57 protein-coding genes and 3 tRNA genes (1 of these 60 cut by a window edge) are annotated in these 54,292 nt (G+C 67.0%); 32 read left to right on the top strand and 28 right to left on the bottom strand.

Going from position 1 to position 54,292, the window contains the following annotated elements:
- The first annotated feature begins 348 nt into the window (after nt 1–348).
- The 9 genes from IEX88_RS11155 (at nt 349) to IEX88_RS11115 (ending at nt 10,817) form a co-directional block, all read left to right on the top strand.
- Nucleotides 349–525, top strand: coding sequence for a DUF2934 domain-containing protein (locus IEX88_RS11155; RefSeq protein ID WP_188850672.1), 177 nt, complete (start codon nt 349–351; stop codon nt 523–525).
- A 297-nt stretch (nt 526–822) separates the two neighbouring features.
- Complete coding sequence (locus tag IEX88_RS11150) at nt 823–2,028, top strand: DUF3095 domain-containing protein (protein WP_244640052.1); 1,206 nt, start codon at nt 823–825, stop codon at nt 2,026–2,028.
- Nucleotides 2,029–2,250: 222 nt separating this feature from the next.
- Nucleotides 2,251–3,210, top strand: a complete 960-nt coding sequence (locus tag IEX88_RS11145; protein WP_188850671.1) for a TAXI family TRAP transporter solute-binding subunit — start codon at nt 2,251–2,253, stop codon at nt 3,208–3,210.
- A gap of 126 nt (nt 3,211–3,336) precedes the next feature.
- Nucleotides 3,337–5,475, top strand: coding sequence for a TRAP transporter permease (locus IEX88_RS11140; protein ID WP_373289570.1), 2,139 nt, complete (start codon nt 3,337–3,339; stop codon nt 5,473–5,475).
- 377 nt (nt 5,476–5,852) lie between these two features.
- Nucleotides 5,853–6,833, top strand: a complete 981-nt coding sequence (locus IEX88_RS11135) for a tripartite tricarboxylate transporter substrate binding protein (RefSeq protein ID WP_188850670.1) — start codon at nt 5,853–5,855, stop codon at nt 6,831–6,833.
- A 92-nt stretch (nt 6,834–6,925) separates the two neighbouring features.
- Nucleotides 6,926–7,399, top strand: coding sequence for a tripartite tricarboxylate transporter TctB family protein (locus tag IEX88_RS11130; protein ID WP_188850669.1), 474 nt, complete (start codon nt 6,926–6,928; stop codon nt 7,397–7,399).
- Between the two features lie 6 nt (nt 7,400–7,405).
- A complete protein-coding gene (locus IEX88_RS11125) occupies nt 7,406–8,902 on the top strand; it encodes a tripartite tricarboxylate transporter permease (protein ID WP_188850668.1) in 1,497 nt (498 codons plus the stop codon).
- A 70-nt stretch (nt 8,903–8,972) separates the two neighbouring features.
- A complete protein-coding gene (locus IEX88_RS11120) occupies nt 8,973–9,914 on the top strand; it encodes a 2-hydroxyacid dehydrogenase (RefSeq protein ID WP_188850667.1) in 942 nt (313 codons plus the stop codon).
- 129 nt (nt 9,915–10,043) lie between these two features.
- On the top strand, nt 10,044–10,817 hold the full coding sequence (locus tag IEX88_RS11115) for an NAD kinase (protein WP_188850666.1): 774 nt from the start codon (nt 10,044–10,046) through the stop codon (nt 10,815–10,817).
- On the opposite strand, the gene IEX88_RS11110 is transcribed toward IEX88_RS11115, so the two are convergent.
- The 3 genes from IEX88_RS11110 to IEX88_RS11100 form a co-directional block, all read right to left on the bottom strand.
- Nucleotides 10,818–11,960: a DUF2336 domain-containing protein gene (locus tag IEX88_RS11110; RefSeq protein WP_188850665.1), complete on the bottom strand. Its 1,143-nt coding sequence runs from the start codon at nt 11,958–11,960 to the stop codon at nt 10,818–10,820.
- A gap of 103 nt (nt 11,961–12,063) precedes the next feature.
- Nucleotides 12,064–12,684, bottom strand: a complete 621-nt coding sequence (locus tag IEX88_RS11105; protein ID WP_188850664.1) for a flavin reductase family protein — start codon at nt 12,682–12,684, stop codon at nt 12,064–12,066.
- Nucleotides 12,684–13,268 carry a nitroreductase family protein gene (locus IEX88_RS11100; RefSeq protein ID WP_244640049.1) on the bottom strand — a complete coding sequence of 195 codons (585 nt, stop codon included), beginning with the start codon at nt 13,266–13,268 and terminating at the stop codon, nt 12,684–12,686. Before IEX88_RS11100 ends, IEX88_RS11105 begins: the two co-directional genes overlap by 1 nt.
- A 154-nt stretch (nt 13,269–13,422) precedes the next feature.
- On the opposite strand from IEX88_RS11100, the gene IEX88_RS11095 reads away from it, so the two are divergent.
- Nucleotides 13,423–14,586 (top strand): RgsD C-terminal domain-containing protein, encoded by a 1,164-nt coding sequence (locus IEX88_RS11095; RefSeq protein WP_244640048.1) that lies wholly within the window; start codon nt 13,423–13,425, stop codon nt 14,584–14,586.
- 109 nt (nt 14,587–14,695) lie between these two features.
- On the opposite strand, the gene IEX88_RS11090 is transcribed toward IEX88_RS11095, so the two are convergent.
- From IEX88_RS11090 to IEX88_RS11075, 4 genes are all read right to left on the bottom strand, one after another.
- On the bottom strand, nt 14,696–15,547 hold the full coding sequence (locus IEX88_RS11090; RefSeq protein ID WP_188850662.1) for a lysophospholipid acyltransferase family protein: 852 nt from the start codon (nt 15,545–15,547) through the stop codon (nt 14,696–14,698).
- Between the two features lie 114 nt (nt 15,548–15,661).
- Nucleotides 15,662–17,659: a threonine--tRNA ligase gene (thrS, locus tag IEX88_RS11085; protein ID WP_188850661.1), complete on the bottom strand. Its 1,998-nt coding sequence runs from the start codon at nt 17,657–17,659 to the stop codon at nt 15,662–15,664.
- Between the two features lie 195 nt (nt 17,660–17,854).
- Nucleotides 17,855–18,205, bottom strand: a complete 351-nt coding sequence (yidD, locus tag IEX88_RS11080; protein WP_188850660.1) for a membrane protein insertion efficiency factor YidD — start codon at nt 18,203–18,205, stop codon at nt 17,855–17,857.
- Nucleotides 18,153–18,605: an iron-sulfur cluster assembly scaffold protein gene (locus IEX88_RS11075; RefSeq protein WP_188850659.1), complete on the bottom strand. Its 453-nt coding sequence runs from the start codon at nt 18,603–18,605 to the stop codon at nt 18,153–18,155. Before IEX88_RS11075 ends, yidD begins: the two co-directional genes overlap by 53 nt.
- A gap of 224 nt (nt 18,606–18,829) precedes the next feature.
- Between IEX88_RS11075 and folE the strand changes: the two genes are divergently transcribed.
- The 3 genes from folE (at nt 18,830) to IEX88_RS11060 (ending at nt 20,965) form a co-directional block, all read left to right on the top strand.
- Nucleotides 18,830–19,453, top strand: a complete 624-nt coding sequence (gene folE / locus IEX88_RS11070) for a GTP cyclohydrolase I FolE (RefSeq protein WP_188850658.1) — start codon at nt 18,830–18,832, stop codon at nt 19,451–19,453.
- Complete coding sequence (gene hisI, locus IEX88_RS11065; protein ID WP_188850657.1) at nt 19,450–19,893, top strand: phosphoribosyl-AMP cyclohydrolase; 444 nt, start codon at nt 19,450–19,452, stop codon at nt 19,891–19,893. Before folE ends, hisI begins: the two co-directional genes overlap by 4 nt.
- A 76-nt stretch (nt 19,894–19,969) precedes the next feature.
- The gene (locus tag IEX88_RS11060; RefSeq protein ID WP_188850656.1) at nt 19,970–20,965 is read left to right on the top strand and encodes a patatin-like phospholipase family protein; all 996 of its coding nucleotides are present in this window, start codon (nt 19,970–19,972) and stop codon (nt 20,963–20,965) included.
- Between the two features lie 59 nt (nt 20,966–21,024).
- On the opposite strand, the gene IEX88_RS11055 is transcribed toward IEX88_RS11060, so the two are convergent.
- Nucleotides 21,025–21,459, bottom strand: coding sequence for a CBS domain-containing protein (locus IEX88_RS11055; RefSeq protein ID WP_188850655.1), 435 nt, complete (start codon nt 21,457–21,459; stop codon nt 21,025–21,027).
- Between the two features lie 38 nt (nt 21,460–21,497).
- Complete coding sequence (locus IEX88_RS11050) at nt 21,498–22,256, bottom strand: rhomboid family intramembrane serine protease (protein ID WP_188850654.1); 759 nt, start codon at nt 22,254–22,256, stop codon at nt 21,498–21,500.
- A 289-nt stretch (nt 22,257–22,545) separates the two neighbouring features.
- Here IEX88_RS11050 and IEX88_RS11045 point away from each other — a divergent pair, with 289 nt between their 5' ends.
- Both IEX88_RS11045 and IEX88_RS11040 read left to right on the top strand, forming a co-directional pair.
- On the top strand, nt 22,546–23,145 hold the full coding sequence (locus IEX88_RS11045) for a PilZ domain-containing protein (RefSeq protein ID WP_188850653.1): 600 nt from the start codon (nt 22,546–22,548) through the stop codon (nt 23,143–23,145).
- A gap of 594 nt (nt 23,146–23,739) precedes the next feature.
- Complete coding sequence (locus tag IEX88_RS11040; RefSeq protein ID WP_188850652.1) at nt 23,740–24,333, top strand: transglutaminase-like cysteine peptidase; 594 nt, start codon at nt 23,740–23,742, stop codon at nt 24,331–24,333.
- Nucleotides 24,334–24,644: 311 nt separating this feature from the next.
- On the opposite strand, the gene IEX88_RS11035 is transcribed toward IEX88_RS11040, so the two are convergent.
- The 3 genes from IEX88_RS11035 to IEX88_RS11025 form a co-directional block, all read right to left on the bottom strand.
- Complete coding sequence (locus IEX88_RS11035) at nt 24,645–24,857, bottom strand: DUF3126 family protein (protein WP_188850651.1); 213 nt, start codon at nt 24,855–24,857, stop codon at nt 24,645–24,647.
- 160 nt (nt 24,858–25,017) lie between these two features.
- Nucleotides 25,018–25,845: a serine O-acetyltransferase gene (gene cysE, locus IEX88_RS11030; RefSeq protein WP_188850650.1), complete on the bottom strand. Its 828-nt coding sequence runs from the start codon at nt 25,843–25,845 to the stop codon at nt 25,018–25,020.
- Between the two features lie 190 nt (nt 25,846–26,035).
- Nucleotides 26,036–26,803 carry an alpha/beta fold hydrolase gene (locus IEX88_RS11025; RefSeq protein WP_188850649.1) on the bottom strand — a complete coding sequence of 256 codons (768 nt, stop codon included), beginning with the start codon at nt 26,801–26,803 and terminating at the stop codon, nt 26,036–26,038.
- A gap of 162 nt (nt 26,804–26,965) precedes the next feature.
- On the opposite strand from IEX88_RS11025, the gene IEX88_RS11020 reads away from it, so the two are divergent.
- The 3 genes from IEX88_RS11020 to IEX88_RS11010 all read left to right on the top strand — a co-directional run bounded on the left by IEX88_RS11020 (nt 26,966) and on the right by IEX88_RS11010 (nt 30,392).
- Nucleotides 26,966–27,214, top strand: a complete 249-nt coding sequence (locus IEX88_RS11020; RefSeq protein ID WP_188850648.1) for a zinc-finger domain-containing protein — start codon at nt 26,966–26,968, stop codon at nt 27,212–27,214.
- Nucleotides 27,215–27,221: 7 nt separating this feature from the next.
- On the top strand, nt 27,222–28,391 hold the full coding sequence (locus tag IEX88_RS11015; protein WP_188850647.1) for an FAD-dependent monooxygenase: 1,170 nt from the start codon (nt 27,222–27,224) through the stop codon (nt 28,389–28,391).
- A 153-nt stretch (nt 28,392–28,544) separates the two neighbouring features.
- Nucleotides 28,545–30,392: an OmpA family protein gene (locus tag IEX88_RS11010; RefSeq protein ID WP_244640045.1), complete on the top strand. Its 1,848-nt coding sequence runs from the start codon at nt 28,545–28,547 to the stop codon at nt 30,390–30,392.
- 167 nt (nt 30,393–30,559) lie between these two features.
- Here IEX88_RS11010 and IEX88_RS11005 read toward each other — a convergent pair whose 3' ends face one another.
- The 5 genes from IEX88_RS11005 to IEX88_RS10985 form a co-directional block, all read right to left on the bottom strand.
- A complete protein-coding gene (locus IEX88_RS11005; RefSeq protein ID WP_244640044.1) occupies nt 30,560–31,723 on the bottom strand; it encodes an AI-2E family transporter in 1,164 nt (387 codons plus the stop codon).
- Nucleotides 31,724–31,893: 170 nt separating this feature from the next.
- Complete coding sequence (locus IEX88_RS11000) at nt 31,894–32,640, bottom strand: amino acid ABC transporter ATP-binding protein (RefSeq protein WP_188850784.1); 747 nt, start codon at nt 32,638–32,640, stop codon at nt 31,894–31,896.
- A 50-nt stretch (nt 32,641–32,690) separates the two neighbouring features.
- On the bottom strand, nt 32,691–34,190 hold the full coding sequence (locus IEX88_RS10995) for an amino acid ABC transporter permease (RefSeq protein ID WP_188850646.1): 1,500 nt from the start codon (nt 34,188–34,190) through the stop codon (nt 32,691–32,693).
- 16 nt (nt 34,191–34,206) lie between these two features.
- Nucleotides 34,207–35,397, bottom strand: coding sequence for an amino acid ABC transporter permease (locus IEX88_RS10990; protein WP_188850645.1), 1,191 nt, complete (start codon nt 35,395–35,397; stop codon nt 34,207–34,209).
- A 107-nt stretch (nt 35,398–35,504) separates the two neighbouring features.
- Nucleotides 35,505–36,524 carry an amino acid ABC transporter substrate-binding protein gene (locus IEX88_RS10985; RefSeq protein WP_188850644.1) on the bottom strand — a complete coding sequence of 340 codons (1,020 nt, stop codon included), beginning with the start codon at nt 36,522–36,524 and terminating at the stop codon, nt 35,505–35,507.
- Between the two features lie 259 nt (nt 36,525–36,783).
- Between IEX88_RS10985 and metC the strand changes: the two genes are divergently transcribed.
- Nucleotides 36,784–37,968: a cystathionine beta-lyase gene (gene metC, locus IEX88_RS10980; protein ID WP_188850643.1), complete on the top strand. Its 1,185-nt coding sequence runs from the start codon at nt 36,784–36,786 to the stop codon at nt 37,966–37,968.
- 184 nt (nt 37,969–38,152) lie between these two features.
- Nucleotides 38,153–38,368, top strand: coding sequence for an alkylphosphonate utilization protein (locus IEX88_RS10975; RefSeq protein ID WP_188850642.1), 216 nt, complete (start codon nt 38,153–38,155; stop codon nt 38,366–38,368).
- An 86-nt stretch (nt 38,369–38,454) separates the two neighbouring features.
- On the opposite strand, the gene IEX88_RS10970 is transcribed toward IEX88_RS10975, so the two are convergent.
- The gene (locus IEX88_RS10970; RefSeq protein ID WP_188850641.1) at nt 38,455–38,808 is read right to left on the bottom strand and encodes a DUF2934 domain-containing protein; all 354 of its coding nucleotides are present in this window, start codon (nt 38,806–38,808) and stop codon (nt 38,455–38,457) included.
- 321 nt (nt 38,809–39,129) lie between these two features.
- On the opposite strand from IEX88_RS10970, the gene IEX88_RS10965 reads away from it, so the two are divergent.
- The 4 genes from IEX88_RS10965 (at nt 39,130) to IEX88_RS10950 (ending at nt 42,065) form a co-directional block, all read left to right on the top strand.
- Nucleotides 39,130–39,621 carry a MarR family winged helix-turn-helix transcriptional regulator gene (locus IEX88_RS10965; protein WP_188850640.1) on the top strand — a complete coding sequence of 164 codons (492 nt, stop codon included), beginning with the start codon at nt 39,130–39,132 and terminating at the stop codon, nt 39,619–39,621.
- A gap of 389 nt (nt 39,622–40,010) precedes the next feature.
- Nucleotides 40,011–40,745 (top strand): Crp/Fnr family transcriptional regulator, encoded by a 735-nt coding sequence (locus IEX88_RS10960; protein ID WP_188850639.1) that lies wholly within the window; start codon nt 40,011–40,013, stop codon nt 40,743–40,745.
- Between the two features lie 235 nt (nt 40,746–40,980).
- Nucleotides 40,981–41,526 carry a hypothetical protein gene (locus IEX88_RS10955; RefSeq protein ID WP_188850638.1) on the top strand — a complete coding sequence of 182 codons (546 nt, stop codon included), beginning with the start codon at nt 40,981–40,983 and terminating at the stop codon, nt 41,524–41,526.
- 239 nt (nt 41,527–41,765) lie between these two features.
- Complete coding sequence (locus IEX88_RS10950; protein WP_188850637.1) at nt 41,766–42,065, top strand: hypothetical protein; 300 nt, start codon at nt 41,766–41,768, stop codon at nt 42,063–42,065.
- A gap of 171 nt (nt 42,066–42,236) precedes the next feature.
- Here IEX88_RS10950 and dcd read toward each other — a convergent pair whose 3' ends face one another.
- The 5 genes from dcd to IEX88_RS10925 form a co-directional block, all read right to left on the bottom strand.
- Nucleotides 42,237–42,881, bottom strand: a complete 645-nt coding sequence (gene dcd / locus IEX88_RS10945; RefSeq protein WP_188850636.1) for a dCTP deaminase — start codon at nt 42,879–42,881, stop codon at nt 42,237–42,239.
- 15 nt (nt 42,882–42,896) lie between these two features.
- A complete protein-coding gene (locus tag IEX88_RS10940) occupies nt 42,897–43,163 on the bottom strand; it encodes a hypothetical protein (RefSeq protein ID WP_188850635.1) in 267 nt (88 codons plus the stop codon).
- Between the two features lie 367 nt (nt 43,164–43,530).
- Nucleotides 43,531–43,606, bottom strand: a tRNA-Arg gene (locus IEX88_RS10935).
- 121 nt (nt 43,607–43,727) lie between these two features.
- Nucleotides 43,728–44,033, bottom strand: coding sequence for an ETC complex I subunit (locus IEX88_RS10930; RefSeq protein ID WP_188850634.1), 306 nt, complete (start codon nt 44,031–44,033; stop codon nt 43,728–43,730).
- Nucleotides 44,034–44,080: 47 nt separating this feature from the next.
- Nucleotides 44,081–44,157, bottom strand: a tRNA-Pro gene (locus IEX88_RS10925).
- Between the two features lie 317 nt (nt 44,158–44,474).
- Between IEX88_RS10925 and msrA the strand changes: the two genes are divergently transcribed.
- From msrA to IEX88_RS10910, 3 genes are all read left to right on the top strand, one after another.
- The gene (gene msrA / locus IEX88_RS10920) at nt 44,475–44,987 is read left to right on the top strand and encodes a peptide-methionine (S)-S-oxide reductase MsrA (RefSeq protein WP_188850633.1); all 513 of its coding nucleotides are present in this window, start codon (nt 44,475–44,477) and stop codon (nt 44,985–44,987) included.
- A 121-nt stretch (nt 44,988–45,108) separates the two neighbouring features.
- Nucleotides 45,109–45,297, top strand: a complete 189-nt coding sequence (locus tag IEX88_RS10915) for a hypothetical protein (RefSeq protein WP_188850632.1) — start codon at nt 45,109–45,111, stop codon at nt 45,295–45,297.
- 128 nt (nt 45,298–45,425) lie between these two features.
- The gene (locus tag IEX88_RS10910) at nt 45,426–45,689 is read left to right on the top strand and encodes a hypothetical protein (protein ID WP_188850631.1); all 264 of its coding nucleotides are present in this window, start codon (nt 45,426–45,428) and stop codon (nt 45,687–45,689) included.
- A gap of 54 nt (nt 45,690–45,743) precedes the next feature.
- On the opposite strand, the gene IEX88_RS10905 is transcribed toward IEX88_RS10910, so the two are convergent.
- Together IEX88_RS10905 and IEX88_RS10900 are read right to left on the bottom strand one after the other, a co-directional pair.
- On the bottom strand, nt 45,744–46,223 hold the full coding sequence (locus IEX88_RS10905) for a DUF192 domain-containing protein (RefSeq protein ID WP_244640042.1): 480 nt from the start codon (nt 46,221–46,223) through the stop codon (nt 45,744–45,746).
- Nucleotides 46,223–46,780, bottom strand: a complete 558-nt coding sequence (locus IEX88_RS10900; protein WP_244640080.1) for a cold-shock protein — start codon at nt 46,778–46,780, stop codon at nt 46,223–46,225. Before IEX88_RS10900 ends, IEX88_RS10905 begins: the two co-directional genes overlap by 1 nt.
- Nucleotides 46,781–47,116: 336 nt before the next feature.
- On the opposite strand from IEX88_RS10900, the gene IEX88_RS10895 reads away from it, so the two are divergent.
- The 5 genes from IEX88_RS10895 to IEX88_RS10875 all read left to right on the top strand — a co-directional run bounded on the left by IEX88_RS10895 (nt 47,117) and on the right by IEX88_RS10875 (nt 50,935).
- A complete protein-coding gene (locus IEX88_RS10895; RefSeq protein WP_188850630.1) occupies nt 47,117–47,518 on the top strand; it encodes a hypothetical protein in 402 nt (133 codons plus the stop codon).
- Between the two features lie 123 nt (nt 47,519–47,641).
- Nucleotides 47,642–48,082 (top strand): VOC family protein, encoded by a 441-nt coding sequence (locus tag IEX88_RS10890; RefSeq protein WP_188850629.1) that lies wholly within the window; start codon nt 47,642–47,644, stop codon nt 48,080–48,082.
- Between the two features lie 237 nt (nt 48,083–48,319).
- On the top strand, nt 48,320–49,438 hold the full coding sequence (locus IEX88_RS10885; RefSeq protein WP_244640040.1) for a YcbK family protein: 1,119 nt from the start codon (nt 48,320–48,322) through the stop codon (nt 49,436–49,438).
- Between the two features lie 313 nt (nt 49,439–49,751).
- A tRNA-Glu gene (locus IEX88_RS10880) sits at nt 49,752–49,826 on the top strand.
- 239 nt (nt 49,827–50,065) lie between these two features.
- Entirely contained in the window at nt 50,066–50,935 is an 870-nt protein-coding gene (locus IEX88_RS10875; protein ID WP_188850628.1) for an SH3 domain-containing protein, read from the top strand.
- Nucleotides 50,936–51,084: 149 nt separating this feature from the next.
- On the opposite strand, the gene greA is transcribed toward IEX88_RS10875, so the two are convergent.
- The 3 genes from greA to glpX form a co-directional block, all read right to left on the bottom strand.
- On the bottom strand, nt 51,085–51,564 hold the full coding sequence (gene greA / locus IEX88_RS10870) for a transcription elongation factor GreA (RefSeq protein WP_188850627.1): 480 nt from the start codon (nt 51,562–51,564) through the stop codon (nt 51,085–51,087).
- A gap of 126 nt (nt 51,565–51,690) precedes the next feature.
- The gene (gene recJ / locus IEX88_RS10865) at nt 51,691–53,481 is read right to left on the bottom strand and encodes a single-stranded-DNA-specific exonuclease RecJ (protein ID WP_188850780.1); all 1,791 of its coding nucleotides are present in this window, start codon (nt 53,479–53,481) and stop codon (nt 51,691–51,693) included.
- A gap of 88 nt (nt 53,482–53,569) precedes the next feature.
- A protein-coding gene (gene glpX, locus IEX88_RS10860; protein WP_188850626.1) for a class II fructose-bisphosphatase crosses the window boundary here: on the bottom strand, nt 53,570–54,292 show its 3' portion. It continues 267 nt past the right edge of the window; only the last 723 of its 990 coding nucleotides appear in the window; the start codon falls outside the window, past its right edge — the gene reads right to left on this strand; its stop codon occupies nt 53,570–53,572.

Below are 54,292 nucleotides of genomic sequence, written 5' to 3'. Positions count from 1 at the left end.
ATCGCCGGAAGAGCGCGGCCGTGGACGTGCCGGGAAAACCCCGCGTCCATCCGGCAAGCGCCGCCGCGCCACCCTTCCCCAAACGGCCTACCCTGCCTCGCGCCGTCCTGCAAAGACTATGCACCGTCTCGCCGCGCGCGACGTCGTCGGTGCCCGGCCGCCGGCGATGGTGGGGGAGCGAAGCGCCAACCCCGGATCCTGCCCTGCACCGCCGCACGAAATGACGAGCGGCGGGGCCCGTCACCGGGAAGAAGGATTGCCTGATGGCCCTACAGAGCTAATTGCTCCTTCCAGCGCACGAAGTAACATAGCATTTCAGTCTGACCCGCGCGTATGAGGAGGCCCCCGATGCCAACAGTCGACAATGACGCTGCCGTGCGGGACCGCGCCTATCATCTCTGGGAACTGGCCGGTCGCCCTGTCGGCCGCGAACACGAGTTCTGGGCCCAGGCAGCGCGCGAGATCGAGGGCGAGACGAAGTCGTCGGAAAAGTTTCCGGGCGACGGCCGCAATCTCGGGCGCTGAACCCCGCCAGCGGCGCCACGCCTGCGGATTTGACGTGGGCCGCGGCGGTCGCCGTTTCCGGCGCACTCGGGCGACCGGCATGGGGGCCCGTTCGCGTCCCAGGCTCGTGCTCCCCGTATTCCGCTCGGCTTTCGGCTCACCCAAGCTGACATCCTGCATCGCCGATTGGGCCGGACGGCGCGGGAGCGACGAAAAACCCGCCGAAATCGTGCTACGGGAAGCCAAGCATGGCCGCGGGAACGTCAGCCCGCCGCCGGCGCTTTCCCTGGGGGCGCCGCTGCGGGACAGGAACAGTAAATGACGATGTCGACGGACGGTGGCCCCGCAATCGCCGACGACCCGGGCTTCTATGCCCGGCTTCAGAGCTTCGACAGTTTCGTCCGTCTTGCCGATCCCGCGACCTACGTCCCTGTGCCGGCGGGCTGGGTCATCGGGCTCGCCGACATCGTCCAGTCGACCGAAGCCATCGCGGCCGGACGCTACAAGGAAGTCAACACGGCCGCCGCGGCGGTGATCGCGGCCCTTTCGAATGCCCTGCCGGGAAAGCTGGTGCCCTTCGTCTTCGGCGGTGACGGCGCGAGCTTCGCGCTGGCCCCCGAGGACGCGGCGGTGGGCAGGGAGTCGCTGGCCCGAACCGCCCCATGGATCCTCCAGAATTTCGGCCTGACCATGCGCACCGCGATGATGTCGGTGGAGGAGATCCGTCGGGCCGGCTTCGACATCCGCCTGGCCCGGTTCGCCATCACGCCGGATGTCTCCTACGCCATGTTCTCCGGGGGCGGCCTCGCCTGGGGCGAGGCGCGGATGAAGGCGGGCGACTTCGCCGTTCCCCCTGCCGCGGACGGAACCGGTCCCGATCTGACCGGCCTCTCCTGCCGCTTCTCCGAGATCGCGGCCACGCACGGCGTCATCCTGTCGCTGATCGTGGTGCCGACCGGAAAGGATCCGGACGGCTACGCCGCCGTGGTCGCCGACCTCCTCGCCATTGCCGACGAGGAGCTCGGCGGCAGCCGTCCGGTCCCCGAGGGGGGGCCACCGCCCGTCCTGACGCTCGCGAACCTCGTCTCGGAAGCCAAGACCGCCGGCGCCCGCACGGGTCTGGCCCTGCCGCTGTCGGCCCTGCGCGTCGGGCTGCGGATGCTCTTCGCCCACGTCATCTTCCTCACCGGGCGGCGGGTCGGATCGTTCGATCCGGCGCGCTATCTTGCCCAGCTCGTGCGCAATTCCGATTTCCGCAAGTTCGACGACGGCCTTCGCATGACGCTGGACTGCACGGCGGAAGCTGCCGACCGGATCGAGGCCCGCCTGCAAAGGGCGAGAGCGGCCGGAGCTGTCGTCTACGGCCTGCACCGGCAGGAGGCAGCCCTGATGACCTGCTTCGTGCCCTCGCCGACGCGCAGCGACCACGTGCATTTCGTCGACGGCGCTGCCGGCGGCTATGCGATGGCGGCACGGGCGATGAAGGCCGCGATGGAGGGCGCGGCCCGGACAGCGAATCGCTGACTGGCCATCCTGCCGCCAAATCGCTAGGCGGAATAGCGAGACTCACTTCCTACTTGGAAAAACAATGCCCGCCGCATAGGCTTCGCGCACACTGCAAGGGTCGGCTCGGGAGGGCCGGCATGCCTCATGCCTGTCGTGATGCGGTCCGCGCCGGATGACGCGGCGGGTTCAACCGCCGGCTTCCCGCCGAAGCCGGCCACCGATTCTCTGGGAGAAGACCTGATGTTCATCAAGAAGTTTGCGGCCGCAAACATCGCTGCAGCGCTCGTCGCCGCCGCCGCCATGGCGCCGGTACAGGCCTCGGCGCAGCAGTTCATCAACGTCCTGACCGGCGGCACCTCAGGCGTCTACTATCCGCTGGGCGTGGCGCTCGCCAAGGTCTACAGCGACAACATTCCCGGCGTGAAGACGCAGGTCCAGGCGACCAAGGCCTCGGTCGAGAACATCAAGCTCATCCAGCAGGGCCGTGGCGAAATCGGCTTCGCGCTCGGCGATTCTGTGAAGGCCGCCGTCGAAGGCGACAACGATGCCGGCTTCCCGGCCCCGGTCGAGACGCTGCGCGCCATCGCCGCGATCTACCCGAACTACATCCAGATCGTCGCCGCCAAGGAATCGGGGATCACCGATCTCGCCGGGCTGAAGGGTAAGGCCCTGTCGGTCGGCGCGCCGGCCTCCGGCACCGAGCTCAACGCCCGCGCCATCCTCGGCGCCGCCGACATCACCTACGACGACCTCGGCAAGACCGAATACCTGCCCTTCGCCGAGTCGGTCGAGCTGATCAAGAACCGCCAGCTCGACGCCACCCTGCAGTCTGCCGGCCTCGGCGTCGCCTCGATCCGGGATCTCGCCGCCTCCGTGCCGATCAATTTCGTCGCCGTTCCGGCCGATATCCCGGAAAAGCTCGGCGCCCCGTTCCAGGCCGCGGAAATTCCGGCCGGCACCTATGACGGCCAGATGGAAGCTGTGCCGACCATCGCCATCACCAATATGCTGGTGACCTCGAGCGAAGTCGACGAGGAACTCGTCTACCAGATGACCAAGCAGCTGTTCGACAACCTGCCAGCCCTGGTGGCGGCCCATAACGCGGCCAAGGCCATCGATCCGAAGACCGCCGCCAAGAACCTCCCCGTGCCGCTGCATCCCGGCGCCGAGCGCTACTACAAGGAAGCCGGCCTGCTGTAGGCCGCGACCAAGCTTGAAAACGGACCGACCGCCGGCTTTCCCCAGGGGCGAGGCCGGCGGTCTGCCAAGGGGCGACACCGCCCGTGATGCGTGCCGGCCCCCGGCGTGCGGCCAGGAGCCGAACCGATGACTGTCTCTTCCGAGCCTCGCCCGGGCGCCATGCGCGACACCGAGACCGAACTGCACGATCCCCTGTCCTCCGGTTTTCCCGCGACAGTGGAAGGCCGGCTGCTGTTCTGGATCGCCTTCGTCTTTTCCGTCTTCCAGATCGCCACCGCCGCCCATCTCTGGGACCTTCCGAGCCAGATCGTGCGCGCTGTCCACGTCGGCTTCCTCTGCCTGCTCGGCCTGCCGCTGGTCGCCGTCATCAAGAACGAGAGCCGGCCGGTGCGCACGCTGTTCTGGCTGCTCGGCCTCATCGGGGCGGCGGTCGCCGCCTATCAGTGGTGGGAGTACAAGGCGCTGATCTTCCGCGCCGGCAGCCCGCTGCCGCAGGATACGGTCGTCGGCATCGTCGCCCTCGCCGTCATCTTCATCGCCACTTGGCGGATCATGGGCGCGGCGCTGCCGATCATCGCGGGCCTCTTCCTCGCCTACTGTCTATTCGGCGAATACCTGCCCGCCCCCTTCGTCACCCGCGGCTACGGGCTCGACCAGGTGATCGACCATATGGCCTTCGGCACCGAGGGCATCTACGGCACGCCGATCTATGTCTCGTCGAGCTACATCTTCCTGTTCATCCTGTTCGGCTCCTTCCTCGAACGCGCCGGCATGATCCAGCTCTTCACCGACATCTCGCTCGGCCTCGTCGGCAGCGCCAAGGGCGGCGCGGCGAAAGTCGCGGTGATCTCATCGGCACTGATGGGCACGATCTCGGGCTCCGGCGTCGCCAATGTCGTGACCACCGGCCAGTTTACCATCCCCCTGATGAAGCGTTTCGGCTATCGCGCCGCCTTTGCCGGCGGTGTGGAGGCGACGGCCTCGATGGGCGGGCAGATCATGCCGCCGGTGATGGGCGCCGTCGCCTTCATCATGGCCGAGACGCTGGACGTGCCCTATGCCGCCGTCGTCCAGGCCGCCCTGATCCCGGCGCTCCTGTATTTTGGCTCGGTCTTCTGGATGGTGCATCTGGAAGCCGGCAAGCGGAACCTCGTCGGCCTGTCCAAGGCCGAACTGCCCTCGCCGCTCGCGGCCCTGAAGCGCGGCTGGTACCTGCTGCTGCCGCTCGGCGTCCTCGTCTGGCTGCTGTTCACCGGCTACACGCCGCTCTATGCCGGCACGATCGCGCTGGCGCTGACGGGTCTCCTGATCCTCGGCTCGCCGCTGTCGGCGCATATCCCGGTGAAGGCTCTGCGCTACGTCTTCTGGATCGCGCTCGGCCTCGCCGCCGCGGCCTTCTTCCAATACGGCATCCTGCCGGTGGTCGCCGCGCTCGTCGTCCTGGTGGCCGTCTGCGCCATCTTCCGCGGCGGTCGCGCGACCCTGGCGCTGACCCGCGATGCCCTGTCGGAAGGCGCTAAGACGGCGCTGACCGTCGGCATCGCCTGCGCCATCGTCGGCATCATCGTCGGCACGATGACGCTGACCGGCGTCGCCACCACTTTCGGCCAGTTCATCGTCTCGGTCGGCGACACCTCGCTGTTCCTGTCGCTGGTCCTGACCATGGTGACCTGCCTCATCCTCGGCATGGGCATCCCGACCATCCCGAACTACATCATCACCGCCTCCATCGCCGGCCCGGCGCTGCTCGCGCTCGGCGTGCCGCTGATCGTCGGACACATGTTCGTCTTCTACTTCGGCATCCTCGCCGACCTGACGCCGCCCGTCGCCCTCGCCTGTTTCGCGGCGGCACCGATCGCCAAGACGTCCGGCCTGAAAATCTCCTTCCAGGCGATCAAGGTCGCCACGGCCGGCTTCGTCGTGCCGTTCATGGCGGTCTACACCCCGGCGCTGATGCTGCAGGACGGCGGTCCGCTGGCCGCCGAGATCGGCTACTGGCCGGCCGTGGCCTATATCGTCGTCAAGGCGTGCCTCGCCATCGGCCTGTGGGGCGCCGCCGCCATCGGCTATCTCCTGGCGCCTCTGCGTTGGTGGGAGCGGGCCGTCGCGGCCGCGGGCGCCTTCATGCTGGTGGCGGCCCTGCCGGTGACGGACGAGCTGGGCTTTGCGATCTGCGCCGCCTTCATCGCCTGGCATCTGTTCGCCGTGCGACGGTCGGCCGCCGCCACGCCGGCGGCCCCGTCCCCCCTCGCCGCCCGCGACTGAGCGCGGCCGCCGAGCCGCAGCGGCCGAGTCGGCAATCGCGCTGGCACGGCATCCCAGGACAGTGAGCCCGCCTGTCTGCCGTTGCCTCGCCCCCTCGCCTCCCTCGTCGTCTTTCGCCCTTTCGCGCGGCGAATGGGTCAGCGGGCGGGTGGAGATCGACGCTCGAATGAGCTCCGGCGCGCGCCGCCTAGAAGCGTCCACTGTATGCCAAGCTGAAGAAACCGTCGTCGATGCGTTGACAGCTGGCAGCGCTGCCACAATAGTCGGGCCCAACGGACGCGGCCATCGCGGACGAACACGGCGCACGAACCAGCAAGAGTTCGGCCGGGACCCCTGGCCATAGCGGCCGGCTCTATTGAAGCGATCTGGGAGGATCCATGCGTACATTCACCGTTATGGCGGTCACCGCCACCCTCCTGAGCACCACCCTGCTCGGCAGCGCCCATGCGCAAACGACTTTTCCCGATCGGCCGATCACCATGATCGTCCCCTGGGGCGCCGGCGGCGGTACCGATGCGGTGGGCCGCGTCTTCGCCTCGCTTCTGCAGCAGGAACTCGGCCAGCCAGTCAACGTCGTCAACCGCACCGGCGGTTCGGGCGTCGTCGGCCACAGCGCCATCGCCACGTCGGAACCCGACGGCTACACCATCGGCATCATGACGATCGAGATCGACATGATGCACTGGCAGGGCCTGACCGAGCTGACCTACAAGGATTTCGACGTCCTCGCCGTGGTCAATTCCGATCCGGGCGGCGTCATGGTCTCGGCCGATTCGAAGTACCAGACCGCCAAGGACCTGCTGGCGGCGATCAAGAGCGAGCCGAAGGGCACCTTCAAGGGCTCGGGCACCGGCCAGGGCGGCATCTGGCATCTCGGCCTCGCCGGCTGGATGCTGGCCGAGGGCCTGCCGGCTGACCAGGTCACCTGGGTGCCGAGCCAGGGCGCCGCGCCCGGCATCACCGACATGGTCGCCGGCGGCGTCGACATCGTGCCCTCCTCGCTGGCCGAAGGCCGCGCAATGATCGACGCCAAGCGCGTCCTGCCGCTGGCCTCGATGTCGGCCGAGCGCCAGGAACTCTTCCCGGATGCGCCGACCCTGAAGGAAGCCGTCGGCACCGACTTCAACTGGGCCGTCTGGCGCAGCATCGTCGGCCCGAAGGGGCTCCCCGACGACGTCGAGCAGAAGCTCGGCGATGCGATCGAGAAGGCCTACAACAGCCCGGAATACCAGAAGTTCATGAAGGAGCGCGGCTTCGGCATGCGCTGGGCCCGCGGCGAGGAAGCGACGAAGATCGTCGCCGACGATGATGTCAGCCTCGGCGAAGTCATGACCAAGGCCGGTCTGGCGAAGAAGTAAGGGAACGCGCGTCCGCCGTCAGGCGGTTCGCCCCAGCATCCGCGCCGGCTCTGTCCGGCGCGGATGCCTCTCCCCTTCAAAGAGTGTCCGCCATGAAACTCAACGACCTGGCCCTCGGGATTCTCGTCTTCCTGGCGGGCATCGCGATCTACCTGTCAGCGCTGCAGTTCTCGCCGATCCCGGGTCAAGCCTACGGCGCCGAGACGATGCCGAAGACGATCGCCTTCCTCAGCCTCGGCCTCGGCCTGTTCATGATCGGGCGGAGCCTCGCCGTCGGCATGACCAGGCCCGGTATCGCGCTGGACAACTGGACGCGCTCGCCCGCCTCGCTCGGCGGCCTGGCGACGGCGATCCTCCTGATCCTCGTCTACATCCTGTTCTCGAACGCCGTCGGCTTCGTTCCCATGGCCTTTGGCGTCATGCTGGCCCTGATGCTGACGCTGCGGGTGAAGCCGGTCACGGCGATCCTCGTCTCGCTCCTCGCCGCGGTCGTCATCCAGCAGGCCTTCGGCCGCCTGCTGCTCGTCCCGCTCCCCCGCAACGCCTTTCTCGGCTTTCTCTGGTAGGCGTTCATGTCCATTCTCGCCGACGCTTTCGGGCTGGTCTTCCAGCCCTACGTTCTCCTCGTCATTTTCGGCTCGGCCTGTTTCGGCATGTTCGTCGGGGCGATTCCGGGCCTGACCGCCACCATGGCGACGGCGCTCCTGGTACCGATCACCTTCTTCATGGAGCCGGTGCCGGCCATCGCCGCGATCGTCACGGCGACCGCCATGGCGATCTTCGCCGGCGACATTCCTGGCGCGCTCCTGCGCATGCCGGGCACCCCCGCCAGCGCCGCCTATGTCGAGGACGCCTACCGCATGACGCGCAGCGGCCGGTCGGAGGAGGCGCTCGGCGCCTCGCTGGTCTTCTCCGCCATCGGCGGCATCTTCGGCACCATCATCCTCGTCACCGCCTCTCCAGCGCTGGCCGAAGTCGCGCTGAAATTCTCGTCCTTCGAGTATTTTTGGCTGGTCGTCCTCGGGCTTTCCTGCGCCATCTTCATTTCCCCGGGCTCCGTGCCCCGCGGTCTCATCGCGCTGGTCATCGGCCTGTTCGCCGCCACCGTCGGCATCGACAATCCGGCCGGCGAGCCGCGCTACACCTTCGGCAACATCAATCTCCTGAGTGGCGTGGAATTCATTTCAGCGATGATCGGCCTGTTCGCGATCTCGGAAGTGTTTCGCGCCATGGTCCGGCGCGAGGACCGTCCGCCCATCGCCAAGGACGTCAAGGGCGGCATCTTCCGCAGCCAGTGGATCAACATCCGCCGCTATCCCGTCCAGATCATTCGCGGCAGCGCCATCGGCACCGCCATCGGCGCCCTCCCCGGCGCCGGCGCCGACATCGCCGCCTGGATCTCCTATGCGATCTCCAAGCGCTTCTCCAAGGAGAAGGAAAAGTTCGGCACCGGCCATGTCGAGGGACTGGTCGAGTCCGGCGCGGCCAACAACGGCGCCGTCAGCGGCGCCTGGATTCCCGCCCTCGTCTTCGGCATTCCCGGCGACTCGATCACCGCCATCGTCATCGGCGTTCTCTACATCAAGGGCATCAATCCCGGGCCGATGGTCTTCATCAACTCGCCGGAGTTGATCTACGCCATCTTCATCGTCTTCTTCCTCGCCAACATCATCATGCTGCCGCTCGGCTGGGTGGCGATCAAGGCGGCCGGAACGATCCTGTCGATCCCCACCCGCGTCCTGATGCCGATCATCCTGATGTTCTGCATCGTCGGCTCGTTCTCGATCAACAACTCGATCTTCGGCGTCATCCTGTTGCTGGTCTTCGGTGTCATCGGCTTCCTGATGGAGGAGAACGACATTCCGATCGCCCCGGCGATCCTCGGCCTCGTTCTTGGTCCCATGCTGGAGCAGAACTTCATCACCTCGATGATCAAGGCGGACGGCAGCTTCCTCGCCTTCTTCGAACGGCCGATCGCCGCGGGCCTCGGCATCTTCACCATCCTGATCTGGTGCACGCCCTTGCTGCTCGCCTTCCTGCGCCGCCGCAGCGGCCGGATCTCCGCCTGACGCGCGCCGTCGCGGCCCCGCGGCCCCGGCGGCCGCGCACCGGCCACCCAGAACACTTGAGGACAATGCCATGGATCGCCGCGAACTCCTGATGGTCGGGCCGCTGGCGGCCGCGGCCGCCGCCGAGATCGAAAAGGACGTCATCGTCCACCGCTACTGGGAGGCAGCGGACAAGCCGGCGCTTCTCGCCAGCATCGCCGATCGCGTGACGCTGGTGGCGACCAGCGGACACCACGGCTGCTCGGCCGACATCATGGAGGCACTGCCGAAGCTCGAGCTGATTGCCTCCTTCGGCGTCGGCTACGATGCCGTCGACGTCGCCGCCGCCCGGCGCCACGGCATCCGCGTCACCAATACGCCCGATGTCCTCAACGACTGCGTAGCGGAGATGACGCTGGCGCTGATGCTCGCCGCCTGCCACCGCATCCCGCAGGCCGACCGCTATGTCCGCGACGGGCTCTGGCCCAGCGCCAACTTCCCGCTGACGCCGGAGCTCACCGGCCGCACGGTCGGCATTCTCGGGCTCGGCCGGATCGGCAAGGAGATCGCCCGGCGGCTGCAGGTATTCAAGATGCAGGTCGTCTATCACGGCCGCCACCGCCAGGAGCACGAACCCTTCCCCTACTACGCCGACCTCGCTGAGATGGCGCGGGACGTCGACTGGCTGGTCGTCATCGCGCCCGGCTCGGCCTCGACGAGCGGCATCGTCAGCCGCGCGGTGATGCAAGCGCTCGGGCCGGAGGGAACGCTGGTCAACATGGCGCGCGGCTCGCTCGTCGACGAGCCGGCGATGATCGAGCTGCTCACTTCGGGTGCGCTGGGCGGCGCCGCCCTCGACGTCTTCGCGAACGAGCCCGAGGTGCCGGCGGCCCTGCGGGCGCTTCCCAACGTCGTTCTGTCGCCGCACCAGGGCAGCGCCACGCACAAGACCCGCGCCGCCATGGGCGCGACGGTGGTCGCCAATCTTCGCGCCCACATGCGCGGCGATCCGCTCGTCAGCCCCGTCGCCTGAGCGCCGGGGCCGCGGATTCCGCGACAGGCCCGACGGCGCGACACTGATGCCGAACGGTGCTGTTCGTTTCCGGTCCCAGCCACTAAGTTGCGCGCGATGGCGGCCTCGGCTGCGTGAAGGAACGACCCCATGCCGCGTGCCGCCGACTCCATCTGCTTTCTCGCCGGCGATACGCCCATGGCGCGCAGTGCCGCCGCCCGGCTGGTGGCGCTCTACGGTAATCACCCGCCCGACCGGGCCGACGTGGTCGTCGCGCTCGGCGGCGACGGCTTCATGCTGCAGACGCTGCACCGTTTCATGGGCACCGGCATCCCGATCTACGGCATGAACCAGGGCACGATCGGCTTCCTGATGAACGAGTTCCGCGAGACGGACCTGCACGCGCGGCTGGCCGCGGCCGTGGAGAACGAGATCCGCCCGCTCGAGATGATCGCCACCGACAGCGATGGCGAGGAGCACAGGGCGCTGGCCATCAACGAGGTCTCGATCTTCCGCCAATCCTACCAGGCGGCGCGCCTGAGAATCCTGATCGACGGCAAGGTCCGGATGGAGGAGCTGATCTGCGACGGCGTGATGGTGGCGACGCCGACCGGCTCGACCGCCTACAATCTCTCGGCCCAGGGCCCGATCATTCCGATGGACGCGCCGCTGCTCGCTTTGACGCCGGTCAGCGCCTTCCGCCCCCGGCGCTGGCGCGGCGCGCTCATCCCCAATCAGCGGACCGTTGTGATCGAGACGCTGGAGCCGGAAAAGCGCCCGGTGAACGCCGTGGCGGACCACACCGAGGTCAAGTCGGTCCTCAAGGTGTCGATCCACGAATCGCGGACGGCGCGCAGCCTCGTCCTCTTCGACCAGGATCATTCGTGGGACGAAAGAATCCTCGCCGAGCAGTTCCGCTACTGATCAGGCGGCGGCCCGGTTTTCCGCCGGCTGGCGCGCCGGGCCGCGCATCTGCTCCCGCTCCAGGCGGCCCAGCAGGGCGATGACGGCGGCAAAACCAGCCTCGTCACGGCGGTCGCCAAAAATCTGGACGAGCCGGGCCATGACCTCGGCGGCGATGGCGTCGAGGTCGAACGCCGCCCGCTGCGTGACCGCCTGCTTCCAGATCTGCACGGCGGTGCGCAGGAAGATTCCGGCCGCTGCAGAAAGTCCGGACCGCGCCATCAGCGCGTCGAAGGCGGCCTCTCGCCCGTCTACGACGATGGCGCGCACCCGGCGCCCTGGCAGGCCTGACAGCGCCGACAGAGAAGCAGCGAACAGGTCGATATTTCCGTTGCAGACGATGCGGATGAGGAAGGCTGTGGTGAGCTGGCCGCTCTGACGCAGATGGTCGACGAGGCCGGCCATCTCGCCGGGCTCCACGGCATCGGCGAGAAGCGCCGTCGAGCGCTCGCAGGCCGCCAGCACGACGCCCTGGGTCCGCTTCTCGCCCAGGCAGTTGCGGACGAGCGGCGTGGCGCCGAGGGCCTGGCCAAGGTGCAGGAGGAGCGTCTGCCGCACGTCGGACGGCAGGTCGCTGCGCTGAAGATGCAGGGCGCGCACCGCGCCGTCCATGCCGTGCCGCTCGGCGAGGCGGCGGTGGCTGTCCGGACCGATGCGGGCGCCCTCGTTCGCCAAGAGGACCGAGCAGGCGTCGCCGCCGGCCGTCTCGGCGAGGGCGGCGGACACGGGTCCCGACAGAAGCGGCCGGCCGGCCACCGCCGCCTGCGGACCGGCACCGCCTTCGACGACGATGTCGATGAGGTCGGCATCGGTGAGAACGGGCGAGAGGGAGGCGACCAGGACGGCGATCTCCTCGATATCGTCGGCCAGCGACCGGACGAGGTGGCGTGGCGCCCTGTCGGAGCTGGACAGCGCCTCCGCCATCGCCATCCGCACCAGGGGCGAGGGATCGTCGAGCGCAAAGGTCAGGATCGCCAGGGCCTTGTCGCGCTGGTCCTTCGGCAGGTCGCCCTCGATCAGCGACAGCGCCAGATACGAGATCACCTCGGCACGCCGGCGGCTGCTGGCGGTCTCGCACCACTGGGCGAACTGCTGCGTGATCATGCGCACGATTTCCTTGGACGGCTCCCACTCTTGCGAGGAGGATGCCGGTCAAAGGTTTAGACTTCGTTCACCCTGTTTATTATGGCCGCGTTTACCCTGTTCCTCAGGCGTCCGTGCCGTCCGGCCGGCGCGGCCGCGCCATCTGGAAGACGGTGTCGGTGGCGGCGTAATCGAGATAGCCGAGGCGCGAGAGCGGCTGCGCCAGCGACATGTCGATCATGCCGTCGACGAGGATCCGCTCGTCGATGTGGATGCCGACGACCTGGCCGATGATCATGACGTTTTCCGAGGGCGTTCCGTCCAGGCCCTTCGGCCAGAACCATTCCGTCACCTTGCATTCCAGCGCGGCGGGGCTCTCCCCGACCCGCGGCGCGGCGACGATCTCGCAGGGCGTTTCGGTGAGGCCCGCGATGGCGAACTCGCTCGTGCCGCGCGGTGCCGGCGCGGAACTGCGATTGACCGCCGAAGCCAGCGCGCGCGTCGCGAGGTTCACGACGAACTCGCCGCTTTCGATGGCGAAGCTGGCGCTGTCCTTCATCCCCGCGGACGAGAACATGACGAGTTTCGGCCGGTCGGAGACCGCGTTGAAGAAGCTGTAGGGCGACAGGTTCACGTCGCCGTTCGCGGCGCGCGTCGAGATCCAGCCGATGGGCCGCGGCGAGACGATGGCCTTGAACGGGTCGTGCGGCAGGCCGTGGCGGTTCTCGTCGGTGCGATAGAACATCACGGTCTCCCGGTCGGCGCGACAGCCTCGGTGACGATGTCGGATAGAAGCGGCCGCGGCCGATCCTGCGGCGGCTCTCCCGGCGTGCCGATGTGGATGAAGCCGACGGTCTTCTCGTCGGCGCCGATGCCGAGGATGGCCTTGGCTTCCTCGTCATAGGCGACCCATTCGGTCACCCAGTTGGCGGCAAAGCCGAGCGCGTGGGCGGCATGGATCAGGTTCATCGCCGCCGCGCCGGCCGAGAGGACCTGCTCCCATTCGGAAATCTTCACATGCGGCCTGGCGGTCGAGACGACGCCGACGACCAGCGGCGAGCGTGAGAACCGTTTCGCCTCGACATCGCGCCGAAGCTCCGAGAGCGGCCCCTCGCGCGACTCGGCCAGAGCCGCCAGCGCCTCGCCGATCCGGACGGCGACATCGCCGCGATAGAGCACGAAGCGCCAGGGCGCGAGCTTGCCGTGATCGGGCACGCGCGCCGCGATGGTGAAAATGGCGGCGAGCTGGTCGGCGTCGGGGCCAGGGGCCTGCAGCGCCGGGATGGCGACGGAGCGGCGGGTCTGCAGGGAATGGAGGGTGTCGGACAAGAGCTTGAATCCTTCTGTGCCTGCCCCTGAGCTAGCTGCCGCCAGCGGGAATGCAAACCCCCGCCGTACGATTTCGGTGCGAACACCGGGCAATGCGGCCATCTCCGCCCGGTCGGCTTGAATTCAGCCACGATCTGGCGTTCAAACGGTGCCGATGACGCGACCATTCCCCCTCATCCCCTTCCGCCGGCGTTTCGCGTTCCGGCTGGTTCTGCTTCTGGGCGTCGGCAACGGCGTTCTGCATCCCGCCCATGCGCAGGAGGCGCAGGGCGGCGGACTTCTGGGCGGATTCAGAAACTTTCTCGGGTCTGACGGCGAGCCCAGCGGCGCCTATGCCTCGCCGGATGCCATTCCGCGCGCCACCGGCCCCGGAATCATCGGACTGGACGGACCGCGCACGCTGGACCGGCTCAATCCCATCGCCCTGCCCGAAATCGGCGGCAGTCCCAAGCTGGTCCTGCCGACCATACCGGGCTTTGCCCCCCTGCCGGACCGCCCGACGCTGGACAGCATCCGGTCGCGCAAGGCCCTGGTGCTCGAGGCGAAGCTCGCCGGGGATGGCGAGCCTGTGCCGACGGGGCTCGTCTGGCGCCTGTTTGCGCCCCTGGTCGCGCTCGACGGGAAACTGCCGCTGATCGCCTCGGCCGCCGGGGGAACGGCCACCTTCGACATTCCCCCGGGCAACTATCTTCTGCATGTCGGCTTCGGCCGTGCCGGCGTCACCAAGCGCATCGACTTTACCGGCGAGCAGACGCGGGAGATCGTCGTCCTCAATGCCGGCGGCCTGAAGCTGCATGCCATCGCCGTCGGCGACGTGCCGATCCCTGCCGAAGCACTCAGCTTCGACATCTACAGCGATGCCCCGAACGAGCGTGACCGCGTTCTCGTCGCCGAGGGAATTCCCCCGGGGCGCACGGTGCAGCTGAACGCCGGCACCTACCACGTCGAGTCGACTTTCGGCTCCGTCAATGCCGTCGTGCGCGCCGACGTCAAGGTCGAGCCGGGCAAGGTCACCGACGTGACGCTGCAGCATCACGCCGCGCAGTTGACCATGAAGCTGGTGCGCGAAAAGGGCGGCGAGGCGATCGCCGACACCGCCTGGTCGATCACCAACGGCTCGGGCGACGTCATCCGCGAAAGCGTCGGCGCCTTCCCCTCGATGGTGCTGGAAGAGGGTGAGTACCTGATCGTCGCCAAGAACAAGGATCGCATGTACCAGCGCGATTTCATGGTCCAGGCGGGCGTGAACACCGATGTCGAGGTCCTGACCTCGGACATCGTCGCCGCGCCCGATGCAAGCCAGGGCTCAGGCGACTAATGCGTCGCGGCGCGACGTTTCAGGGCGCGCATTTCCGTCGGGAGGCCAATGGCCGATTACGATCCCCCTGGGGATGACGGCGCCTGGGGAAGACCGGCTTTCGCTTTCGTCAGGCGACCACGGTGGGGCTGATCGCCGGCACGGCCACGCCGCCCAGGGCGAAAACCGACTCGCGCAGCCTTTCGGTCAGGAGCTTGCGGCAGCCGATCGTCGAAAGCTCCTCGAAGCCGAGGACGTCGCCGACGGTGACGCGGATGGCGCGGCCGTACTGGCGCCGGAACTCGCCGATCAGGAGGCCGATCCGGAGCGTCAGCGACAGCCGGCTGGCGAGATGGAACAGCGGTCCGTTCTGGCCCTCGAAGTGGATCGGCAGCACCGCCGCCCTGCCCGTCTGCACGAGGCGCGCGGTGAACTGCTTCCACGGCAGGTCGTCGGCAGCACCGAACATGGTCGGCGCCGTGGCCACGCCGCCGGCGGGAAAGACGATGATCGTCGTGCCCTCGGCCAGAAGCCGCAGCGCTTCGCGGCGCGTCTCCATGTTCATCGAAAGGGCCGCCTTCGTCTCCTCGAAGGAGACCGGAAGGCCATAGGCCGACATTTCCGGGATCTTCATCAGGTCGTTGTTGATGAGAATGCGGAACGGGCGGCCGAGACGCTCGGCCAGCGCCAGAATGGCGATGCCGTCGCCGATGCCGAAGGGATGGTTGGCGACCATCACCAGACGCTCCGGCAACTGTGCCATCGCCGGCAGGCGCCCGCCGATGTCGAGCCGGATCTTCATCAGGTCCAGCATGGCATTGAAGGCGTCGCCGCGCCCGGCGACGAGATCGCGGCGCCATTCGCCGTAGAGCCTGGCGAGCTTGCGCCGCCCGGACAGTTCCTCGATCGAGCGGATGGCCCAGCGCCGGAACAGGCGATCGTCGGGCCGGGCATAGGTCAGTTCCGTGTATCGCTTGGTCATCGAGCCCAACCCAGCCGCCGAGAGATGCCGGCCTATACCAGCCGGGCGATGACATCGGTATGACGCGGCGGCAAAGGGCCTTCGCCTTTCGCCGCCGCGCCGAGGGGCGTCACATCACTGCAACTGAAGTGTCTTCTGGCTGGCCGCCCGCGCATCGCGCTGGCGCTTGATGTCCGGCGGGATCGCCTCTTCGAGCAGCATCGCCGTCGCCTCGGCGAGGCTCGCCGCGGTCTGATCGCGCGAGCCGAGACGGCGGATGTTGACCGTCCGCTCCTCGGCCTCGCGCTTGCCGCAGACGAGCAGCACCGGGATTTTTGCCAGGCTGTGCTCGCGAACCTTGTAGTTGATCTTCTCGTTGCGGATGTCGGTCTCGACCCGCAGGCCGAGCGCCGTCAGTTCCGCCGCGACCTCGCGGGCATAGTCGTCGGCCTCGGACGTGATGGTCGCGACGACCACCTGCACCGGCGACATCCACAGCGGGAAATGCCCGGCGAAATTCTCGATCAGGATGCCGAGGAAGCGCTCCATCGAGCCGCAGATGGCGCGGTGGATCATCACCGGCACCGTCTTGTTCGATTCGGCATCGATGTAGAAGGCGCCGAAACGATCGGGCAGGTTGAAGTCGACCTGCGTGGTGCCGCACTGCCATTCGCGACCGATGGCGTCGCGCAGCGTGTACTCGAACTTCGGACCGTAGAAGGCGCCCTCGCCCGGATTGATGTCGGTCTTGATCCGTCCGCCGGACTGGTCCTCGATCTGCTTCAACACGTCGGTCATCACGCTTTCGGCGCGGTGCCAGAGTTCGTCCGAACCGACGCGCTTCTCCGGCCGGGTGGAGAGCTTCACCACCACTTCCTCGAAGCCGAAGTCGCGATAGACCGAGAGGATCAGGTCGTTGATGGCGAGGCACTCGGCCGCCAGCTGCTCGTCGGTGCAGAAGACGTGCGCGTCGTCCTGCGTGAAGCCGCGCACGCGCATCAGCCCGTGCATGGCGCCGGACGGCTCGTAGCGGTGCACCATGCCGAATTCGGCATAGCGAATCGGCAGTTCCCGGTAGGATTTCAGCCCGTGCTTGAAGATCATCACATGGCCGGGGCAATTCATCGGCTTCAGCGCGAAGACGCGCTTGTCCTCGGTCTCGTCGCCGGCCGACGTCACCTGGAACATGTTTTCGCGGTACCAGCCCCAGTGGCCGGAAGTCTCCCACAGCGACTTGTCGAGCACCTGCGGCGCATTGACCTCGGCATAGGTGCCGAGCAGGCGCCGGCGCATGTAGGCGGTGAGGTCCTGGAACAGCGACCAGCCCTTGGGGTGCCAGAAGACGACGCCCGGCCCTTCCTCCTGGAAGTGGAACAGGTCCATCTCGCGGCCGAGGCGGCGGTGGTCGCGCTTCTCGGCCTCCTCCAGCATGGTCGTGTAGGCGTCGAGCTCCTCGCGCGTGCGCCAGGCCGTGCCGTAGATGCGCGTCAGCATGGCGTTGTCGCTGTCGCCGCGCCAATAGGCGCCGGCCACCTTCATCAGCTTGAACGCCTCGCCGATCTGGCCGGTCGAGGCCATGTGCGGCCCGCGGCAGAGATCGAACCAGTCGCCCTGGCTGTAGATCTTCAGCTCCTGTTCCTCGGGGATCATGTCGATGAGCTCGAGCTTGTAGGTCTCGCCCTTGGCGGCGAACACTTCCTTCGCCTTGTGCCGCGTCCACACTTCCTTCTTGAAGGGCGCGTTGCGGCGGATGATCTCGGCCATCTTCTTCTCGATGACCGGCAGGTCCTCGGGCGTGAAGGGCGTCTCCTTGGCGAAATCGTAGTAGAAGCCGTTCTCGATCACCGGCCCGATGGTCACCTGCGTTCCCGGCCAGATCTCCTGCACGGCCTCGGCCATGACATGCGCCGCGTCGTGGCGGATGAGGCCGAGCGCGCGCGGGTCGTCGCGGGTGACGATCTCGAGCGCGCCGGAGCGGCCGACGGGATCGGACAGATCGCGCAGCTCGCCGTCCAGCGCATAGGCGACGGACTTCTTCAGAAGCGACTTGGAAATGCCGCCGGCAATGGTGGCGCCGGTGGCGGAGGCCTCGAACTGCCGGACGGATCCATCGGGGAAGGTGACGTCGATCATCGCTGTTCCTTTCTGCTCAGCCCCGCCTACCACGCGGGAAAGCATTTTCTGATCGCTGGGCCGCGGTCGCGCGGCACGATGCGCGTCTTTACCATTCCCTCCCGGGCAGACAAGCGGAGGCCGGGAGAAAGCCGGGGGATCGGCAAGCTCCGGTCAACGCCGCGCGGCCATTCGTCGTGCAGACCGACCGCCGCCTTATCGCGGCAGCGTGCGCTCGTTCTTCGGTGTGGGCACAGGGTCGAGACCGGCGCCGCCAAAGGGTCCACACCGCGCGATCCGCTTCAGCGTCAGCCAGCCGCCAGGGATGAGACCATGCCGCGCGATCGCCTCGTAGCCGTATTCTGAACATGTCGGAATGTGCCGGCAGTGGCCGCCGACGAAGCCGGAGAAGGTCAGCTGGTAGAGACGTACCAGCCCAGTGCCGACGAGCCGTCCCGGCGTCTTGCGCCAAGGGCCGTCGAAATTGCGCGAGTGGCGATGCGCTCTCAGTCGCTCAGGCCGCGACAACCGCCCCGCCCTGCTTGGCCTCGATCTGCTGGAGCGCATCGACGACGGCGTCAAAGGTCAGCATGGTCGAGGCGTGCCGCGCCTTGTAGTCGCGAACCGGCTCCAGATATTTCAGGTCCTCGAAGCGGCCGGTCGGCGGCGTGCCGTTTTCCTTCAGCATCCGGCGCATGTCCTCGCGCACGGCGCGCAGCTCGTCCGGCGTCGATCCGACGATGGCCTTGGCCATGATCGCCGAAGAGGCCTGGCCGAGGGCACAGGCCTTCACGTCGTGGGCGAAATCGGCGACGACGCCGTCGCGCACCACCACGTCGACGGTCACCGTCGAGCCGCACAGCTTGGAATGCGCCGTGGCGGTCGCATCAGGTTCGGCTAGGCGGCCGATGCGGGAGATGTTGCCGGCATAGTCGAGAATCCGGGCGTTGTAGATGTCGTCGATCACGGGTCGCGTCCTCATGCCGAATTGCCGGTCGGCGCTCTACAAAGCCACCGACGATACGTATATAGGAGGGACGGCCCGCCTTCGAAAGGCGGCGATGAATCCTTGCGGGCAGCTCTTTGGCGCCGCCCCGCAAGCCTCTGGGTTCAGCGTCCCGCCGCCGTGGCCAGCAACCGGGAAGACGGTTTCTGGCATCGGGCGGATCGACGCGTTGTAGTGAGAGTACCATGGACGCGATCGTCAGAAAGATGGCCGAGGGCTTTGCAGACGGTCGCCTGCGGCGTCCGACCCGGGAAGAGGCGCAGGCCGCCGTCGCCACGCTCATCCGCTGGGGCGGCGACGATCCGACCCGTGAGGGCCTGATCGAAACCCCTGCCCGCGTCGTCAAATCCTACGAGGAGCTGTTTGGCGGCTATGCGCTCGATCCCGCCGATGTCCTCGGCCGGACCTTTGGCGAAGTCGCGGGCTATGACGACATCGTCCTGGTGCGCGACATCGACTTCCACTCCCATTGCGAACACCACATGGTGCCGATCATCGGAAAGGCGCATGTCGCCTATCTCCCGAGCGGCCGCGTCCTCGGCCTGTCGAAGATCGCCCGCGTCGTCGACATTTTTGCCCGCCGCCTACAGACGCAGGAGACGATGACGGCGCAGGTCGCCGCGGCGATCGAGGACGTGTTGAAGCCGAAGGGCGTCGCCGTGATGATCGACGCCGAGCACCTGTGCATGTCCATGCGCGGCATCAAGACCAAGGGCTCGACCACCGTGACGACGTCGTTCCACGGCATCTTCGCCGACGACAAGATGGAGCGCGCCCGCTTCCTCGACATGGTCCGCAGCAAGGGATGACCGCCCCGGTCTTCGCCCCGCCCTTCCCTTCTGCCGCCGAGCAGGAGGAAGGGACGGTCCTCGCCCCGCGCTTCGACGACAAGGGCCTCGTCACCGCCGTCGTCACCGATTTCACCTCCGGCATGCTGCTGATGGTCGCCCATATGGACCGCGAGGCCCTCGACCTCAGCATCGCGACGCGCACGGCGCACTATTTCAGCCGCTCGCGCCAGAGCCTGTGGAAGAAGGGCGAGACCTCGGGGGCGCTGCAGATCATCCGGGAAATCCGGGTGGATTGCGACCAGGATGCCGTCTGGCTGCGGGTCGATGTCGCCCGGCCGGAGGAGACGTGCCACACGCACCGCGACAGCTGTTTCTACAGGCGGATGCCGGAAGGGGGCGACGGCCGCGCGCTCGTTCTCGTCGCCGGACAGGAACAAGGCGAACAAAAAGTTCCCTGACTGCTTAAGTTTGCAGCAAACTATCGCGCGTAATCTCGGTTGAAGCGTCGATCACGGCGGACCAGGACGGTCAGGCATGTTGGAACGAGTTTTCAGGCGGGCGGACAATCAGCCCCAGACGATCCCGGCAAACGAGCCGGCGCGTGATCAGGCCACCACGAAACCGAAGCCAAAGTTCAAGATCGCGCTGGCGCTGGGCGGCGGCGCGGCGCGCGGCTGGGCCCATATCGGCGTGCTCAAGGCGCTGGACGAGGCCGGCATCCATGTCTCGATGATCGCCGGCACCTCGATCGGCGCCCTCGTCGGCGGCTGCTATCTCGCGGGGCGGCTCGGCGAGATCGAGGAATTCGCGCGCTCGCTCACCCGCCGCGGCCTCATCCGCTTCCTCGACGTGCGCTTCGGCGGCTCGGGCCTGCTCGCCGGTATGCGGCTCAACCGCCGTCTCGTCGAATCCCTGGAGGATCTCCTGATCGAGGACCTCGACCGGCCGCTGGTGTGCGTCGCGACGGAGGCGCGCAGCGGCCACGAGGTCTGGCTGGATTCGGGCTCGCTGATCCTGGCCATGCGCGCTTCCTATGCGCTGCCGGGCGTCTTCGAGCCGGTGATCTGCGGCGACCGGCGGCTGGTCGACGGGGCGCTGGTCAATCCCGTTCCGGTCTCGGTCTGCCGCGCCTACGAGGCGCAGCTCGTCGTCGCCGTCAATCTCAACTACGACCTGTTCGGCCGGGCCGCCGTGGTGCGCATGCGCGCCTCGCCCGCCACCACGTCGATCCAGCAGGACAGGGCGATCACCGTCGAGACGCTGGGGCTGGCCGGCCAGGAGGCGGCGCAGCGCCGCGACAAGTTCGGCATCACCCGCTCGATGGCGGATGCCTTCAACATCGTGCAGGACCGGATTTCCCGCTCGCGCCTTGCCGGCGATCCGCCGGACTTGTCGCTGCACCCGAGGGTCCGCGACATCGGCATGTCCGAGTTCTTCCGGGCCGACGAGGCCATTGCGCACGGCTACGAAGAGACGATGCGGCGCCTGCCGGAGATCGTCCGCGTCACCGAGGGCTATGTCGCCAACTGACGGGAGAGGCGGGACCGGTCGCCCGGCCCGCCCTTCCCCCGAAGCCTATCGAGCGCCCCTTAGACGGAAGCGGAAATGTAGCTGCGCATTTCCTCCGCCTCGCGCTCGGCATCCTCGATGCGGCGCTTGACGATGTCGCCGATCGACACCATCCCGACCAGCTTGCCGCCCTGGATGACCGGCAGGTGGCGAAACCGCTTCCGCGTCATGGTCTCCATCACCTCGTTGACGGTGGTCTCCTCGCTGCAGGTGACGACCTCCACCGTCATGACCGAGCCGATGGAATCGCTGAGGCAATCCGGCCCGCGCGTGCCGACCATGCGCACGATATCGCGCTCGGACAGGACGCCGGCGATGTCGCCGCCATCGCTGATGAGAACCACCGCGCCGATGCGCCTCTGCGCCATTTCCTGCGCCGCCTCGACGAGCGTCGCGTTCGGATGCATGGAAAAGACGTCCCGACCCTTTTCCTCCAGAATTTTTCTGACCGTCATGACCATCCTCCCGTCCAGTCGTGGACACGGATCGTGCGTCAGTCGGCCGCGGACCGCAAGTCGTCTTCGTCGGCCGGCATGGGCTGACGGCGGTTCGGTTCGAAAAGCGCCAGGCCGAGAAAGCCGAAGACGAAGCCGCCGAGATGCGCCTGCCAGGCGACGGAGGCCCCGCCGTCGATGAAGCCGCCGAGACCGGACGCGGTCAGGAGATTGGTGGCGAAGAAGATCACGACGAAGAAGATCACCGTCCGGTCGGACAGCGCCTGCCGGATCGACAGGAGCGGTAGGCTGCGGGCCGAGCGGTGGTGCCCCATCGAGCCGAAGGCGAAGCGGCAGGCCCCGCCCATGAGCGCCGAGACGATCCCCGAGGCGCCGATCACCGGCACGATCAGGTCGGGGTTGAAGACGTAGAAGGTCAGGGCCCCGGCGATGGCGCCGAGCGCCGCGAAGGCGAGAACCCGCACGGTTCCCAAGCGCCGCGCCACCGGCGTGCCGAAGGCCAGCATCCAGATGGCGTTCAGCCCCACATGCATCCAGTCGCCATGCAGGAAGGCGTAGGTCAGCGGCGACCAGAGCTGCGCTCCGGCATCGCGGCCGAACTGGGCGGTGCAGTTCTCGGCATAACAGCCGGCGACGAAGGAAAACTCCGTGATCAGCCAGTCGTCCGTCTCCACGGAGAGGACGAAGCTGCGGATCGCCTGGATGGCGATGAAGACGACCAGCGCCGCCAGCACCACGCCGGGAACATTGAAGATCGGCGGGTTGGCCCGAACCCTCGGCGTCTCGTCGATGGACATGCGAGCATCCTCACTGGCGCGACACGGCCGGTCTTGCCGCTGTCGCACGGCGCGCTCGGACAAGGGGGGCCGGGCGCCGGCGCGCGCGACGGTGACGTCAGCCAGGCCCGATTTTTCGCGACGAGACATAGCAGCTTTAGCGGACCGCACAACATCGCGCTGCGGCCCGCCGGCCAGCGCCGGACGCGGCCATACATCCCTGCCGTGCACGCTGCATTAACCTTTCCGGCGGTAATTTGAACGGGCCGGATTCCGCGCGTCGCGGGTCTCAAATTCCAGTGGTCCCGCCATGCAGCCATCTGCCACAGCCCTGCCCGCGGCCCATGACGAACGCCGTCGTTTCCACCGTGTCTCCGTCGATCTCCTCGGCCGCTTCATGCTGGAAAACCAGAGCGAATATCCCTGCCGGGTCGACACGATGTCGCCGGGCGACGTTTCCGTGGTGACGCCGATCACGCCAAAACCGGCAGAGCGCGTCATTCTCTACGCAGACCATGTCGGACGGCTCGAAGGGGAAGTGTCGCGGGTCTTTGCCGGCGGGTTTGCCATGACGGTGCGCGGCACCGAGCGCAAGCGCGAGAAGCTGGCGGCACAGCTCACCTGGCTTGCCAACCGCCACGAGCTCGATCTGCCGGAAGACCGGCGCCACGAGCGCATCCAGCCGCGCAATCCCTTCATCGACATCACCCTCGACGACGGACGCAAGTACAAGGTGCGGATCATCGATCTCTCGCTCTCGGGCGTCGCCGTGCAGTCGGCCGTCCGCCCGACGATCGGGTCGCGCATCATCATCGGCAAGATGCAGGGGCGCGTCGTGCGCCATCTCGAAGAGGGCCTGGCGATCGAGTTCGCCTCCGTCCAGCTGCGCGAGACGCTCGAAAACCTCTGAGGCCGCCTCGCGCCGTCCCGAAGCGCCCGCCTGCGATCGCTTCCGTCGCCGCAGACGCACTTCCGAGAGCCAGAACGCCGCTCTGCCGGACCCTGCTCTAGCGCCGGGTCCCGCCGCCCGGATCCCCCTGCCGGTTTGTCATCTCCCCGGGCCGCAAGGCTCGGCCGACGGCTGCCCGCTGCCTGAGCTTCGGCAAAGGGCTGCCCTCCCCGCGCGACCCGATTTCGATAAGCCTCAGGCCACTGCGAGCATAGCGCCGCGGCGCGCCCGGGAACCCAAGCCCCCCACACCTTCCTGAAGAATGTCTTAACTTCGTGCCGAAAGCTGGGGATAGGCCGGCGGACGGCTCGTCCTGCGCTGGGCATTGCCGCCCAAGCCGGCCACGGTGACGACAGGCACCGGCCTCGTCCGACGCCGGACCATAGGGTTAACGTATCATCTGCCGGATCGAGAAAGTTTGCGCTCCAACCCTAACAACTCTGCAAGTATAACTCGGCAGGAACGCCTATCATTTGAATCAATTTGCCTGACTGACTTTGCCGCCGAAGTAAAACGAGTGTGCGAGTGTCCTCTCAACAGACGGAGAGACCCGCCATGAAAAATCTACTGACCGCTTCCATCGCCGCAGCTTTCATCCTCATGAGCCTGGGGGCCGTGCAGGCCAGGAACCTCGCCATGCCGGTCATGGGCGGCACGTCCCAGCCGGTCGGGCATTACGACTTCTGCCAGCGTTATGCCGACCAGTGCGGCAAGAACAAAGCGCCGGGCATCGTCAAGCTCAGCCGCGCCGTCTGGGACAAGATCGTCGAGGTCAACAATGCCGTCAACGTCGGCATCTTCCCCCGCACGGACAAGGATATCTTCGGCGTGGCCGAGTATTGGGCCTATCCGAGCACCGAGGGCGACTGCGAGGATTTCGCGCTTCTCAAGCAGTATATGCTGGAGCGCGCCGGCTTCGCCCGCTCCGCCCTGCTCCTGACGGTCGTGCGTCAGCCCAATGGCGAGGGACATGCCGTCTTGACCGTGCGCACCGACCGCGGCGACTTCATCCTCGACAACCTGGTCGACACCGTGCGCGACTGGAAGGAAACCGAGTATCGCTATCTCAAGCGTCAGTCGGAAAAGAATTCGGGCGACTGGGTCAGCATCAGCGACGATCGCAACATTCTGGTCGGCAGCGTCAACTGACGCTCCCCCGGGATCGGTTGATCCGCCGTCGATCTCCCCGTCTCGCGACGGACCAACCGCAGAGCCGATCCTGTCATGGGGTCGGCTTTTTGGTGTGTGTGGAGCGGGCGGAGCGCGCCGCCCTGAATACGCCGGGATGCGGCGTCGCATCGACAGGCGTCTGGTGTGTCATGCCGGCTGGCGACTGGCCCCCGCGCCGAAGCGCGGATGCCGCACACCCGGTTTCCTCGCGGCGACGGCGCGAGCGCTCGAAGCGACCCGCTCTCCGCAATCGCAGCGCCGCGGCCCCAAGGCCTCGACGTGTCGCGCGATCAGGCCTCGAGGTCCATTTCCAGGATCGTCATGGTGACGTGGTAGGATAGTTCGCCCTCGTCGGTATCCTTGGAGATGATGCCGATGAACTCGTCGTTGATGTAGACCTCGGCCGAGTCGGCCTTGCGCGGCAGCGCCTTGATGCGAATGTTCGCGCTACCGAGCAGACCTTTGAGATAGGTCTCGAGCTTGCGGATTTCGTCGGGCTTCACATGTCTCTCCTGCTTGAATCGCTGCGGAGGGAACTAGCACCTCCCACCGCGTTTCAACAGGTGGACGGCGAACATCGACGCGTGCCGCTGCCAAATCCGTCCGGACGGCGGCGTTTGCCACCGCCTGGACCGGCTGGAACCCCGTCGCCTGACGGGTTGGTCAGTCGTCCTTGCCGAACATGTGATCCATGGCCCGGGCCGGCTCGCCGCCACAATCGCCGACGCTGCCGACGATGCGGCCGGGAATGCCGGCGACGGTCGAATGCGGTGGCACCGGCTTCAGCACCACCGAGCCGGAGGCGATCTTGGAGCATTCCCCGATCCGGATATTGCCGAGAATCTTCGCCCCGGCACCGATCAGGACGCCGTTGCCGATCTTGGGGTGGCGGTCGCCGAATTCCTTGCCAGTGCCGCCGAGCGTGACGTCCTGAAGAATTGAGACATTGTCTCCGATTTCCGCGGTGAAGCCGACGACGAGGCCGGTGGCATGGTCGAGAAAGATGCCGCGGCCCATCTTGGAATGGGGATGGATGTCGGTCTGGAACACCGCGGAAGAGCGCGCCTGGAGATACAGCGCGAAATCCCGCCGTCCTTCGTTCCACAGCCAGTGCGCCAGACGGTGGGTCTGGATGGCGTGAAATCCCTTGAAGTAGAGCAGCGGCTCGATGTAGCGCTCGCAGGCCGGGTCGCGATCGAACACGGCCTGGATATCGGTGCGCAAGGTCTCGCTCCACTGCGAATTCTCGCCGAGGAGCCCGTCGAAGGCTTGGCTGATCAACACCGCCGGCACGTCGGGATGATCGAGACGCTGCGACACGCGGTGGATCACCGCCGCCTCGAGACTGCGGTGGTTGAGAATGGTGGCATAGAGGAAGCCGGACAGCACCGGCTCTCGTGCCGCCGCCTCGGCGGCTTCCTGGCGGACCTTTGTCCAGATCGGATCGACGGCTTGGACCAGCCCCTGCGCCTGCAGACCACTGACGGTCATGGTCACGTTCCTTCCCGGGGCCGCTGCGGCCACATCATTACCGACTGGTATAATACTTGCCCGGCTCTGGAAATCAATCCGGCGCCGGCCTCGACGCTCTTAACATGGAACCTCGCCGCGATCGCGACAAGACGGTCGTGCCGCTCCCGGCGCGGGCCAGAGAGGCCCGGCAAAGTCCGGCAGGGCTCGCTCATTCGTTCGCGGCTTTGCCTTCCAGGAAGCGCAGCACCGCGGCCTTGAAACGCCGGTCGCCGACGGCGAGCATATGGTCGCGCCCCTCGATGGCGAAAGCCTCCGCCTGCGGCATCAGGGCCGCCAGCGCTTCGGCCGATCCGGCGATGTCGTCGCGGGTGCCGACGCCGATCAGGGTCGGCTGGGCGATCCGGGCGACATCGTCCGCCGTCAATTCTGTCCGCGACGTGGTGATGCAGGCGGCCAGGGCCTTGCGGTCGCTGCCGGTGCGGTCGGCGAAGCTGCGGAACATCCGGCCTTGGGGATGCGTCACCGCGTCGAGGGAATCGGCCAGGAGCGCGGCGACGATCGGGTCCCAGTCGCCGACGCCCTCGACGAGCCCGAGCCCGAGCCCGCCGAAGACGAGGCGCGAAAAGCGCTCGGGCGCGGCGAGCGCGGCGAAGGCGGTGACGCGCGCGCCCATGGAATAGCCGAAAAGCACTGCCGTCGGCACGTCGAGGTGATCGAGCAGCGCCACGGCATCGCCGGCCATCTTCTGCGGCGTATAGGCCGCCGGATCGTGCGGCTTGTCGCTCTGGCCGTGGCCGCGATGGTCGAAAGCCAGCACCCGGTAGCCGGCGCCGGTCAGCGTCGCCACCCAGCCGGGATCGACCCAGTTGACGCTCATATTGGAGGCAAAGCCGTGGGTCAGAAGCACCACCGGTGCGGCCGTCTCGCCCTCGTCGAGAAAAGCGAGGCTCAGCCCTTCGTGCTCGAAAAATGCCATGTCGTTCCTCTGCTGCCGGCGCATTGCATCCGCGGTTCTGGCGCGTCGTCGCCCGCCTGGCAAGGCAGAGGCCGGCCTGTCGTGCGCCGGTTCCGCCTCTGGCCTTTCGCGCCGCACGCGACTATCGTCCGCGCCGATTACCAGACCACGGAGACGACCGCGATGGCCGGCCATATCATTCCGCATTTCCAGAACAGCGCCGGACACGAGGTGATCGAGATCGGCGTCACCGAATTCATGTGCGTCGGCGCCCACCCGCCCTTCGACCACCCGCATGTCTATCTCGACCTCGGCGACGAGGGCGAAAAGGTCTGTGGCTACTGCTCGACCCTCTATCGCCGCAACGCGTCCCTGCATGGCACCGAGACCATTCCGGCCGGCTGCGTCTTCGAAGAGCTCAACGCCGCCTGACGATCGCGTGCCTCCGTCCACTTCCATCCTCGTTGTCGGCGCCGGCATTGCCGGGCTGACGGCGGCTCTGTCCTTCGCGCAGGCCGGCTTTGCCGTCGACATCGTCGAACGGAGCGAGCGGCTGGAAGCGGTCGGCGCCGGGCTGCAGCTCTCACCCAATGCGCTGCGCGTGCTGGCCCGGCTCGGCCTGGACAGGGAGCGCCTGAACGGTGTCGCCGCCACCACCGTGACGCTGCGCTCCGGCCGATCGGGGCGGACGATCGCCGAAATCCCGGTCGTCTCCGCCGACGGGACCGCCTATCTCTCGCTGTACCGTGCCGACCTGCAGTCTGCCCTCCTCGCCGCCGTCGCTGCCGACCCCCTGATCACGTTGACCCTCGGCGAGCGCTGCACCGCCCTGGCGCAGTCGGCGGACGGGACGACGCTGTCCTTCACCCGCACCGACGGCTCGGTGGCCGAGCGGACCGCCACCATCGTCATCGCCGCCGATGGCGTGCATTCGGCGCTGTGCGCCGCGCTTGGCCTACCGGCGGCGGTGCCCTCCGGCGATGTTGCCTGGCGCATGACCATCGACGCTGCGGCGCAGGCCTCCTCCCCTGGGATCCAGGCCTGGCTCGGCCCCCGGCGCCACGCCGTCGCCTATCCCGTCCAGGCGGGCCGGACGACCAACCTCGTCCTCATCGGCCCGGACAGCGACGCCGCGGCCGGGATGGCGGAGTCGGCGACGAAGACGGCGTTGATGCAGCGTTTCCGGCGCTGGGATCCACGCCTTCGCGGCCTCATCGAGGCCGCCGGGCCGGCGACGCCCTGGCCGCTGTCGACCGTCGATCCCGACCGGTCCGCCCCCGGCATGGACGGCGTGATCGTCATCGGCGATGCCGCGCACGCCATGCTGCCCTATGCGGCCCAGGGCGCGGCGATGGCCATCGAGGATGGCTGGACCGCGGCCTGGGCAGTGACACGAGCCTCCACGCCGCAGGAGGCAGCCCGCCATTATGCCGACGTGCGGACGGCGCGGCTGAAGCGGGTGCGCCAGCGCGTCGCCTTTCACCGCAGGGTCTACCACCTGCCGGCGCTGCCGGCCGCGGCGCGCGACCTGACGCTTCGCCTGCGATCGGCTGAGTCCGTCGCCCGCGATCTCGGCTGGCTCTACGACTGGACTCCGCCCGAACGCTGAACGTCGCGACGATTTTATGGAACGCTCCGGTCCCCCGCGGCCTTTCTCTGACGACCCGGGTCCAGCCTCTCCGTCGAGGGCCAGACCGTGTGCGGCCTTACCCGCCGGCGCCGAACGGTTCTGCAAGGGACGATTGCAACAAAAGGACTACCCATGCCGACAATGAACAAGACCGCCAGGATGCTGACGGTTGCGGCTCTCGCCGCGTCCACCGCGCTCAGCAGCCCGCTGCTGGCCCTGGCGCAGCAGCAGCCGCAGCGCTTAGCGCAGGCGGCGACCGACGAAGTTCCGCCGGCCGACGCCGCGCCGGCCGAGGAGGCCGCGCCTGCCGCCGAGGCCCCGGCGGAAGCCCCGGCCGACGCGCCCGCTGAGGCCGCGCCAGCTGAAGCTGCGCCGGCAGAGGCGGCGCCGGAAGCGGCTCCCGCCGAGGCGCCTGCCGCCGAAGCACCCGCGCCAGAGCCCGAGCCGGCCGCTGAGCCAGCGCCTGCCGAGCCAGCGCCTGCTGAGGCAGCACCCGCCGAGCCGGCACCGGTAGAAGCCCCGCCAGCAGAAGCGCCCGCCGCCGAGAGCGCGCCGACGGAACCCGCCGCCGCGCCGGAACCAGCCCCGGCGGAAGCCACGCCGGCCCCTGCCGCCGAAACACCGGCTGAACCCGCTGCTGCCCCGGCCGAGGCGCCCGCTGCCGCACCGCCCGCAGCATCGGAAACCGCGCCGGCTGCGGCCGACACCCCGGCGCCAGGCGCCGACGCGCCCCCGCCGGCCCCTGTCGCCCCGGCTTCCGAGACGGCCCCGGCTGCCGTTCCGCCGGCGACCACCGGCGAGGTCCCGGCAGCGCCTGCGACCGACACGACCGCCCCGGCGGCAGTCCCGCAGCCCGGCACCGATGCGGCCGCGCCGGCCCGGACCGGCGAACGCCGTTCGCGCGGCGGCGAGGCACCGCGTCCGGTGCCGGCCGATGTCCAGACCGCCCCAGTCGAACAGGGCGCCATCGACCAGAGCGATGCCCGCGTGCAGACGCTGGCGACTCCCGTCGTCGAGCAGCCCATTGCCGCCCAGCGCGGTGAACGCGTGGAGCGGGCGCCGGCGCCCGAGCTGCCGCCGGAGGCCAAGGTGGTCGAGCGTGTCGGCAACCGTGACATCATCTCGCTGGGTGCTGCCGCGCTGGCGGGTGCCGCCGCAGGCGCTGCCGCGGGCTACTTCATCCGCTCGAACGACGACGAACGACTGTCCGTCGATTCGCGTGACAGCTACACCGAACGCTTGCCGCGCGGCCGTACCCGCGAGACCATCGAACGGGCCAACGGTTCTCAGATCATCACCATCACGAACCGCTATGGCGACGTCGTGCAGCGTTCGCGCATCACGCCCGACGGGCGCGAGGTGGTGCTGTTCTACGACCCCTATTCGGAGGAGGACGAGCGTCCCGACTACTACTCCGATGCCGGTGAGGACCTGCCGCCGCTGGAACTCAGCATCCCGCGCGATCGCTACATCGTCGACATCGACGAGCCCGACGAGGAGCTCTACTTCGACACGATCGTCGCCCCGCCGGTCGAGACCGTCGAGCGCATCTACTCGGTCAACGAAGTGCGGCGCTCCTCGCGCATCCGCGACAAGGTCCGTCGAATCGATCTGAATACGGTGCAGTTCGACTTCGGCTCCGCCACGATCCCGCAGGCCCAGGTGAAGAACCTGCAGGCTTTGGCCGATGCGGTCGGCCGGGTGATCAAGGACAATCCCGGCGAGACCTTCCTGATCGAGGGTCACACGGATGCGGTCGGCTCGAACGTCGCCAACCTCGCCCTGTCGGACCAGCGCGCGGAATCGGTGGCGGCGGCACTGTCGCAGTATTTCGACGTGCCGGCCGAGAACCTGGTGACGCAGGGCTACGGTGAGGAAGACCTGAAGGTCGACACCCAGGAGGCGAACGCCGAGAACCGGCGCGTCACACTGAGGCGCATTACCGCGCTGGTGAAACCGGTGACGTCAGCCGCGCGGTAAAACTTACCGCTCAGATGCAAGAGAAGCCGGCGACCGCGAGGTCGCCGGCTTTTTGTTGAGGCGATGGATGAGGTCGTTCGCTTCGCGGAATCCGATTGTGAAAAAAGTCATCCAAGCCTCTCTTATGATTCCGGTCTCCACCACACGCCGGGCGCGGGTTTCGGGCCTCAGCCCTCCTCCACGCTGACCTTTTCGGCCGACAGGAAATCCGCCAGGGGATTCAGCGGTCCGATATAGCTGGCGAAGATCTTCAAGCCGACCATCATCGGCACCGCGACGAACATGCCGACCACGCCCCAGATCCATCCCCAGAAGGCGACGGACAGGAAGATGGCGACCGCGTTCATCTCCAGGCGGCGGCCGACGACGGTCGGCTGGATGAACTGTCCCTCCAGCGTCGAGCAGGCAAAATACAGCGCGACCGGCAAGAGCGCGTGCCAGAGATCGCCGAATTCGGTGAGGGCGACCACACCGACGAGCGCCATCCCGGTCAGCGCGCCGAGATAGGGAATGAAGTTCAGAAGCGCCGCCAGCGCGCCGAAGATCAGCGGCGTCGGCATGCCGACCCACCAGAACAGCGTGCCGACCACCGTGCCGAGGCCGATATTGATCACGGTGATCGTCAGCAGGTAGTGCGAGAGCTCGCGCTCGATGTCGTGCGCGATGTGCAGCGCGAGCTTCTTGTCCGACAGCGTCGGCATGGCCTTGACCAGCTTGGTGTAGAAGAGGTCGCCCGAGGCCAGCAGGAAAAACAGGAAGACCAGCGAGAACATGATGCTGGCGAGGATCTGCGGCACCACATGCGCGGCGTTGTCGAGAAGGCCGGGGCTCTGCACCACGACCTCGGCCGGCTGGTCCGCCGCGCGCGCGGGATCCGCATCCGCCTGCGGCGCCGCGGCTTCGGCTTCGGGCCCGATCTCCTGCAGGCGGTCGAGGCGGTCGCGGACGGATTTGATCTGCCCCTCGACCGCCGACACGTAGCGCGGGGCATTGTTGACCAGATCGGTGATCGGGTTGCTCAGCATGTAGAAGCCGAACGTCAGGGTCATCAGCGCGCCGACGACGAGGATGATCGCCGAGACCGGCTCGGGCATCTTCAGCCGCCGCCGCATCAGCCGCACGATCGGGCTGAGCACCAGCGCGAACAGGAGAGCGATCACCACCGGCAACAGAAAACTCGAGGTGAGGTAGAGCGCGCCGAAGAGCAGGATCAGGAAGATGCCGACGATCGCCCAGCGCGGGCCCCCTGGTGCGGGCGCCGGGACCGTGGCGTCGACGGGCGCGGACGCGGCGTCCGCCGTCCCGGTTGCCGCCAAGGAAGTGTTCGCCATCACCATTCTCCGTCCGCCTGCCCCATAAGCCCCTGCTATGGCGGCTCCGGCGCGGCGAAACAAGCTTTCCGGCGTTGCGCCCCTCCCGCAAAGCTTTGCAGGCAAACGGCAAACGCCGCCGGTCTGGCGACCGGCGGCGTCGGATAGCGCGGTGAGGAACCCGTCGCTGCCTAGTGCAGGATCTGCGACAGGAAGAGCTTGGTGCGCTCGTGCTGGGGATTGGTGAAGAAGGCCGTCGGCTCGTTCTGCTCGACGATTTGGCCGGCATCCATGAAGATCACCCGGTTCGCCACCTGCCGAGCAAAGCCCATCTCGTGGGTGACGCAGACCATGGTCATCCCCTCCTCGGCCAGGCCCACCATGACGTCGAGCACTTCCTTGATCATTTCCGGATCGAGTGCCGAGGTCGGCTCGTCGAACAGCATGACCTTCGGGCTCATGCACAGCGAGCGCGCGATCGCCACGCGCTGCTGCTGGCCGCCGGACAACTGGCCGGGATACTTGTTCGCCTGCTCGGGGATCTTGACCCGCTTGAGATAGTGCATCGCCACTTCCTCGGCCTTGGCCTTCGGCATCTTGCGCACCCAGATCGGCGCCAGCGTGCAGTTCTCGAGAATGGTCAGGTGCGGAAACAGGTTGAAGTGCTGGAACACCATGCCGACCTCGCGCCGGACCTCGTCGATCTTCTTTAGATCGTTGGTGAGCTCGGTGCCGTCGACGACGATCTGGCCCTTCTGGTGCTCTTCCAGCCGGTTGATGCAGCGGATCATCGTTGACTTGCCCGAACCCGAGGGACCGCAGACGACGATGCGCTCGCCCCGCCGCACCTTCAGGTTGATGTCGCGCAGCACGTGGAACTCGCCGTACCACTTGTTCACGTTGATGAGTTCGACCGCCACCTCGTCCGAGATCTTCATGGCGGTGGGTGTCTTGGTGCTGGCCGTCTGGTTTGACATGCTCACAATTCCTATCGTTTGTGCCCGGTGTCGAGGCGGCGTTCCATGTAGACGGAGTAGCGCGACATCGAAAAGCAGAAGAGCCAGTAGACGAACGCGGCGAAGACGAGGCCTGTGGCCGGCGTCTGCTCCGTGCTCCAGCCGGGATCGCTGAAGCCCCGGCGGACCTGGCCGAGGAAGTCGGCGAGGCCGACCGCGGCCACGAGGCTGGTGTCCTTGAACAGGCCGATGAAGGTGTTGACGATGCCGGGGATGACCAGCTTCAGCGCCTGCGGCAGGATGACCATCCGCATCTTCTGCCAATAGGTCAGCGCCATGGCGTCGGCGCCCTCGTACTGACCTTTCGGGATCGCCTGCAGGCCGCCGCGGACCACTTCCGCCATGTAGGCGGCCGAGAACAGCGACACGCCGACGAGAACGCGCAGCAGCTGGTCGAAGTTGACGCCTGCCGGCAGGAACAGCGGCAGCATGAAGTTCGCCATGAACAGAACCGTGATCAGCGGAATGCCGCGCCAGAACTCGATGAAGGCGACGCAGAAAAGCTTCACGATCGGCATCTCGGAACGACGGCCCAGGGCCAGGAGGATGCCGAGCGGCAGCGAGGCCACGATGCCGGAGATCGCAACGACGAGGGTCAGGAGCAGGCCGCCCCAGGAGTTCGTGCGCACCGGCGTCAGGCCGAGATCGGCGGTGACGAAGACCAGCACGGCGACGATCGCCGCAAACGGGATCAGCAGCGTCGCCGCCCGCCCCTTCGTCTCGGAGTGGCGGAAGGCGGCCACGGCCGTGACGGCCACCGATCCCAGCGCCAACAGGAAGGCGGCAATGGAAACCGAGGTGAAGCGCAGGTTCAGGAACAGCACCCGGTCGAAGGACACGACCGCGGCTAGCAGCAGCGCCAACAGGCTGGCGACGAGGAGGCCGGCCGCCCCCTTCAGCAGCGGATCGCCCCAGTGGAACTCGCTCCGCCCGGTGGCGAGATAGAGGGTTGCGGCCGCGGCAACGGCCATGACGAAGGCGACACCGCCGCCGTCCATCTCGAACCGGCCGCCGGTGAGCAGCACCAGGGCGACGAAGGGATAGACGCCGAGCAAGAGGATGGCATTGAGCCGCTTGAAGGGAATGCTCGGGATCGCCATGCCGGCGACCAGCACGACGAGCCCGATCAACAGTAGATCGATCCGCCAGCGCTCGGCATCGGGATAGATACCGTACATGAAGAGCTCGAACTTCGCGCTGACGAAGGCCCAGCAGGCGCCGGAATGGCCGCCGTCGGCCGGCAGGCAGGCCGTGCGGTCGGCGCCGACGAAGGTGGCGTTGAACACGCCCCATTCCAGAAGCTTGCTGACGACGTAGACGATCAGCGCGCCGGCGAGCAGCGTCAGCAGCGTATCCACGGGCGTGGCGAAGAGGCTGCGGCGAACGCGCGCCGGCCAGCCGAACTCGCCGGGCGGCGGCGGCAAGGGCAGTTTCTGCTCGGTAGAGATGAAGCGGGCGACTTGTTCTTCCATCGGATCGTTCCCGTCTTCAGCGTTCGACCAGCGCCATGCGGGCGTTGAACATGTTCATCAGGAAGGATGCGGCCAGACTCAGACCGAGATAGCAGCAGATCCAGATGGCGACGATCTCCACGGTCTGGCCGGCCTGGTTGGCGACGGTCGAGCCGATCGAATAGAGCTCGGGATAGCCGATGGCAAAGCCCAGCGACGAGTTCTTGGTGAGGTTCAGATACTGGCTGGTCAGGGGCGGGATGATCACGCGGAAGGCCTGCGGCACGACCACGAGGCGCAGGAGCTGGCCACGCTTCAGGCCGACGGCCATGGCCGCCTCCGTCTGACCCTTGGACACCGACAGAATGCCGGCCCGCACGATCTCGGCGATGAACGCACCGGTGTAGATCGCCAGAGCGAGGAAGAGCGCGATGAATTCCGGCCGGATCTGGATGCCGCCGACGAGGTTGAAGCGCGTCGCGGTGGGCACTTCCATCGTGGCGGGAATGCCTGTCACCAGGAAGACGACGAGCGGCAGTCCGACGATCAGCGCCAGCGCCGGACCCAGCGTGTTGCGCCGCTCGCCCGTCGCCAGCTGGTGTGCCTTGTTGCGCCGGGAAAGCCAGAGCGCCGCGACGATGCCGGCGGCCATCGCCAGGAAGGTCAGCCAGGCCAGTGGCTCGAACAGGACGGCCGGCATCTGCAGCCCGCGATTGGTGAGATACACCCCAATCACCGATTCCGGCAGGTTGCGCGGCGCCTGCAGGAGCGACAGCACGCCGAAATACCAGAACAGGATCACCAGGAGCGGCGGGATGTTGCGGAAGGTTTCGACGTAGACCGTGGCCAAAGCGCGGACCAGGAAATTGCGCGAAAGGCGCGCGATCCCGACGATGAAGCCGAGGATCGTGGCGAGGATGATGCCGGAGACCGCGATGATCAGGGTGTTCAACAGCCCGATGATGATGGCGCGGCCGTAGGAGGAATTGCTGGAATAGGCGAGCGGCGTCTGGCCGATCTCGAAGCTCGACCGGGTCGAGAGGAAGCCGAAACCGGAGGCCATCTTGGCCTGCGCCATGTTGCGGGCGGTGTTGTCGATGATCCACCAGGCGAAGGCGACGACGGCCGCGATCAGGATGACCTGGATGACGACGCTGCGGACCTTGGGATTTGTCAGGAAGGAGTCGCGCGTGGCGCCCTCGGGCAGAGGGTGGGTCTCGACGGTCATGAAGCGGGGCTAGCCTCCTCGCGGGTCAGGGGGATGGCGCTGCACCGGATGCGGCGGCCGGTGGGCGGTCCGTGCCCCTTGGGGCACGGACCGTTGTCACTTCGCGATCAGCGGATCGGCGGGGCGTACTGCAGGCCGCCCTTGGTCCACAGGGCGTTCTGCCCGCGGGCGATGCCGAGCGGGGTCGACGCGCCGATGTTGCGCTCGAAGACCTCGCCATAGTTGCCGACGCCCTTGATGACGTTGACCAGCCAGTCGTTCGACAGGCCGGCATCGGCGCCGAAGGTCGAATCGACGCCCAGCATGCGCTTGATCTCCGGGTTCGGAGAATTCTTCATCTCCTCGACATTGGCCTGGGTGATGCCGAGTTCCTCAGCGTCCAGCAGGCCGAAATGCGTCCAGCGGACGACGTCGGCCCACTGCGAATCGCCCTGGCGAACGGCCGGTCCGAGCGGCTCCTTGGAGATGATCTCCGGCAGGACGATGTTGTCGTCCGGCTTGGCGAGCTCGAGACGCGAAGCATAGAGGCCGGACTGGTCCGTCGTCAGCACGTCGCAGCGGCCGCTGTCGTAGGCGGCGTTGACGTCGTTCTGGGCCTCGATGACGACCGGGTTGAATTCCATGTTGTTGGCGGAGAAGTAGTCGGCGAGGTTCAGTTCGGTCGTGGTGCCGCTCTGCACGCAGACGGTCGCGCCCGAAAGCTGCAGCGCCGAATTGATGTTGAGCTCCTTCTTCACCATGAAGCCCTGGCCGTCATAGTAGTTGATGCCCGCGAAATCGAGGCCGAGGGCCGTGTCGCGGTTCATCGTCCAGGTGGTGTTGCGGGCCAGCATGTCGATTTCGTTGTTCTGCAGGGCCGGGAAACGCTGGACGGCCGAGAGCGGCACGTACTGGACCTTGCTGACGTCGCCGAAGACGGCGGCGGCGACGGCCTTGCAGTAGTCGATGTCGAGACCCTGCCACTGGCCCGTATCGTTCTGCGAGGCGAAGCCCGGCAGTCCGGTGTTCACGCCGCAGCGAAGCGTACCGCGAGCCTTCACGTCGTCGAGCGTCGCCGCCGAGGCGCCGCCGACGGCGATGCATGCCACGGTGAGTCCGAGTGCGGCTGTCAGGAGCTTCAGTTTCATAAGTAGACCTTCCTATTGGAGTTGCGGATCTCGATTCCCGGTGCCATCAACCACCCCATCGGCCAGCCAGACGGCCATGCTCGGAAAGGACAGAGGATCAGCTGAAAGTGCCGCTCGGCAACGCTTTGTCACCGATCCAATCTCATGCCATAAAAATTGGCAGGTCAAGCTTGTGGCGGTTTTTATTTCATAAGCATTCCTTCCCGCTTCGGCGTTGGGTTAACCGCACCTCCGTCTCGTCTCACAGAAAGCATTTCCCGTGTCTCAGCCAAATGATCGTCCGGCAACAGCCGGGCCGAATACTCGTCTCGTCCATGGCAGCGGCGATCCCAGCGATTCGCACGGCTTCGTCAACCCGCCCGTCTACCACGGCTCGACGGTGCTTTTCCCCAATACGCACACGATGCGCACGCGCGGCCAGAAATACACCTATGCCCTGCGCGGCACGCCGACGACCGACGCGCTGGAGGAGGCGCTCGACGGTCTCGAGGGTTCGGCCGGGACGATCCTCCTGCCGTCCGGCCTTGCCGCCGTCACCACGCCGCTGCTCGCCTTCCTCTCGGCCGGCGACCACGTGCTGATCGTCGACTCCGTCTACCACCCGACGCGCCGTTTCACCGATACCGTGCTGGTGCGGATGGGGGTCGCCGTCGAGTATTTCGATCCGGCCATCGGCCCGGGACTTCGGGCGCTCATGCGCCCCGAGACGCGCGCCGTCTTCCTGGAGGCGCCCGGTTCGAACACGTTCGAGATGATGGACATCCGGGCCGCCGCCGAGATTGCCCGCGCCGGCGGTGCCGTGTCGATGATCGACAATACTTGGGCGACGCCGCTGTACTTCCGGCCGCTCGACCACGGCATCGACCTGTCGATCCACGCCCTAACGAAATATCCTGCCGGCCATTCCGACCTGATGATGGGCAGCGTCTCCGCCAATGCGGCGACCTATGCGCGCCTGCGCGACACCCAGATGGCGCTGGGGATCAATGCCGCCCCCGACGACACGTACCTCGTCCTGCGCGGGCTGAAGACGATGGGCATCCGGCTGGAGCGGCACCAGGAAGCGGCGCTTCACCTGGCGCAGTGGCTGGAGGGCTGCGACGAGGTCGCCCGGGTGCTGCACCCTGCCCTGCCCTCCTTCGCCGGGCACGATCTCTGGAAGCGGCAGTTCACGGGGGCGACCGGGCTGTTTTCCATCGTCCTCGACGGGGGCGGCGAGGACGAGGCGGCAGCCTTTCTCGACGCTTTGAAGCTTTTCGGTCTCGGCTACTCCTGGGGCGGGTTCGAGAGTCTGGCCGTCGCCGCGGACCTTTCCGACCGGGTCGTCGCCCTGGCGCCGACGGAAGGGCCGGTGATCCGCCTGCAGATCGGCCTGGAGGACGTCGCCGATCTCAGGGCCGACCTCGAAAATGGCCTGCGGGCCTATTCCGAGCGCCGCCGCTAAAATCTCGGCCGCCAAGCGGCTTGGGGAGCGTCGCCCTGCCCCGCGGTCCTCGGCGCTACGCCGATGCCGCGGGCGGCGCATGGGGCGGCCACGCGGTCGGCGAGCCGATGCTACTGGTAGAGCATGTACGTCGGCGCCGATCGGTGTAGAGAGCGGACTTCAAATCAAGGAAAGCGGCAGACCCATGAGCGACGTCAAAGACATGAACGGCAACCTTCTCGCCAACGGCGATCAGGTCACCCTGGTCAAGGATCTCAAGGTGAAGGGAAGCTCGGTGACCCTGAAGCGTGGCACGCTCATCCGCAACATCCGCCTGACGGGCGATCCCGAGACGATCGAGTGCAATGCCGACAAGGTCAAAGGAATCGTGCTGAGGACCGAGTTCCTCAAGAAGGCGTAGGTAATTCGACGAAGCTGCCCCGCCACGGCTACGGGACGGCCCGGCCCCTGGCCCGTCCGTCCCGGATACGTAGTAAAACACCCGGCCTAGGACGGGCTCGGCTCGGCGGCGCCAGCCGGGGAAAGACGGGACGAGGCGAAGACCGTCGCCCGAGACCCCAGAGGTCTGGCGCGCGAAGAGACCGCCGGGGCTTCGTGGCCAAAGAGCTCGGTGGAGAAATCGGCTGGCTCGTAAAGAGCGCGGCGCAGCCGCTCGGTTTCCGAATCGCGCGGCAGGTCCGCCATCACCGGCTTGAGCCTCGGCTCGTTGGCCACCTCCGCGGCCAGTTCCCGCGCAGCCTCGGCCCAGTGCTCGTGCTCGCGGCCATGGGGCCGGCCCTCGCGCTCCCATATCTGGTGCGCGCGAATGCGCATTCTCTCGGCGTTGTCGATCCTGTGCATTGTCCCTCTCCCATCGCTTCGACGCGATCCGGACTTCGTCCACGACTGCCGGCCGAAGCGGCGATAACGCGACGGCCACATTCTGGGAAAGACCGGAATCCGGCGCTGGCTAGGCGCCTCCCGCCGATGAACTCCCGAAAAGCCGATTGGTTGCACCCGTCCAGCGCGATCGAGGACCATCCGGAAAACCGGCTAAACCTATTTCGAACAAGCCCTTGGCCCGTCTTTTCCGGAAGCAGACCGTACGGTTTCGACAGTATCTCTGGTTGATCGCAGGGCTTAAGTTAGGTGCTTAAATATTAGCTGTGAAGGGACAATGGCATGGAAGCGTCTCCTGGATCCCTCGTCCGCCTTCGAATCAACCCGGCGCCGTCAGCAGCCCTCGCCGCCGACTTCGTGCCGACGCTGTTGTCGGTCGCCAAGCAGACCCGCGCGATCTTCGGCTTGAAATTAAGCGCCGCGGGTTTTCACAACGGGCAGGACCAGATGCTGCTGGCCTTGCAACCGGACTGCCCGACCACCGTCTCCCATCTGGCGGACACGCTCGGCGTACGGCCCTCGACGGTATCGAAAATGCTCGATCGTCTGATCGAGAAAGGTTTTCTGGCGCGGTTCGCCGATACGCGCGATGCGCGAAAGACCCTGGTCCGCATCACGCCGGCGGGCGTCGAGGCCCAGCGCCGCATTCAGACAGTGTGGGATGCGATCGCAGCGGACCTGACGCAGTCGCTCGGCGAGGAGACCGACGTCCTGACGGAGCAACTGGGCAAGCTCGATCGTCATCTGGCATCCAAGCTCATGCGCCTGCGCTAGTCGCCCTCCGGCCGCCCGCCGCGGGCGCGGCCGGGTGGACGAATTGACGCGCCTCCGGCCTCGCGGACTGCCTGGGATAGGCAACATCCCAGTAGGTCATTCTACGTCCGCCGTCTTTTTCCATCGGCTTTTAGACTACCGTTCGCTGCGAATGGTATCCCTATCTATCCACTGTACAAAACGATGCCCTCCGCTCGTGGATGAAGTTCAAGTCGGCGCCGACGATTCGCCGCCCTGCGCCAGCCAGCGATATCAATTGTAAGAAACGTACAGTTCAGGCGACATTCTGGCGCGCTTTTATTGCATCGTCCATAAGGTGGACGTTGGATGCTTGGATACTGGGGCGCATCCGATAGGACACGGCATCCTCCCGGCCTGGGGAGAATGTTATGCCCGTCTCACAATCGGAAATTCGCAACCGCCTCCTGTCGGGGATGGAGCCTGCGGATTTTGCTGCTGTGAGGCCGCGCATCGAAAAAGTCGAGCTGAAGATGCGAACCGTCCTCGTCGAGAAGGAGGCGGCGATCGAGGATGTCTACTTCATCGAGAGCGGCATCGCCTCAGTCGTGGCGACCAGTCAGGACGACGAGCGGATCGAGGTCGGGCACGTCGGATGGGAAGGGATGTCGGGAAGCTCGGCGGCCCTCGGCGTCATGATCGGCAGCACCCGGACCTTCATGCAGGTGGCCGGAAGCGGGTGGCGGATGGCGGTCCGCGATCTCGAGGCGGCGTTTGTCGAGCGCCCGGAAATCCGCGAGCGCCTGCTGCAATATGTCTACACCCAGGAAGTCCAGGTCGCCCATTCCGCCCTGGCCAATGCCCGCTACAGCATCAAGGAGCGTCTGGCCCGCTGGCTGCTGATGAGCCACGACCGCGGCGAAGGCGACGATCTCTCCCTCACCCACGAATTCCTGTCCCTGATGCTGGGCGTGCGGCGCGCGGGTGTGACGGGCGAACTGCACATTCTGGAAGGCATGTCGCTGATCCGCGCGACCCGCGGCAACATCCGCATCCTCGACCGACCGCGGCTCGAGGAGATCGCCGGTGGCTGCTACGGCTATCCCGAGATGATCTATGAGCGCCTGCTGGGTAAGGTCCGCAGCGAGCCGCTCGCCGCCCGGTGAGGGCGAGAACCGGGTGGCGCCAGACGGCCTGACTGCCCTTGCCGCCGGTGGCGCAGGCGACCTGCCGCGTCGGCGCCCCGACTCCGGGGGCTTCTCTTCGCCGACGCCCCGCGGCCCCCGCAAGTAACCTTCACGCCAGCATCCCTGCCTATCCTCGGCGGTCGCAATGCTGACACGGGTGGAACGGCCGCGGCCCGGCGCCAGGCAGGCTGGCTCTACCAGTTTGGAGAATGTCATGGAGAATCGGGACAGGTCCGACGCGCGCCGTCAGGGCGGGCGACAGCGGCTTGGACACGTCGTACCGCCGCGGGCGGCCTGGGGCGGGATCGTCCGGGGGAGACCTTCGCCGCTCGACCAACACGGGAAAACGGCCTGGCTGCTGCTCGCGGCCCTCTGCACCTTCCTGCCGGCGCCGGCCCGCGCGGCCATGCCGGCCTGCCACCTCTTCGACCGCACGGCTTGGACGAGCTGCATCTATGACGGCGCGACGGGCTGGGAAGGCGGCCTGCAATGGCGGTTGGCGGGGTTCGAGTCGCCGCGCATCGACGCGGGATCCGCCGGCTGCCATGCCGAACAGATCCAGGGCATGAAGGCGCGCGATCGGCTGCGTGCCCTGATGGCCCGCGGCTATACGATCACCGACACCGCGCGCCGCGACAAGGAACAGGTGCGGCTGGTCCACCTCATGCTCCCCGACGGTCGCAATGCGGGAATCGAGCTCCTGAGCGCGGGCCTCGTCCAGGCCGTGCCGAACACCGGCAATCGCTGGTGCGGGAAATAGCCGGAAAACGGCCGGGCGCGACGCGCCGCCGCGTCCCGCCGCGAGCCGGCGCCCGCGGCAGCCGGCGGCGGATCGCGGCCGATGCCCCAGGGGCCCCCTTGCCTTTCCGGGCCTGCGCGGCACCTATGCGGGACGGCGGTCGCGCGAGCGTCATTCTGCTTCCCGATTCTCGTGAACGGTTTTTGGCACGATCTGCCGCGGTCCGCCGTCGGGAGATCCTGCTGTCACGGAGAATGGCGATGTCATCGAACGAAACGGCGCTGAAATTCATGGCCGGCGCGATCATGAAACTGCAGGCCCAGGCGGAGGCGCAGGACATGCTCCTGCAGGCGCTCTATGCCGAGCGCGCTTTGCAGCGCGGCACCTTTCCGGTCGAAGCCGAGGAAGAGGTGCTGGCCCTCGCGACCGCCATCGAGCGCGCGCCCCGAACCGGCTATGAAGGCGAGGAACGCCATCTGGCCGACGTCCAGGGCGCCGTCCGCCGCTTCGCCGACAGCCTGCGCGTTCGCCTCGAGGAAGAGCGCCTGCCTTCGGCGTGATGCGCGATGTTCGCGGGCAAACGGAGCGCCGACCGCGCCTGCCCGTCCTGCAGCCGCAGGCGGGTGACGGTGCCGGCGGAATTGCGACGCCGCGATTTTTTGGGCGAAAATGACGAACAGCATCGCTGCGTCGACCGCCTGCACAGAGCCTACCAGCCGGTCGATCTGACCTCAGCCAGAGAGGCGGCCATGGCAAGAGAAGCGAGGCGCAAGAAGATTAAAAACACAAACCACTATAGGCGAGAAAATATCCGCGTACAGAAAAGGCCTATTTAGGCCTTCATTTGTCTGTCCAGCGAATATTCCGGAATAGCCCTTTATAGGCGTTCCATATGTCTGCTCGAAGATGAGCTGACAGACCCGCATTCCCGCGTCAAGCTCGATACAATGTGGACCAAAATTGAACATTTCAAGCTGAATATTGCCAGAAAATCCGCAATGTATGGTCGGGGCAGTTACATGTATCCCAACACCAAGCCTCGCAAGGCTGCTTTTCCCCTCCACTCGCGCCGCTATACGCGATTCCTCAGGAAGCTCTACCTCCTCTGAAGTCCACGCTAAAACAAAGCTGTTGGGATTTAATGTGTATGATTGCTGCTTTAGCTTTGTCTGGAGTGGTAGAAGATTTTTATATGAGTATTCCGCAGACCCGGGCCGAAGGGTTGATCCTCCAATAGGCTTCCATTCAACAAATATATCAGAGAGCGTAAGATCGAGGGTAGTAGAACTCAATGCCGTTTTGAGGTTCGGCATTGGCTCTATTATTATTTGCCGCTTGGTGAGAGCAATTTCAATTTCACGATCAGTTAAGATCATCTCTCACCCATTTGGTTACTCAGCAGCCTGCATCGCCGGCGAATCAATTACCTCTGTCTGAGGTATCCAAATTCGCCACCTCCCGGATGCAGACTCGCGAGGGAGCTCAATTAAAAGTTTATCATCCTCATGCAGCAGCGGCATCCCGATGTCGACCCCCCTGCCGGAAAGAAGGCGCTTCGACAGGACCACTTCCTCTTGGCTGCCATCTGCCGTCCTGATTCCGATCACTTCCTCTGACGGGCCGGGACCATCTGCGATTGTCGTGAATTTGATGCGCATTAGCCGCCTCCGATTAGAACAAAATAGGAACGTATCACCGTTTGTGCACAACGGTCTACGATCAAAAGCTGGAGTAAGCCTCGCTTGTTCCAGCAATAGACTCACTTCACGATTGCATCGTAAAGCGCGCTCGATCCAAGCGATAGGACGATTGAAGGTCGCACCTGTTGGATTGCGACGGTGAGGCTGGATTATCACATGATACCCAAAGCAATATTTTCGTAGGGGTTGGAGCCTGCAGCCACCAGCACCGCGTGGCAAGGAAACGGGGAAACATTAATAGGACGAAAGTTGGAACCGGGAGCGAATGAGAATCGGAACTGCCAAACACGGCTCATTTAGAACCATGCCATGTAATTGAGATTGTTGGTGACCCCGGCTGGATTCGAACCAGCGACCATCGGCTTAGAAGGCCGGTGCTCTATCCTCTGAGCTACGGGGCCGAAGTGGTCCGGCCGGATCGCCCGCCTGCGGCGAACTTGGTTGAGGGTCCCTGCCAAGCGATTGTCGGCGCCCTCATCCCTTATCTGCCTGTCGCCGGCGACATGACGTCGACGGCCGGGACTAATGCGTCCAGGGCTGGCGGCGATCGTATTTGAAGTTCTCGGAATAGGACATCTTGCGGCGGGTGGCCTCCTGGGCTTCCTCGACGCGGTAGGGAATCTGGTTGCGCTCGGCATAGTCGATCGCCAGGTCGCGGGTGTCGAAGCTGAGCCGGATCTGTGAATTCATGTCGCTCGAGGAGGTGTAGCCCATCAGCGGCTCGACGCGCTTGGCGACCTCGGGCTCGTAGACCAGCAGCCATTCGCGGGACTGCGCCTTTCCGGACTGCATGGCGGTTCGGGCGGGACGATAAATGCGCGCTACCATCGGGCCTGGCTCCATCGCGTCGCCGCGTCGCGGCATCCTGCACGGTCTGGTCGGAGCGGCAGGATTCGAACCTGCGACCCTCTGGTCCCAAACCAGATGCGCTACCAGGCTGCGCTACGCTCCGACTGACCGAAGCCCTAGAGACTCAAGGGCGTGGAAGCAAGCCTTACCGCGTCGAACTTGTTCGAAAACGCAAATTAGCGGCCGCCGCAGCCGCCGGGCGGCGACATCTAGGCGCAATGGGGTGCCCGTCATCGCGCGGCGGGCGCCGCTTGGCCTCGGATCGCCAGCAAATCGGGCGGTCCGGACAGCGCAGCCGGGCTGGCACGCCCTTCCAACGGCGGCATCACAGAATGCGGACCTTGGCGGGGCGCGGGTGGAATCGCGGCGAGGAATTCCTATCTCCGGGGTCCAACGTTCCCACTCACAAGGAGAAGTCGCATGACGACCGAGCGCGCCGTTCTGGCGGGAGGCTGTTTCTGGGGCATGCAGGATCTGATCCGCAAGATGCCGGGCGTCGTCGCGACGCGGGTCGGCTATAGCGGTGGCGAGGTGCCGAACGCCACCTACCGCAACCATGGCCGGCATGCCGAGGCGATCGAGATCAGCTTCGATCCCGAGGTCATGTCCTATCGCCGGCTGCTGGAGTTCTTCTTCCAGATCCACGACCCGACCACGAAGGACCGCCAGGGCAACGACCGCGGTCCGGGCTACCGCTCGGCGATTTTCTACGCCGACGCGGCGCAGAAGGCGGAGGCGGAGAACACCATCGCCGACGTCGACGCATCCGGCCTGTGGCCCGGCAAAGTGGTCACGGAGGTCTCGCCGCTCGGGGATTTCTGGGAAGCCGAGCCCGAGCACCAGGACTATCTGCAGCGGATCCCGAACGGCTATACCTGCCATTTCGTCCGGCCGAACTGGGTTCTGCCGCGGCGTGCCGACGCCGCCGCCTGATCGTCATCTCGGGCTGCCGTGCGGGACGACTTGCCCCGCATGAGCCGGCGCCCGTGATGCGCCGACCTACGCCCCATGCCCGGCTCTTCAGGGCCGGGCACCACAGCAAGGGACGAATTCGATGACCGACGACAACAAGGCCGACCCTTCCAGCGCTCCCGCTTCCGAGGCGCCGACGAAGGCACCCGATCGCAAGATGCCGGCCGCCGGGCCGCATGCCACGCCGGAACTGACCAACCCGGACGCGACGCCCGGCACCGGTTCGCTCCCCGACCCGGAGGACGAGACGATGGGCGGCGTTTCCAGCTGACGGTTCGCCCGCCTCTTCTTAGAGCGGCATCCGTTAGAGTCTCGTCTGAATTTTTATGTTTTTTGCCCGCTTGGACCGGCGCCCGTCATCGCTTACCTGCTCGGTCGAGAAGCATGCGGAGCAGAACGATGGGTAGGGTTGAAAAGGTCGACGAGGAACTGCGCGCCCTCATTCAGGACGTGATCGATGCCGGACTGCTTGCCGAGGAGTCCCGGGGCCTCGCCGTGGCGCGCCAGGTCGCCGCCAGGGGCTTTGGGTCGCTCGACGCCGACGGCCGCCGGGTCTGGGAGCAGGCGGTGCTGCCCGTGCTCAGCAAGCCGCTGCACGAGCAGATCGCCATCGCCTCGATCCTGCGTCGCGGCGGCTACGTGCCCCGCAAGATCACCTTCTGACAGCCACGCCCGCGTTGACCGCCGCTGCCTGCCTCCGGCGGGCGGCGGCGTCGGCTATTCTCCCGCCGGGATCGACCGGTGCTCGAGCCGATCCCCGACCTTGACGCCGTAGGCGGCGGCGGCGCCCCCGTTGAGCTCGACGACGTAACGCACCGGTCCCTGCGAGGAGATCAGCGCCAGGGACAGGGGCTGCGCGTTCGTGGCCACATGGGTGACCATCCCCGCCTCGTCGAGGAAGAGCATGTCGAGCGACAGGTACGTGTTCTTCATCCACATGGTGACGGGCCGCGTCTCCTTGAAGTCGAACAGCATGCCGGTATCGTCCGGCATGGAGGCGCGATTCATCAGGCCGATCTCGCGGGTCTGCGGGGTGTCGGCGACCTCCAGGGCGATGCTGTGCTTCCCCGTCGCCGTCACCAGCGTCCCGGCGGATGAGGCGCCCATCGACAAGAGCGTCATCGCGGCCAGGGCCAGCGCGCAGAGCACGAGAATGCCGGGCCAGTACCGCGGCAGGCGCGCCATCATCCCGGCCATCAGTGTGGCCCCACGGGCGGCGCGTCGGCGGGATGCACTTCGGCCGCCATCAATCCCTTGGAACCGGCGCCGAAACGGACCAGCACGGTCTGCCCCGGCTTCAACTCGGTGAGGCCGAAGCGCCTCAGCGTCTCCATGTGCACGAAGATGTCCTCCGTCCCCTCGCCGCGCGAAAGAAACCCGTAGCCCTTGCTGCGGTTGAACCATTTCACCACCACGGCCTCCAGTCCGCTCGTGGCGACGACGTCGATCAAAGTGCGCGACGGCAGTTGCGCCGGATGCACGGCTGTTGACGAATCGAGGGAGAGGACGCGCAGGGCCTGAAATCCCCGATCGCCGCGGGTCACCTCGCAAACGATGCGGGCGCCCTCCTGCACCGTGGTGAAACCGCTGCGCCGGACGCAGGTCACATGCAGAAGGATATCGTCGCTGCGATCGTCGGGGATGACGAAGCCGAAACCCTTGGCCACGTCGAACCACTTGACCGTTCCGGCCATCACTTCAGGGTCGGCGCCTGCGGCGGTTCCGTCGGTGGCTGGCATCAGAGCTGGAAACATGTTCGGCATACGGGGGTCCCGCCTCTGACGCCCGATCGAATCGTCATGGCAGTCAAGATAGCAGCTAATGGCGGTTTGTCAGCCTTCTCGGTCAATTCTGCGGTGATGGCGATGGCCGCGAAGCGCAAGCGGGACGCACCAGAAAGCGCCCGGCGGGGCCGCCATGAGGAGCGCCTGTCCCGTCTTGTCATGCCCCAGCCGGCGTAGCGTGTCCGACCTCGCCCCCGGCCGACATTTCCGCGTCGTTACAGGAGGTTACGGGTCGGTCGACGGGAACCATCGACTGCGCGCATCGCTTCCTCGGAGACGATGCAGAGACCTATCCGGGAGGAAACCATGCGCAGACATGTCACCATGATCGCGGCCCTGGCTTTTGCCGCGACTGGAATCACCTTCGAGGCGGCGCAGGCCGATTGCGCGACAGAGCTTGCAGGGCTGCGCGGCGACAGGGCCGCGTCCACCGAGGCCGGGAGCGTGGATGGCGCGGGAACCGCCTCCGTCGGATCGACGGCCGCCAGCGCCGGTTCGCCGGGCGATACGGCCCCGTCCTCGCCCAATGCCAGATCGCCTGCCGGTTCCGACGAGCCGGGCGGCAACGGCACGGGCAGCGCCGGCCAGACGGCAGGCGTCGGCGCCGGGACGGCCGCGACGCATCTCGCCGAGGCCCAGGCGGCGCTGGACGCAGGGGACGAGGCGGCCTGTCTCAGCGCCGTGCAGAAGGCGGCGGGAGCGCCCTGACGCCAGGGCCGAAACAGGCTCGTCTGATAAGCGGAGGGCTTCCGGGCCCTCTTTTTTCGTCCACGGTGTTGGCGGGAAGGCAGCGCGCGCTAGACTTGGGTTCCCCCCAGGAATGGAGATTTCATGCGCTACCTGCACACCATGGCCCGCGTCAGCGACATCGGTCGCTCGCTCGACTTCTACTGCAACAAGCTCGGAATGGTCGAAGTCCGGCGGACCGAGAGCGAAGCCGGACGGTTCACCCTGATTTTCCTCGCCGCATCGGAGGACGTCGATGCCGGGCGCGAGCACAAGGCGCCGCTGCTCGAGCTGACCTACAACTGGGATCCGGAGACCTACGGCGAAGGCCGCAATTTCGGTCATCTCGCTTACGAGGTCGACGATATCTACGCCACCTGCCAGAGCCTGATGGATGCCGGGGTCGTCATCAACCGCCCGCCCCGCGACGGCAACATGGCCTTCATCCGCTCACCGGACAACATTTCCATCGAATTGCTGCAGAAGGGCCCCGCCAAGACGCCGGTCGAACCTTGGCTCTCGATGGCCAATACCGGCAAATGGTGAACGTGACATTCTAGCGCCGCAATCTAGCCATAGTGCGAAAATGGCGTTAACGAAAACGCGTCTCCGATCGATTTCGGAGAGCGGGATGGGGATCCCGCACTTCTTTTGTATGCGCGGGCATCCCTCACTGGGGATCAAGCGGGCATACCTCCAGAGGGGGCCTTTCGGTCCGAGACAGGCATAGGACGGCGCGAACGTCACGGCGACGCGACGCGCGGTCGAAAGGGTGGACTTGGCTTGACGACTTCGACCATCAGGTTCCGGGTACCCTCAACGCGTCGCAGCACGGCGCTCGCCGTCGTCGTCTCCCTTGCGCCCCTGTGGAGCGGATGCGTTTCCGCCGTCGACGAATCCACCGCCTTCGGCTTCAACGGGACCGCCCCGACCGAGACGGCGGCCGCTCCCGGCACTGAAAAGCCGGCGGGAACCGAAGGCGATGCGGCGGAGGCGACCGACACCGCCGAAGCACAGAATGCCGCCGATCCGGCCGCAGGCGCGGACAAGGTCGCGGACGCATCCGTCAGTGCCCCGCCCTCCTCCGCCACGACCTCGGCAGCCTCGGCCGGCCCGGCTCTCGCCGCCGCAGATGCGCCTTCAACGTCCGGACCGCTGATCAACGCCGACCGCGCGCCGGTCGCGGCCTATGCCGGGGCCAGCGTCGGCGCCGTCTCGGAAGGCGGAAGCGTCGCGAAGGCCGGCGCGCCCAAGGCCAATACGACCCTCTTTGCCTCCCTGTTTGCCCAGTCCGAAGCGAAGACCCCGGTGCGCAATGCCGACAGCGGCAAGAGCCGGCGGGTGATTCTCAAGCCGGAAGGTGCGCCCGCGCCGGTCGCCGGCGACGTCACCACCCTCGCCTCCCTCCCCGGCGTGAAGTCTCGCGCCTCGCTGTTCGAGATCGGTCAGCGCGCCTCGGCCGACTACGACGCCGACATTCTCGACGAGGCCAGCGGCGACCAGGATTCCTATCAGCTCGCTTCGCTCGGCGGCATGGCGCGTCTGGCACCCAGCGGTCTCATGGTGCAACGGCCCGACGTCCAGACCAATTGTTTCGATTCCAAGCTCGTCGCCATGCTCCGCGCCGTCGAGACCCGGTTCAACACCAAGGTCGTGGTCACCTCAGGCTATCGCAGCCCGACGCACAACCGCGCCGTCAGAGGCGCCAAGGCGTCGATGCACATGTCCTGCAAGGCAGCCGACATCCTGGTGCCCGGCGCCGACAAGCTGCAGGTCGCCAACTTCGTCCGTTCCCTCCCGGGACGCGGCGGCGTCGGCACCTATTGCCACACGAGCGCCATTCACGTCGACACCGGCCGCGAGCGCGACTGGAGCTGGACCTGCCGGCGCCGGCGCACCTGAACGCAATCGCCTGACCCTTGGTTTCCGCCAGGAAGCAACGCGTCAACCGCATCCGGGTGACGGAATCGGCTGCCACCGATGGACGGCCGAAGAGAGAATCAACCTTCTTGCGTGACGACGCCGCATCCATGACGGGGGCTGCGAACCGCAGCCAAAGTGACCGACAGATCGCATAAAAGGTCTGGTGCGCGCCCCTGGCGCAGGCGCAACATCTTGCGATCAAACGGCAATTGCCAACCTGCCGAGTTTTATCCACAAGCCGAGGCGCTTGGTCTTGCGATCCCCGCCGAAGCCCCCTATACACCCCTTCGCTGCGCCCATCGTCTATCGGTTAGGACGCCACCCTTTCACGGTGGAGAGAGGGGTTCGACTCCCCTTGGGCGTACCAAGATTGCAGTGACGGCCTACGAGCGCCCGCCCTTTCGAGGGCGGGCGTTTTCGTTTTCGGCGCAAGCGGGCACCGCGCGTGTCCGGTCGCTGGGGAAAGCTGGAGAACCTCGGGGCCGCGTACCGAGACGGCCCTGGCCCTGCCTTCGCAGCACCGGGCGCTACGCCGGCGCAGAAGACCAAAAATTAACCCCGATCCGCGACGATCCCGCCATCGTCGTCAGGATTCGGGACAGGCCCTTGGCTCGCAAGACAAGCACCAGAAAACCGGCTCCTCGGCGCCGCGCTCCGGCCAAGGGCAGAGGCAAGCCGAAGCGCTCCTTCGCCGCCTTCGGCTGGATGGCGGCGGCGGCGCTCGGGCTGGGCTGGATGGTGTCGGACGGCCGGCCGCTGACCTATGCCAGCGCCCTCCTGTCGCCGACGCCGGCCTCGACGCGGCTGGCGGCTCGGCCGGAGCGTGCCGCCGCACCAGTACGCCCCGAGATCCGCCGCGAGACCGTTCAGGCCGCGCCGCCTGCGGTGAAACCGGCGCCGCGTCCCGGCGCGCCGGACCGTGTGCGCGTCGCCGCCCTGCCCGCCTCGACCGCGGCCACCCCGCGGCCGGCACCGCGCCTCGGTCCCCTGGAGATGCCGGGCGACAGCGCTCCGTCGGTCCGTGCCGCCAGGCCTGCCCCGCCGAAGCCTGCCGCGCCCCTGCAGGCTGCTGCATTGCAAACGGCGTTACCAGCAGTCGCGGCACGGGCGACGCCGGGCATGGCGCCCGCCGGCAGCGAACACCACGCCACCCGTCGCCTGCCGATGCGGGCAGCGCCCGAGGAGAAAGCGCGCGTCCTGGCAAGCATCGACAGCGGCACCGAGGTTCGCGTGCTGCGCGCCGAGGGGCCCTGGCGCTACGTCACCAGCCGCAGCGGCGAGGGCTGGGTCGACGGCACCTATCTGGCCGGCGAGACGTCCGCCTCCCCGCAAACCTTCATCCAGAGACCGGCCGGACCGCCCCGCGAGATGATGGCCGTGCTCGCGCCCTTCTCGCCGACGGAAGACCGCCAGGCCCCGGTGCGCGCCACCGGCCCCCACACGCGGCTGCCACCGGCAGCGATCAGCAGCCGGTAGGCGCGGCACAGGGCCAAAAGCGGCCGCCCCGGCTAGATCTCAAAGCGCCTGAAACGAAAGGGACGGGAGAATCCCGTCCGTTGGTACTCGATGATGGATCATCGCTCGGCATCGGACCGCTTAGCGCGGCCTCCCGAGTCTGGCGGAAGCTAGCCGTCCGCCGTCTCGATCGCGACCACCTCGGCCTCGCCCGGACCAGCGACCACGACGTCGCCGACATGCTTACGTGCCAGGCTCCGAGCCAGCGGGGAGACATAGGAGAGAAGTCCCTTCGTGGGATCCGCCTCGTCCTGCCCGACGATCTGAAAAACCTGACGACGCCCGTCGTCGCGCTCGATCGTCACCCGGCTGCCGAAATGCACCTCCTCGGCGCCGGGAATCGTGTCGATCACCTCGGCAGAGGCGCGCCTGGCATTCCAGTAGCGCAGATCGCGATTGATCGTGGCCACCGCCGTCTTGTCGTCCTCGGCCTTCGCCTTGGACAGGGCGCCGTTCAGCTGATCGATCTCCGCTTCGATCAGCTGCAGCCCGCGCGCCGTGACGAAATTCGGCTCGGCACTGACCTCGCGGTCGGGCAGGGTTTCCACTGCTTGCGTGTCGTTGGGTTCGCGGACGAAGGCGACGCTCATATGTCAAAAATCCTCTTGAAGTGACCTTGATAAGTAGGCGTTATCGGTCGGTTTTCAAGCGTTGACGACGTCGATCCGCAGGTGACGAAGGGTTATGGCGCTGCACCCGCCGGCTCTGGCAGCGCGTCAATCAAAGGCCTCGGCGACGTCGGTGATGCGGAAGCCGACGGTTTCCCGGCCGCGGTAGCGGTCGAGAGTCACGCAGCCGGCGACATGCACCGGCCCCTGCCCGCGCGAGAGCAGCCGCCGCCCGATGTCGGTCTCCTCGGCGCGGAAAGCGATGGCCGAAATGCTGGCGCCGTCCATCGCCTTCAGCGTCACCCGGACATGACCATTGCCGACGACGCCGGCCGACTCGATCCGGTGCCGCGGCAGCGCCAGCAGCGGCTGCGCATGGCCGGCACCGTACGGCCCGGCACTCTCCAGCCGCTCCACCAGCGCAGTGGTCAAGCCCATGGCGCTGACCGCGCCGTCGATCTTCAGCGTGTCGGCCTGCCGCAGCTGGTCGACGACGGAGCCAGCATGCGCCTCGGCGAAGGCGCGGAAGTCACCGAGGCGATCGCGCGGGATGGTAATGCCGGCGGCCATGGCGTGGCCGCCGCCCTTGACCAAGATGCCCTCGTCCACCGCCTCGCGCACCAAGCGCCCGAGGTCGAAGCCGGCGATCGAGCGGCCGGAACCGGTGCCCCGGCCACTGCCGTCGAAGGCGATGGCGAAGGCCGGGCGTCGGTGGCGCTCCTTCAGCCGCGCCGCAATCAGTCCGACGATGCCGGGATGCCAGTGGTCGCGGGCGCTGACGAGGATCGGCGGCCCCTCGCCGCCGCCGATCTCGGCGGCGATCTCGTTCTCGGCCTGCTGCAGCATGACCCGCTCTATCGCCTGCCGCTCCTCGTTGAGGGCATGCAGCTGTTCGGCGAGCAGCGTGGCATCGTTCTCGTCGGCGATGGTGAGCAGCTTGACGCCGAGATGCGCCTCGCCGATGCGCCCGCCGGCATTGATCCGGGGACCGAGGATGAAGCCGAGATGATAGGTGTCGATCGGCCCGGAAATGCGGGCGATGCGCGCGAGCGCGCTGAGGCCGACGTTCTTCTGCTGGCGCAGCATGGCCAGTCCCTTGACCACCAGCGCCCGGTTGAAGCCGGCGAGCGGCACCACGTCACAAACGGTGGCCAGCGCGGCGAGATCGAGCAGCGCCAGCACGTCCGGCAGGTCGGCGCCCTTGCGGCCACGCCGGCGCAGCTCGCGCGAGACGGCGACGAGCGTCAGGAAGACCACGCCGACGGCGGCCAGATGCCCCTGCCCCGACATGTCGTCCTGGCGGTTCGGGTTGACGATGGCGAGCGCCGGCGGCAGCAGCGGTCCGGTCTGGTGGTGGTCGAGTACGACGACGTCGCAGCCGGCGACCCGCGCCACGTCCAACGCCTCGTGGCTGGTGGTGCCGCAGTCGACGGTGACGATGAGGCTCGCTCCGGCCGCGATCAATCCGGCGATCGCCGGCGCATTGGGTCCGTAGCCCTCGGTGATGCGGTCGGGAATGTGGACGTCGGCCTCGATGCCGAAATGGGCGAGATAGCGCACCAGGAGCGCCGCCGAGCAGGCGCCGTCGACGTCGTAGTCGCCGAACACGGCGACCCGCTCGCGCCGCTCCACCGCGTCGGCGATGCGGCTGGCGGCCTTGTCCATGTCGGTCAGCGTCGAGGGATCGGGCATCAGGTCGCGGATCGACGGCGAGAGAAAGCCGAGCGCAGCGTCGGCCGAAACGCCGCGCGCCGCCAGGACCCGCCCGACGATCTCGGGCAAGCCGTGGTCCTGCGCGATCCGGAGCGCCACCGCCTCTGCCCGGGGATCCAGCGCATGCACCCAGCGCCGGCCGCCGATCGAGCTTTCGACGGCGAGGAACGTCCTGTGGCTGCTCACCGCGCGAAGGCGATCGCCGACGGCGGCGGCAAGCGGTTGGGCGGGGCGGATCGGCGGTCTCTGGCGCACGGCATCGCGACGGGCATGGTCAAAGGCCGAGCTTGGTCCGGTCAAAATGCTTGGCGCGGATCTCGCGCACCGTGCGCGAGACGGAGCGCATGACGACGGTGTGGGTTTCGATGCGGTCGCGGTAGAAACGCACGCCGTCCAGCATGTTGCCGTCGGTGACGCCGGTGGCGGCGAAGATCACGTCGCCGCGCGCCATGTCGTCGAGGGTGTAGATCCGGGTGGGATCGGTGATGCCCATCTTCTCGGCGCGCGCTCGCTTCTCGTGGGTGTTGAGCTGCAGGCGGCCCTGCATCTGGCCGCCGGTGCACAGGAGCGCCGCCGCGGCCAGAACGCCCTCGGGCGCGCCGCCGGTGCCGATGTAGAGATCGATGCCGGTCTCCTCGGGATCGGTGACGTGGATGACGCCGGCGACGTCGCCGTCGCCGATCAGCCGGATCGCGGCACCGGTCGCGCGCACCTCCTCGATCAGCCGGGCATGGCGCGGCCGGTCGAGGATGCAGACGGTGATCTCGCCGACCGGCACGCCCTTGGCCTTGGCGAGCGCGGCGACATTGGCCTCCGCCGGACGGCCGAGCTGGACCGTCCCGTCGGGATAGCCAGGGCCGATGGCGATCTTTTCCATGTAGACGTCGGGCGCGTTGAGGAGACTGCCGCGCGCGGCGACCGCGATCACCGAGAGTGAGTTCGGCAGGTTCTTAGCGCAGATCGTCGTGCCCTCGAGCGGGTCGAGGGCGATGTCGAC

Source organism: Aureimonas glaciei, from assembly GCF_014643375.1.
Lineage (GTDB): Bacteria > Pseudomonadota > Alphaproteobacteria > Rhizobiales > Rhizobiaceae > Plantimonas > Plantimonas glaciei.
The sequence above is the reverse complement of the archived record's forward strand: the minus strand, read 5'-3'. Positions and strand labels throughout refer to the sequence as shown.

Excerpts from the sequence above, each read along its gene's own strand:
- IEX88_RS11155 (WP_188850672.1), top strand. The coding sequence starts at position 349 with ATGCCAACAGTCGACAATGACGCTGCCGTGCGGGACCGCGCCTATCAT.
- IEX88_RS11150 (WP_244640052.1), top strand. The coding sequence starts at position 823 with ATGACGATGTCGACGGACGGTGGCCCCGCAATCGCCGACGACCCGGGC.
- IEX88_RS11145 (WP_188850671.1), top strand. The coding sequence starts at position 2,251 with ATGTTCATCAAGAAGTTTGCGGCCGCAAACATCGCTGCAGCGCTCGTC.
- IEX88_RS11140 (WP_373289570.1), top strand. The coding sequence starts at position 3,337 with ATGACTGTCTCTTCCGAGCCTCGCCCGGGCGCCATGCGCGACACCGAG.
- IEX88_RS11135 (WP_188850670.1), top strand. The coding sequence starts at position 5,853 with ATGCGTACATTCACCGTTATGGCGGTCACCGCCACCCTCCTGAGCACC.
- IEX88_RS11130 (WP_188850669.1), top strand. The coding sequence starts at position 6,926 with ATGAAACTCAACGACCTGGCCCTCGGGATTCTCGTCTTCCTGGCGGGC.
- IEX88_RS11125 (WP_188850668.1), top strand. The coding sequence starts at position 7,406 with ATGTCCATTCTCGCCGACGCTTTCGGGCTGGTCTTCCAGCCCTACGTT.
- IEX88_RS11120 (WP_188850667.1), top strand. The coding sequence starts at position 8,973 with ATGGATCGCCGCGAACTCCTGATGGTCGGGCCGCTGGCGGCCGCGGCC.
- IEX88_RS11115 (WP_188850666.1), top strand. The coding sequence starts at position 10,044 with ATGCCGCGTGCCGCCGACTCCATCTGCTTTCTCGCCGGCGATACGCCC.
- IEX88_RS11110 (WP_188850665.1), bottom strand. The coding sequence starts at position 11,960 with ATGATCACGCAGCAGTTCGCCCAGTGGTGCGAGACCGCCAGCAGCCGC.
- IEX88_RS11105 (WP_188850664.1), bottom strand. The coding sequence starts at position 12,684 with ATGTTCTATCGCACCGACGAGAACCGCCACGGCCTGCCGCACGACCCG.
- IEX88_RS11095 (WP_244640048.1), top strand. The coding sequence starts at position 13,423 with ATGACGCGACCATTCCCCCTCATCCCCTTCCGCCGGCGTTTCGCGTTC.
- IEX88_RS11090 (WP_188850662.1), bottom strand. The coding sequence starts at position 15,547 with ATGACCAAGCGATACACGGAACTGACCTATGCCCGGCCCGACGATCGC.
- thrS (WP_188850661.1), bottom strand. The coding sequence starts at position 17,659 with ATGATCGACGTCACCTTCCCCGATGGATCCGTCCGGCAGTTCGAGGCC.
- yidD (WP_188850660.1), bottom strand. The coding sequence starts at position 18,205 with ATGCGCTCCAGCAGATCGAGGCCAAGCAGGGCGGGGCGGTTGTCGCGG.
- folE (WP_188850658.1), top strand. The coding sequence starts at position 18,830 with ATGGACGCGATCGTCAGAAAGATGGCCGAGGGCTTTGCAGACGGTCGC.
- hisI (WP_188850657.1), top strand. The coding sequence starts at position 19,450 with ATGACCGCCCCGGTCTTCGCCCCGCCCTTCCCTTCTGCCGCCGAGCAG.
- IEX88_RS11060 (WP_188850656.1), top strand. The coding sequence starts at position 19,970 with ATGTTGGAACGAGTTTTCAGGCGGGCGGACAATCAGCCCCAGACGATC.
- IEX88_RS11055 (WP_188850655.1), bottom strand. The coding sequence starts at position 21,459 with ATGACGGTCAGAAAAATTCTGGAGGAAAAGGGTCGGGACGTCTTTTCC.
- IEX88_RS11050 (WP_188850654.1), bottom strand. The coding sequence starts at position 22,256 with ATGTCCATCGACGAGACGCCGAGGGTTCGGGCCAACCCGCCGATCTTC.
- IEX88_RS11045 (WP_188850653.1), top strand. The coding sequence starts at position 22,546 with ATGCAGCCATCTGCCACAGCCCTGCCCGCGGCCCATGACGAACGCCGT.
- IEX88_RS11040 (WP_188850652.1), top strand. The coding sequence starts at position 23,740 with ATGAAAAATCTACTGACCGCTTCCATCGCCGCAGCTTTCATCCTCATG.
- cysE (WP_188850650.1), bottom strand. The coding sequence starts at position 25,845 with ATGACCGTCAGTGGTCTGCAGGCGCAGGGGCTGGTCCAAGCCGTCGAT.
- IEX88_RS11025 (WP_188850649.1), bottom strand. The coding sequence starts at position 26,803 with ATGGCATTTTTCGAGCACGAAGGGCTGAGCCTCGCTTTTCTCGACGAG.
- IEX88_RS11020 (WP_188850648.1), top strand. The coding sequence starts at position 26,966 with ATGGCCGGCCATATCATTCCGCATTTCCAGAACAGCGCCGGACACGAG.
- IEX88_RS11010 (WP_244640045.1), top strand. The coding sequence starts at position 28,545 with ATGCCGACAATGAACAAGACCGCCAGGATGCTGACGGTTGCGGCTCTC.
- IEX88_RS11005 (WP_244640044.1), bottom strand. The coding sequence starts at position 31,723 with ATGGCGAACACTTCCTTGGCGGCAACCGGGACGGCGGACGCCGCGTCC.
- IEX88_RS11000 (WP_188850784.1), bottom strand. The coding sequence starts at position 32,640 with ATGAAGATCTCGGACGAGGTGGCGGTCGAACTCATCAACGTGAACAAG.
- IEX88_RS10995 (WP_188850646.1), bottom strand. The coding sequence starts at position 34,190 with ATGGAAGAACAAGTCGCCCGCTTCATCTCTACCGAGCAGAAACTGCCC.
- IEX88_RS10990 (WP_188850645.1), bottom strand. The coding sequence starts at position 35,397 with ATGACCGTCGAGACCCACCCTCTGCCCGAGGGCGCCACGCGCGACTCC.
- IEX88_RS10985 (WP_188850644.1), bottom strand. The coding sequence starts at position 36,524 with ATGAAACTGAAGCTCCTGACAGCCGCACTCGGACTCACCGTGGCATGC.
- IEX88_RS10975 (WP_188850642.1), top strand. The coding sequence starts at position 38,153 with ATGAGCGACGTCAAAGACATGAACGGCAACCTTCTCGCCAACGGCGAT.
- IEX88_RS10970 (WP_188850641.1), bottom strand. The coding sequence starts at position 38,808 with ATGCACAGGATCGACAACGCCGAGAGAATGCGCATTCGCGCGCACCAG.
- IEX88_RS10965 (WP_188850640.1), top strand. The coding sequence starts at position 39,130 with ATGGAAGCGTCTCCTGGATCCCTCGTCCGCCTTCGAATCAACCCGGCG.
- IEX88_RS10960 (WP_188850639.1), top strand. The coding sequence starts at position 40,011 with ATGCCCGTCTCACAATCGGAAATTCGCAACCGCCTCCTGTCGGGGATG.
- IEX88_RS10955 (WP_188850638.1), top strand. The coding sequence starts at position 40,981 with ATGGAGAATCGGGACAGGTCCGACGCGCGCCGTCAGGGCGGGCGACAG.
- IEX88_RS10950 (WP_188850637.1), top strand. The coding sequence starts at position 41,766 with ATGTCATCGAACGAAACGGCGCTGAAATTCATGGCCGGCGCGATCATG.
- dcd (WP_188850636.1), bottom strand. The coding sequence starts at position 42,881 with ATGATCTTAACTGATCGTGAAATTGAAATTGCTCTCACCAAGCGGCAA.
- IEX88_RS10940 (WP_188850635.1), bottom strand. The coding sequence starts at position 43,163 with ATGCGCATCAAATTCACGACAATCGCAGATGGTCCCGGCCCGTCAGAG.
- IEX88_RS10930 (WP_188850634.1), bottom strand. The coding sequence starts at position 44,033 with ATGGTAGCGCGCATTTATCGTCCCGCCCGAACCGCCATGCAGTCCGGA.
- msrA (WP_188850633.1), top strand. The coding sequence starts at position 44,475 with ATGACGACCGAGCGCGCCGTTCTGGCGGGAGGCTGTTTCTGGGGCATG.
- IEX88_RS10915 (WP_188850632.1), top strand. The coding sequence starts at position 45,109 with ATGACCGACGACAACAAGGCCGACCCTTCCAGCGCTCCCGCTTCCGAG.
- IEX88_RS10910 (WP_188850631.1), top strand. The coding sequence starts at position 45,426 with ATGGGTAGGGTTGAAAAGGTCGACGAGGAACTGCGCGCCCTCATTCAG.
- IEX88_RS10905 (WP_244640042.1), bottom strand. The coding sequence starts at position 46,223 with ATGGCCGGGATGATGGCGCGCCTGCCGCGGTACTGGCCCGGCATTCTC.
- IEX88_RS10900 (WP_244640080.1), bottom strand. The coding sequence starts at position 46,780 with ATGTTTCCAGCTCTGATGCCAGCCACCGACGGAACCGCCGCAGGCGCC.
- IEX88_RS10895 (WP_188850630.1), top strand. The coding sequence starts at position 47,117 with ATGCGCAGACATGTCACCATGATCGCGGCCCTGGCTTTTGCCGCGACT.
- IEX88_RS10890 (WP_188850629.1), top strand. The coding sequence starts at position 47,642 with ATGCGCTACCTGCACACCATGGCCCGCGTCAGCGACATCGGTCGCTCG.
- greA (WP_188850627.1), bottom strand. The coding sequence starts at position 51,564 with ATGAGCGTCGCCTTCGTCCGCGAACCCAACGACACGCAAGCAGTGGAA.